Source organism: Pseudoalteromonas fenneropenaei, from assembly GCF_042643375.1.
Lineage (GTDB): Bacteria > Pseudomonadota > Gammaproteobacteria > Enterobacterales > Alteromonadaceae > Pseudoalteromonas > Pseudoalteromonas fenneropenaei.
In genome coordinates this window covers 1-57,671 of sequence record NZ_JBHRSD010000018.1, presented here as the reverse complement: position 1 = coordinate 57,671, position 57,671 = coordinate 1, and the positions used below count along the sequence as shown (strand labels likewise).

Annotated in this window: 55 protein-coding genes (1 of these 55 running past the window's edge); 24 read left to right on the top strand and 31 right to left on the bottom strand. The window is 45.8% G+C overall.

What is annotated here, in order from left to right:
- The 16 genes from ACFOEE_RS12035 to ACFOEE_RS11960 all read right to left on the bottom strand — a co-directional run.
- Window positions 1–1,281, bottom strand: the 5' portion of a protein-coding gene (locus ACFOEE_RS12035; RefSeq protein WP_377124545.1) for a winged helix-turn-helix domain-containing protein. Its footprint begins 831 nt before the window's first position; 1,281 of the gene's 2,112 nt are visible here — the first part of the coding sequence; it begins with the start codon at window positions 1,279–1,281; its stop codon lies off the left edge, out of view.
- A gap of 267 nt (window positions 1,282–1,548) precedes the next feature.
- Window positions 1,549–1,965, bottom strand: coding sequence for a F0F1 ATP synthase subunit epsilon (locus ACFOEE_RS12030; RefSeq protein WP_377124543.1), 417 nt, complete (start codon window positions 1,963–1,965; stop codon window positions 1,549–1,551).
- Between the two features lie 15 nt (window positions 1,966–1,980).
- Window positions 1,981–3,366, bottom strand: a complete 1,386-nt coding sequence (atpD, locus tag ACFOEE_RS12025; RefSeq protein WP_377124541.1) for a F0F1 ATP synthase subunit beta — start codon at window positions 3,364–3,366, stop codon at window positions 1,981–1,983.
- 32 nt (window positions 3,367–3,398) lie between these two features.
- On the bottom strand, window positions 3,399–4,259 hold the full coding sequence (gene atpG / locus ACFOEE_RS12020; protein WP_377124539.1) for a F0F1 ATP synthase subunit gamma: 861 nt from the start codon (window positions 4,257–4,259) through the stop codon (window positions 3,399–3,401).
- Between the two features lie 49 nt (window positions 4,260–4,308).
- Window positions 4,309–5,850 (bottom strand): F0F1 ATP synthase subunit alpha, encoded by a 1,542-nt coding sequence (gene atpA / locus ACFOEE_RS12015; protein WP_377124537.1) that lies wholly within the window; start codon window positions 5,848–5,850, stop codon window positions 4,309–4,311.
- 15 nt (window positions 5,851–5,865) lie between these two features.
- Window positions 5,866–6,399, bottom strand: a complete 534-nt coding sequence (gene atpH, locus ACFOEE_RS12010) for a F0F1 ATP synthase subunit delta (protein ID WP_377124535.1) — start codon at window positions 6,397–6,399, stop codon at window positions 5,866–5,868.
- A 16-nt stretch (window positions 6,400–6,415) separates the two neighbouring features.
- On the bottom strand, window positions 6,416–6,886 hold the full coding sequence (atpF, locus tag ACFOEE_RS12005) for a F0F1 ATP synthase subunit B (protein ID WP_377124533.1): 471 nt from the start codon (window positions 6,884–6,886) through the stop codon (window positions 6,416–6,418).
- Between the two features lie 39 nt (window positions 6,887–6,925).
- On the bottom strand, window positions 6,926–7,159 hold the full coding sequence (gene atpE, locus ACFOEE_RS12000; protein ID WP_377124531.1) for a F0F1 ATP synthase subunit C: 234 nt from the start codon (window positions 7,157–7,159) through the stop codon (window positions 6,926–6,928).
- A gap of 56 nt (window positions 7,160–7,215) precedes the next feature.
- A complete protein-coding gene (gene atpB, locus ACFOEE_RS11995) occupies window positions 7,216–8,073 on the bottom strand; it encodes a F0F1 ATP synthase subunit A (RefSeq protein ID WP_377124529.1) in 858 nt (285 codons plus the stop codon).
- A gap of 15 nt (window positions 8,074–8,088) precedes the next feature.
- Window positions 8,089–8,466 (bottom strand): ATP synthase subunit I, encoded by a 378-nt coding sequence (locus ACFOEE_RS11990; RefSeq protein WP_377124527.1) that lies wholly within the window; start codon window positions 8,464–8,466, stop codon window positions 8,089–8,091.
- 138 nt (window positions 8,467–8,604) lie between these two features.
- Window positions 8,605–9,525: a ParB/RepB/Spo0J family partition protein gene (locus ACFOEE_RS11985; RefSeq protein ID WP_377124525.1), complete on the bottom strand. Its 921-nt coding sequence runs from the start codon at window positions 9,523–9,525 to the stop codon at window positions 8,605–8,607.
- A 30-nt stretch (window positions 9,526–9,555) separates the two neighbouring features.
- A complete protein-coding gene (locus ACFOEE_RS11980; protein WP_377124523.1) occupies window positions 9,556–10,341 on the bottom strand; it encodes a ParA family protein in 786 nt (261 codons plus the stop codon).
- A 15-nt stretch (window positions 10,342–10,356) separates the two neighbouring features.
- On the bottom strand, window positions 10,357–10,980 hold the full coding sequence (gene rsmG / locus ACFOEE_RS11975; protein WP_377124521.1) for a 16S rRNA (guanine(527)-N(7))-methyltransferase RsmG: 624 nt from the start codon (window positions 10,978–10,980) through the stop codon (window positions 10,357–10,359).
- Window positions 10,981–10,994: 14 nt separating this feature from the next.
- Entirely contained in the window at window positions 10,995–12,884 is a 1,890-nt protein-coding gene (gene mnmG, locus ACFOEE_RS11970; RefSeq protein WP_377124519.1) for a tRNA uridine-5-carboxymethylaminomethyl(34) synthesis enzyme MnmG, read from the bottom strand.
- A gap of 411 nt (window positions 12,885–13,295) precedes the next feature.
- Window positions 13,296–13,736, bottom strand: a complete 441-nt coding sequence (locus ACFOEE_RS11965; protein WP_377124517.1) for a flavodoxin domain-containing protein — start codon at window positions 13,734–13,736, stop codon at window positions 13,296–13,298.
- 623 nt (window positions 13,737–14,359) lie between these two features.
- The gene (locus ACFOEE_RS11960; protein ID WP_377124515.1) at window positions 14,360–15,259 is read right to left on the bottom strand and encodes a LysR family transcriptional regulator; all 900 of its coding nucleotides are present in this window, start codon (window positions 15,257–15,259) and stop codon (window positions 14,360–14,362) included.
- 166 nt (window positions 15,260–15,425) lie between these two features.
- Between ACFOEE_RS11960 and ACFOEE_RS11955 the strand changes: the two genes are divergently transcribed.
- Together ACFOEE_RS11955 and ACFOEE_RS11950 are read left to right on the top strand one after the other, a co-directional pair.
- A complete protein-coding gene (locus ACFOEE_RS11955) occupies window positions 15,426–16,112 on the top strand; it encodes a type 1 glutamine amidotransferase domain-containing protein (protein ID WP_377124513.1) in 687 nt (228 codons plus the stop codon).
- Window positions 16,113–16,277: 165 nt separating this feature from the next.
- Window positions 16,278–17,732 carry an NAD-dependent succinate-semialdehyde dehydrogenase gene (locus tag ACFOEE_RS11950; RefSeq protein ID WP_377124511.1) on the top strand — a complete coding sequence of 485 codons (1,455 nt, stop codon included), beginning with the start codon at window positions 16,278–16,280 and terminating at the stop codon, window positions 17,730–17,732.
- A 204-nt stretch (window positions 17,733–17,936) separates the two neighbouring features.
- On the opposite strand, the gene mnmE is transcribed toward ACFOEE_RS11950, so the two are convergent.
- Complete coding sequence (gene mnmE, locus ACFOEE_RS11945; protein ID WP_377124509.1) at window positions 17,937–19,301, bottom strand: tRNA uridine-5-carboxymethylaminomethyl(34) synthesis GTPase MnmE; 1,365 nt, start codon at window positions 19,299–19,301, stop codon at window positions 17,937–17,939.
- 389 nt (window positions 19,302–19,690) lie between these two features.
- On the opposite strand from mnmE, the gene ACFOEE_RS11940 reads away from it, so the two are divergent.
- Complete coding sequence (locus tag ACFOEE_RS11940) at window positions 19,691–19,813, top strand: hypothetical protein (RefSeq protein ID WP_377124507.1); 123 nt, start codon at window positions 19,691–19,693, stop codon at window positions 19,811–19,813.
- A 271-nt stretch (window positions 19,814–20,084) separates the two neighbouring features.
- Here the strand turns inward: ACFOEE_RS11940 and yidC are convergent, their stop codons facing one another.
- The 4 genes from yidC to rpmH form a co-directional block, all read right to left on the bottom strand.
- Window positions 20,085–21,716, bottom strand: coding sequence for a membrane protein insertase YidC (gene yidC / locus ACFOEE_RS11935; RefSeq protein WP_377124505.1), 1,632 nt, complete (start codon window positions 21,714–21,716; stop codon window positions 20,085–20,087).
- Window positions 21,717–21,724: 8 nt separating this feature from the next.
- Window positions 21,725–21,994 carry a membrane protein insertion efficiency factor YidD gene (gene yidD, locus ACFOEE_RS11930; RefSeq protein ID WP_377124503.1) on the bottom strand — a complete coding sequence of 90 codons (270 nt, stop codon included), beginning with the start codon at window positions 21,992–21,994 and terminating at the stop codon, window positions 21,725–21,727.
- Window positions 21,995–22,083: 89 nt separating this feature from the next.
- The gene (gene rnpA / locus ACFOEE_RS11925; RefSeq protein ID WP_377124501.1) at window positions 22,084–22,500 is read right to left on the bottom strand and encodes a ribonuclease P protein component; all 417 of its coding nucleotides are present in this window, start codon (window positions 22,498–22,500) and stop codon (window positions 22,084–22,086) included.
- 6 nt (window positions 22,501–22,506) lie between these two features.
- Entirely contained in the window at window positions 22,507–22,641 is a 135-nt protein-coding gene (gene rpmH, locus ACFOEE_RS11920; RefSeq protein WP_010376846.1) for a 50S ribosomal protein L34, read from the bottom strand.
- Between the two features lie 579 nt (window positions 22,642–23,220).
- On the opposite strand from rpmH, the gene dnaA reads away from it, so the two are divergent.
- The 7 genes from dnaA to ACFOEE_RS11885 all read left to right on the top strand — a co-directional run bounded on the left by dnaA (window position 23,221) and on the right by ACFOEE_RS11885 (window position 32,973).
- Window positions 23,221–24,591, top strand: coding sequence for a chromosomal replication initiator protein DnaA (gene dnaA, locus ACFOEE_RS11915; RefSeq protein WP_377124499.1), 1,371 nt, complete (start codon window positions 23,221–23,223; stop codon window positions 24,589–24,591).
- 13 nt (window positions 24,592–24,604) lie between these two features.
- Entirely contained in the window at window positions 24,605–25,708 is a 1,104-nt protein-coding gene (gene dnaN / locus ACFOEE_RS11910; RefSeq protein ID WP_377124497.1) for a DNA polymerase III subunit beta, read from the top strand.
- A 10-nt stretch (window positions 25,709–25,718) separates the two neighbouring features.
- On the top strand, window positions 25,719–26,813 hold the full coding sequence (recF, locus tag ACFOEE_RS11905) for a DNA replication/repair protein RecF (protein WP_377124495.1): 1,095 nt from the start codon (window positions 25,719–25,721) through the stop codon (window positions 26,811–26,813).
- A gap of 12 nt (window positions 26,814–26,825) precedes the next feature.
- Window positions 26,826–29,252, top strand: coding sequence for a DNA topoisomerase (ATP-hydrolyzing) subunit B (gyrB, locus tag ACFOEE_RS11900; RefSeq protein WP_377124493.1), 2,427 nt, complete (start codon window positions 26,826–26,828; stop codon window positions 29,250–29,252).
- Window positions 29,253–29,504: 252 nt separating this feature from the next.
- Complete coding sequence (gene glyQ / locus ACFOEE_RS11895; protein WP_377124491.1) at window positions 29,505–30,404, top strand: glycine--tRNA ligase subunit alpha; 900 nt, start codon at window positions 29,505–29,507, stop codon at window positions 30,402–30,404.
- Between the two features lie 2 nt (window positions 30,405–30,406).
- Complete coding sequence (glyS, locus tag ACFOEE_RS11890) at window positions 30,407–32,476, top strand: glycine--tRNA ligase subunit beta (protein WP_377124489.1); 2,070 nt, start codon at window positions 30,407–30,409, stop codon at window positions 32,474–32,476.
- Window positions 32,477–32,520: 44 nt separating this feature from the next.
- Window positions 32,521–32,973 (top strand): hypothetical protein, encoded by a 453-nt coding sequence (locus ACFOEE_RS11885; protein ID WP_377124487.1) that lies wholly within the window; start codon window positions 32,521–32,523, stop codon window positions 32,971–32,973.
- Between the two features lie 86 nt (window positions 32,974–33,059).
- Here the strand turns inward: ACFOEE_RS11885 and tusA are convergent, their stop codons facing one another.
- The 3 genes from tusA to fadB all read right to left on the bottom strand — a co-directional run bounded on the left by tusA (window position 33,060) and on the right by fadB (window position 36,784).
- The gene (tusA, locus tag ACFOEE_RS11880; RefSeq protein WP_377124485.1) at window positions 33,060–33,299 is read right to left on the bottom strand and encodes a sulfurtransferase TusA; all 240 of its coding nucleotides are present in this window, start codon (window positions 33,297–33,299) and stop codon (window positions 33,060–33,062) included.
- 142 nt (window positions 33,300–33,441) lie between these two features.
- Window positions 33,442–34,608, bottom strand: coding sequence for an acetyl-CoA C-acyltransferase FadA (fadA, locus tag ACFOEE_RS11875; RefSeq protein ID WP_377124682.1), 1,167 nt, complete (start codon window positions 34,606–34,608; stop codon window positions 33,442–33,444).
- Window positions 34,609–34,621: 13 nt separating this feature from the next.
- Window positions 34,622–36,784 (bottom strand): fatty acid oxidation complex subunit alpha FadB, encoded by a 2,163-nt coding sequence (gene fadB / locus ACFOEE_RS11870; protein WP_377124483.1) that lies wholly within the window; start codon window positions 36,782–36,784, stop codon window positions 34,622–34,624.
- 337 nt (window positions 36,785–37,121) lie between these two features.
- Between fadB and ACFOEE_RS11865 the strand changes: the two genes are divergently transcribed.
- The 6 genes from ACFOEE_RS11865 to ACFOEE_RS11840 all read left to right on the top strand — a co-directional run bounded on the left by ACFOEE_RS11865 (window position 37,122) and on the right by ACFOEE_RS11840 (window position 44,299).
- Window positions 37,122–39,008 (top strand): transglycosylase SLT domain-containing protein, encoded by a 1,887-nt coding sequence (locus tag ACFOEE_RS11865; RefSeq protein WP_377124680.1) that lies wholly within the window; start codon window positions 37,122–37,124, stop codon window positions 39,006–39,008.
- 104 nt (window positions 39,009–39,112) lie between these two features.
- Window positions 39,113–40,435, top strand: coding sequence for a Xaa-Pro dipeptidase (gene pepQ / locus ACFOEE_RS11860; RefSeq protein WP_377124481.1), 1,323 nt, complete (start codon window positions 39,113–39,115; stop codon window positions 40,433–40,435).
- 157 nt (window positions 40,436–40,592) lie between these two features.
- On the top strand, window positions 40,593–41,207 hold the full coding sequence (locus ACFOEE_RS11855; RefSeq protein WP_377124479.1) for a YigZ family protein: 615 nt from the start codon (window positions 40,593–40,595) through the stop codon (window positions 41,205–41,207).
- Window positions 41,208–41,246: 39 nt separating this feature from the next.
- Window positions 41,247–42,698, top strand: coding sequence for a TrkH family potassium uptake protein (locus ACFOEE_RS11850; protein ID WP_377124477.1), 1,452 nt, complete (start codon window positions 41,247–41,249; stop codon window positions 42,696–42,698).
- A gap of 327 nt (window positions 42,699–43,025) precedes the next feature.
- Complete coding sequence (locus ACFOEE_RS11845; protein ID WP_377124475.1) at window positions 43,026–43,523, top strand: hypothetical protein; 498 nt, start codon at window positions 43,026–43,028, stop codon at window positions 43,521–43,523.
- Window positions 43,524–43,606: 83 nt separating this feature from the next.
- Window positions 43,607–44,299 (top strand): flagellar brake protein, encoded by a 693-nt coding sequence (locus ACFOEE_RS11840; RefSeq protein WP_377124473.1) that lies wholly within the window; start codon window positions 43,607–43,609, stop codon window positions 44,297–44,299.
- On the opposite strand, the gene trkA is transcribed toward ACFOEE_RS11840, so the two are convergent.
- From trkA to def, 4 genes are read right to left on the bottom strand one after another with little or no spacing between them, the layout of a single operon-like run.
- Entirely contained in the window at window positions 44,288–45,664 is a 1,377-nt protein-coding gene (trkA, locus tag ACFOEE_RS11835; protein WP_377124471.1) for a Trk system potassium transporter TrkA, read from the bottom strand. The genes ACFOEE_RS11840 and trkA overlap by 12 nt on opposite strands.
- A 7-nt stretch (window positions 45,665–45,671) precedes the next feature.
- The gene (gene rsmB, locus ACFOEE_RS11830) at window positions 45,672–46,958 is read right to left on the bottom strand and encodes a 16S rRNA (cytosine(967)-C(5))-methyltransferase RsmB (protein ID WP_377124469.1); all 1,287 of its coding nucleotides are present in this window, start codon (window positions 46,956–46,958) and stop codon (window positions 45,672–45,674) included.
- Window positions 46,955–47,902, bottom strand: coding sequence for a methionyl-tRNA formyltransferase (fmt, locus tag ACFOEE_RS11825; RefSeq protein ID WP_377124467.1), 948 nt, complete (start codon window positions 47,900–47,902; stop codon window positions 46,955–46,957). The genes rsmB and fmt overlap by 4 nt, the downstream gene beginning before the upstream one ends.
- Window positions 47,903–47,928: 26 nt before the next feature.
- Complete coding sequence (def, locus tag ACFOEE_RS11820) at window positions 47,929–48,435, bottom strand: peptide deformylase (RefSeq protein WP_377124465.1); 507 nt, start codon at window positions 48,433–48,435, stop codon at window positions 47,929–47,931.
- A gap of 117 nt (window positions 48,436–48,552) precedes the next feature.
- Here def and ACFOEE_RS11815 point away from each other — a divergent pair, with 117 nt between their 5' ends.
- The 6 genes from ACFOEE_RS11815 (at window position 48,553) to hemF (ending at window position 53,440) form a co-directional block, all read left to right on the top strand.
- Complete coding sequence (locus ACFOEE_RS11815; protein ID WP_377124463.1) at window positions 48,553–49,674, top strand: LysM peptidoglycan-binding domain-containing protein; 1,122 nt, start codon at window positions 48,553–48,555, stop codon at window positions 49,672–49,674.
- 35 nt (window positions 49,675–49,709) lie between these two features.
- Window positions 49,710–50,789 (top strand): DNA-processing protein DprA, encoded by a 1,080-nt coding sequence (dprA, locus tag ACFOEE_RS11810; protein ID WP_377124461.1) that lies wholly within the window; start codon window positions 49,710–49,712, stop codon window positions 50,787–50,789.
- A gap of 2 nt (window positions 50,790–50,791) precedes the next feature.
- Window positions 50,792–51,265, top strand: coding sequence for a DUF494 family protein (locus tag ACFOEE_RS11805; RefSeq protein WP_377124459.1), 474 nt, complete (start codon window positions 50,792–50,794; stop codon window positions 51,263–51,265).
- A gap of 126 nt (window positions 51,266–51,391) precedes the next feature.
- A complete protein-coding gene (locus ACFOEE_RS11800) occupies window positions 51,392–51,958 on the top strand; it encodes a DNA topoisomerase family protein (RefSeq protein WP_377124457.1) in 567 nt (188 codons plus the stop codon).
- Window positions 51,955–52,524, top strand: coding sequence for a Sua5/YciO/YrdC/YwlC family protein (locus ACFOEE_RS11795; protein WP_377124455.1), 570 nt, complete (start codon window positions 51,955–51,957; stop codon window positions 52,522–52,524). Before ACFOEE_RS11800 ends, ACFOEE_RS11795 begins: the two co-directional genes overlap by 4 nt.
- 1 nt (window position 52,525) lies before the next feature.
- Window positions 52,526–53,440: an oxygen-dependent coproporphyrinogen oxidase gene (gene hemF, locus ACFOEE_RS11790; protein ID WP_377124453.1), complete on the top strand. Its 915-nt coding sequence runs from the start codon at window positions 52,526–52,528 to the stop codon at window positions 53,438–53,440.
- A 79-nt stretch (window positions 53,441–53,519) separates the two neighbouring features.
- Here the strand turns inward: hemF and ACFOEE_RS11785 are convergent, their stop codons facing one another.
- The gene (locus ACFOEE_RS11785; protein WP_377124451.1) at window positions 53,520–55,127 is read right to left on the bottom strand and encodes a methyl-accepting chemotaxis protein; all 1,608 of its coding nucleotides are present in this window, start codon (window positions 55,125–55,127) and stop codon (window positions 53,520–53,522) included.
- Between the two features lie 104 nt (window positions 55,128–55,231).
- Entirely contained in the window at window positions 55,232–55,693 is a 462-nt protein-coding gene (locus tag ACFOEE_RS11780) for a group II truncated hemoglobin (RefSeq protein WP_377124449.1), read from the bottom strand.
- A gap of 28 nt (window positions 55,694–55,721) precedes the next feature.
- Between ACFOEE_RS11780 and aroE the strand changes: the two genes are divergently transcribed.
- Window positions 55,722–56,537, top strand: a complete 816-nt coding sequence (gene aroE, locus ACFOEE_RS11775) for a shikimate dehydrogenase (protein WP_377124447.1) — start codon at window positions 55,722–55,724, stop codon at window positions 56,535–56,537.
- A 2-nt stretch (window positions 56,538–56,539) separates the two neighbouring features.
- The gene (locus ACFOEE_RS11770; protein ID WP_377124445.1) at window positions 56,540–56,785 is read left to right on the top strand and encodes a DUF1488 family protein; all 246 of its coding nucleotides are present in this window, start codon (window positions 56,540–56,542) and stop codon (window positions 56,783–56,785) included.
- Here the strand turns inward: ACFOEE_RS11770 and ACFOEE_RS11765 are convergent.
- Complete coding sequence (locus ACFOEE_RS11765; protein WP_377124443.1) at window positions 56,770–57,300, bottom strand: gamma carbonic anhydrase family protein; 531 nt, start codon at window positions 57,298–57,300, stop codon at window positions 56,770–56,772. The genes ACFOEE_RS11770 and ACFOEE_RS11765 overlap by 16 nt on opposite strands.
- Window positions 57,301–57,671 lie beyond the last annotated feature (371 nt).

Here is a 57,671-nt window from a genome sequence, read left to right as displayed (position 1 = left end):
AATGGAATAAGTTTCAACATTAAGCAGTTTGATGCCGTTAACTTGTTCATTTTTTTCTAAATCGTATCGAGAGAATGTGCCTTTTCGATTGTCATACCAGGTTACAAAGTTGTGCTCCAACAAGTTGATTGCCCACACTCTGTTACTGGTCGTAAAAAGCTTCTTCGCTTCCATTCCTTCAATATCGGTAACAAACACTTCGGAAAATTCAAATTGTACCCGTTCGAAATATACTTTCTGATTTTTCTCATCATAAAATAGAAACTTATCCCCATGAGAATTTAAGTTTGGTGATGTAAGTTGGAATTCTTCGCCGGTCTTAATATTACGAATAACCAGAGCAGATAACTCATCTCGCTTTCGGTAATCGTATTTTGAATAGACCAATTGGTCGCCTGAAATACCCCCCACGAGGAATTGTCGATTATCACACTCCATCACATGTTCGTGTGGCAAAGTTAGATTTTCATAATTCAATCGCCACAACTCACATTTGCCTTGGCTAGATACCTTAAAATAAAGGTAAGTAGTGGAAACGGACCACCCCGCAGGGACCAGCTCTTTCCCTGCGATTGATATTCTTTGCTCCTTACCTGTTTCTATTTCTCTGATGATGAGGCTAGATTCATTACTTTTACTCGAGTTAAACCCAAACGCGAGAAACTTCTCATGCGGATGCAATATCGGCAATAGGTATTGACCATCTACCCAAGATAATATTTGTTCATTATATTTTTTCGCGACAGGATTAATTGTCTTGGTTGGGACTACCCTGTCATGGCGGCTATTGCCAGCGGCTATAAACACATAGCCAGTAATAGTAACAACAAGTAACGTAATGATAGCTATCAGAATAATGCGTGGAGAGAACTGCCGCGCTTGAGCTTGCATTGCGGGTGTTATTTGCCAATCAGTACTTGGTTGAGCATTCGAGTCGTGGTAGATGATTGCTCTGTCTAAAAAGAGGCTATAACCTTTTCTGTAGTGCGTTTTTACTACGATACCAGGTTGATTCTCAGATTTAAGCACTTTTCGAAGTTCAGACATAGCCCGATTGATGGCGTTGTCATCTACATAATTTTGGCACCAGACATGATCAACCAAATCTTGGCGGGTAATAATTCTCGAATTGTTAATTAGTAAATAACACAGAATTTTAAACAACAGGGGTTCTAGTTCTCGCTCAATGTCACCATCAAATATAACCTGTCGCTTAGGATCTAATTCCCAAGCGCCAAATTTTATCGCCTTTACAGTCCGTGGAAAATTTACTTCATTCATGCGTGATGATGTCTATTTAAAAAACTTTAGAAACTTTCATGCAACATCGAGCTCATGATATTATCATAAGTAAAAATTAGTTACACAAATTCAATATACCACCAAACTCAACAACAATACAAAACGAAATTTTCTAAAATGACCAGTAAATAGCCTCATAACAAAGGTTGTCTGTATTGCGAGATTAAAGGACAAAACAGTTAAACTTATTGATGATTTAAAAACAAAAAACCCGCTCATGGAGCGGGTTTTCTTAGTTCACTAAGCTTACTTGCGTAGCTGGCGAATGATACGTAGCTGAGCGACAGCTTCAGCCAGTTGCATTGCAGCTTGATGATAATCAAGCTCATGCGCGCTGGTTGCAGCCATTTGTGCTTCCGCTTCACGTTTTGCAGCTTCAGCCGCTTGCTCATCAAGGTCTTCACCACGAATTGCAACATCAGCTAACACTGTGACGCCCTTTGGTAGGACTTCTAACGTGCCGCCTGCAACGTAGACGATGTGTTCAACACCATCAGCCATTACATAACGTACCATACCAGGTTTCAGGGTAGTCAATAGTGGTGCGTGACCTGGGTGGATCCCCAATTCACCTTCACTACCAGTCACTTGAATCATCGCTACGTCACCTTCAAAAAGGCGCTTTTCCACGCTTACGACATCAAGATGTACAGTCATTGTCATAACGACCCCCTATAATTACATGTTTTTAGCTTTATCGATCGCTTCGTCGATTGAGCCAACCATGTAGAAAGCTTGCTCTGGTAAATCATCATACTCACCGTTTAGGATGCCTTTGAAGCCAGAGATTGTGTCTTTCAGTGATACGTACTTACCTGGTGAGCCAGTGAATACCTCAGCAACGAAGAACGGCTGAGATAGGAAACGCTGGATCTTACGCGCACGTGTTACTACCAACTTATCTTCGTCTGAAAGTTCATCCATACCAAGGATGGCGATGATGTCTTTCAACTCTTTATAACGTTGTAGTAGTGTTTGTACACCACGCGCTGTGTCGTAGTGCTCTTGACCGATTACTAACGGGTCAAGTTGACGTGACGTTGAGTCAAGTGGGTCTACCGCTGGGTAGATACCAAGTGCTGCGATGTCACGTGAAAGTACTACTGTCGCGTCTAAGTGAGCAAACGTAGTCGCTGGCGACGGGTCAGTTAAGTCGTCCGCAGGTACGTATACCGCTTGGATAGACGTGATAGAGCCTGTACGAGTTGACGTGATACGCTCTTGTAGTACACCCATTTCTTCAGCTAGTGTTGGTTGGTAACCTACTGCTGAAGGCATACGACCTAGAAGTGCAGATACTTCTGTACCAGCTAGAGTATAACGGTAGATGTTATCTACGAAGAATAGTACGTCACGACCTTCGTCACGGAACTTTTCAGCCATTGTTAGACCAGTTAGTGCAACACGTAGACGGTTACCTGGTGGCTCGTTCATCTGACCGTAAACTAGCGATACTTTGTCTAGTACGTTTGAGTCGTTCATTTCATGATAGAAGTCATTACCTTCACGCGTACGCTCACCTACACCGGCGAATACTGAGTAGCCGCTGTGCTCGATAGCGATGTTACGGATAAGCTCCATCATGTTTACGGTTTTACCTACACCCGCACCACCGAATAGACCTACTTTACCACCCTTAGCGAATGGACAAACTAAGTCGATTACTTTGATACCAGTTTCAAGTAGTTCTACCGAGTTGCTTTGCTCTTCATAGCTTGGTGCTTCGCGGTGGATTGACCAACGCTCTTCTTCACCAATTGGGCCCGCTTCGTCAATCGCGTCACCTAGTACGTTCATGATACGACCAAGTGTTGCTGTACCAACAGGCACCTTGATTGGCTCGCCAGTACCTTGTACTTGCGCGCCACGACGTAGACCGTCAGTAGTACCTAGTGCGATACCACGTACTACACCGCCGCCTAGCTGCTGTTGAACTTCTAAAGTCAAACCAGCTAGGTCGCCGTCTGTTACTTTTAGTGCGTCATATACGGCTGGCACGTTGTCTTGTGGGAACTCGATGTCCACAACGGCGCCGATAATTTGGACGACCTTACCTAAACTCATGTCTATTCCTCTTAATAAACTTTGCCGAAGCGTTACACAGCAGCTGAGCCAGCCACAATCTCACTGATCTCTTGTGTGATTGCTGCTTGACGCGCTTTGTTGTATTTCAATTTCAGTTCATCCATCAGGTTACCGGCGTTATCAGTTGCGGCTTTCATCGCAACCATACGCGCAGCCTGTTCGGATGCTGCATTTTCAACCACGCCTTGGTAAACCTGAGCTTCAATGAAGCGAACCATTAACGTTGCCAAAATTGGCGCCGGATCTGGCTCATAGAGGTAGTCCCAAGTGTGTGAAGATACTTGCTGCTCTGCTTTTGGCAAAGGCAATAGCTGATCGATAGTTGGCTCTTGCTTCATGGTGTTTACAAACTTGTTGTACACCACGTATAAACGGTCAATCTTGCCTTCTGTGTATGCATCTAGCATGACTTTTACCGGACCAATCACGTCCTGGACAGAAGGTGCATCACCTAACCCAGCCGTTTTGGCGAGAATTGTACCGCCAAAGCGCTTGAAGAAGCCCGCAGCTTTGCCGCCAATGGCTGCAAATTCTGCTTCTACGCCCTTCTCTTTCCACGCTTTAACTTGTTGTACAACACGTTTGAACTCGTTTGAGTTCAAACCGCCACACAGGCCACGGTCGGTAGAGACAACGATGTAACCTACGCGTTTCACGTCACGTTCTGCTAAGAACGGATGACGGAACTCGAGATTAGCTTGAGCAACATGACCGATCACTTTGCGAATACCGTCAGCGTATGGGCGGCTTTGTGCCACACGGTCTTGCGCCTTTTTCATTTTAGACGCGGCAACCATTTCCATTGCGCTGGTGATCTTCTGAGTATTTTTAATACTCCCGATCTTGCTTTTTATCTCTTTTCCGCTGGCCATGACTCTTTCTCCGAATCAGGGTGAGTGTTGCCACTCACCTTTTAATACATTACCAAGTTTGCGTTGCTTTGAACTTCTCAAGAAGTTCTTTTAACTTCGCTTCGATCTCGGCGTTGTAATCACCTGTTTCATTGATACGAGTCATTAGCTCTGCGTATGTGCTGTTCGCATAAGCAATTAGAGAAGCTTCGAAATCGCCAATCTTGTTGATTGCAACGTCTTTCAAATAGCCTTTTTCTACTGCGAATAGCGATAGAGACATATCAGCAACAGACATAGGTGCATATTGCTTCTGCTTCATCAGCTCAGTTACACGCTCACCGTGGTTCAACTGTGCACGTGTTGCATCGTCAAGGTCAGACGCGAATTGCGAGAACGCCGCAAGTTCACGGTACTGAGCTAGCGCAAGACGGATACCGCCACCTAGCTTCTTAACGATCTTAGTTTGAGCTGCACCACCTACACGAGATACCGAGATACCCGCGTTAACCGCAGGACGGATACCCGAGTTGAACAAGTCAGTTTCTAAGAAGATCTGACCGTCAGTGATCGAGATTACGTTAGTTGGTACGAATGCAGAAACGTCACCACCTTGAGTTTCAATGATTGGCAATGCCGTCAATGAACCTGTTTGACCTTTCACTTCACCGTTGGTGTACTTCTCAACGTAATCAGCGTTAACACGTGATGCACGCTCTAGAAGACGTGAGTGAAGATAGAAAACGTCACCTGGGTAAGCTTCACGACCTGGTGGACGACGTAATAGCAACGAGATTTGACGGTAAGCAACAGCTTGCTTAGACAAGTCATCGTATACGATTAGTGCATCTTCACCGCGGTCACGGAAGTATTCACCCATTGTACAACCAGCAAATGGCGCTAGGAATTGTAGCGCTGCTGATTCAGAAGCAGATGCTACCACAACGATAGTGTTTGCTAGTGCACCATGCTCTTCTAATTTACGTACTACGTTCGCAATGGTAGACGCTTTCTGACCGATAGCGACGTACACACACTTAACACCAGTGCCTTTTTGGTTGATGATAGCGTCGATTGCTAGTGCAGTTTTACCAGTTTGACGGTCACCGATGATAAGTTCACGTTGACCACGGCCTACTGGAATCATCGCGTCGATTGACTTGTAACCAGTTTGTACTGGTTGGTCTACCGATTGACGCTCGATAACGCCTGGTGCGATTTTCTCAACTGGCTCAAAACCGTCGTTTGCGATAGGACCTTTACCGTCGATTGGCTCACCTAGCGTGTTAACAACACGGCCTAGTAGGGCACGACCAACTGGTACTTCAAGGATACGACCTGTCGCTTGTACTTTTACGCCTTCTTTAAGGTCTGCGTATGGACCCATAACTACCGCACCTACTGAGTCACGCTCAAGGTTTAGTGCGATTGCATAACGGTTGCCTGGAAGCTCGATCATTTCACCTTGCATACAGTCAGCTAGACCGTGTACACGGATGATACCGTCAGTAACAGATACGATAGTACCTTCGTTACGAGCTTCACTTACAACTTCGAACTGCTCAATGCGTTGCTTGATCAGCGCAGAAATTTCAGTGGAATTAAGTTGCATTGCTCTTCTTCCCAATTACGATTGTAGTGCTGTGGCTAAACGATTTAGCTTGCCACGGATAGAGCCATCGATCACAGTGTCGCCAGCTTTAATCACTAGGCCACCGACTGTGTTGGCATCAACACTACAATTCAGCTTAACTTTGCGTGCGAAACGTTTTTCTAGTGCAGCCACTAGCTTGTCTTGCTGCTCTGCAACAAGTTCAGTTGCCGAAACGACGTCGACGTCGATTTCTTTGTCATAGTCTGCTTTGAATTCAGCATATAACTTAGCAACCGCTGGTAGCGCTACTAAACGTCCATTCTCAGCCAGCACTTTAATAAAGTTCTGGCCATGCTCGTTGATTTGTTCAGCACAAACCTGAATAAATATGTCAGATTTTTTCTGTACTGAGGCGCTGCCTGCCAGAAACTCTGCTACTTGTTCATTCTTGGCAACTTCTGCCGCGAAAAACAACATATTGTTCCAGCTTTCTACAGCGCCCTTCTCAACAGCAAACTCAAAAGCCGCTTTAGCGTAAGGACGAGCGATAGTAGTCAATTCTGACATGCTCATACCCTCCTAATTACAGCTCAGCAACAAGTTTTTCAACTATGTCGCTGTGCGCGGCTACATTGATTTCACGCTCTAAAATCTTTTCTGCGCCAGCCACTGCCAAAGTCGCAACTTGCATACGCAGTTCTTCTTTCGCACGGTTGCGCTCAGCATCAACTTCAGAGTGACCTTGAGCAACGATTTTCTCACGCTCTTGCTGACCACGAAGTGTTTCTTCGTCAACAATTAGCGCAGCACGCTTTTTAGCTTGTTCGATGATTTCAGCTGCTTGTGATTTAGCTTCTTTAAGCTGTTCAGCAGCTTGTGCGCGTACACGCTCAAGCTCTTTTTCAGCTTCATCAGATGCCGCTAAACCATCAGCAATTTTCTTTTGGCGAGCTTCAATAGCGCCATTTAGTGGTGGCCATACATATTTCATACAAAATAGTACGAACACCACGAACGCAATCAACTCACCAAGTAGAGTGGCAGTTAAATTCACGACCGCTCCTCCTTAAAGTAGTTGTTCAAAAAAAGGCGATTAAAGTACGAACAACAATACCATTGCGATACCAACACCGATCATCGCTACCGCGTCGATAAGACCAGCTAGGATGAACATTTTAACTTGTAGTTGTGGTGCAAGTTCTGGTTGGCGAGCACAAGCTTCAAGGAATTTACCACCCATGTTACCGAAACCAATTGCAGTGCCGATAGCACCGAAACCGATTAGAAGAGCAACAGCGATAAACTTAAGACCTAATACTAGTTCCATTTTTTTCTCCAAAAGTATGAAATTAAAAGTTAAAGTTAAAAAATTTGTTTTAAAAATTAGTGGTTATCTGCGCTAGCCATACTCAAGTAAACGATAGTCAGCATCATAAATACGAATGCTTGTAACACGATTACTAAGATGTGGAACACGGCCCAAATAAAGTGCAGTGGCAACTGCATTAAACCAACTGCGCCGATCAGGATGAAGATCAATTCGCCGGCATATAAGTTACCGAACAAACGCAGTGCCAGTGAGAACGGCTTAGCAACCAGTGCAATCGTCTCAAGTAATAAGTTACATGGAATTAAAAACACCATGCCTAGCTTATTTTTGGTGCTGAATGGGTGTAGGGTAAGCTCAGCGATAAAACCGCCAATGCCTTTCATTTTAATTGAATACCCGATCATCAGTAAAAACACGCCTAATGCCAATGCCGCAGTCATGTTAATGTCTGTGGTCGGTACAATTTTCATGTAAACATCGTGCGAGTCCATACCAAATGCCGTTTCACCAACAAAACCAGCAAACGCAGGTAGGAAGTCAACTGGAATAAGATCCATTAAGTTCATCAAGAATACCCAAACGAAAATCGTTAGGGCAAGAGGAGCGATTAACGCACTTTTACCATGATAAGTATCACGTACGTTATTACCGACGAACTCCACTATCATCTCAATAAAGCATTGAAATTTAGACGGAACGCCTGTTGTTGCTTTTTTAGCGGCGCTACGGAAGATCCATAAAAATATTAGACCTAGTCCGATAGACCATGCGAGGGTATCTATGTGCCATGTCCAGAAACCACTGTCCGTACATGCTTTGTTGAAGGCCAGACCGGCATCGGTCGAACACATCTTAGCATTGGTCAAGTGGTGCTGAATATGGCTCGATAGAGTCACTTCTTCTGCAGCCATGTTTTATCCCAAAAGTTAATGAAAAAAAATCGGCGCTGACCATAAAGCGAATAACGCGATCACGTAGACCACGAAAAAGGGCAATGCAGATATCGCAAGAAACTTAAAACATGCCCCAAACATCAATACGGTTAGCAAAAACTTTAATCCGCTGCCTCGTTTAATCGAGGCATACACTTGTCTTGTTTTCGAGGCGCCGACAAAACGGAAGGCGTACCACGCAAACAATAAATTGGGCAGCACGGCGGTCAGACCTCCGAGGAGGGCAGAAAAACCCGCGTTGGCTCCCCAACATACGAAAACGAAAACTGCACTGACTAATGTAACACAGGCTTGGCAGGCTACCGTTTTTAATGCGGCAAGTTGTAAAGGTTGAGCAAGTCTATTAGTCACAAAAATATAACCTTTACGGCCTAAAAACACCAAGGTGTGAAAAAACTGGCGAAATTATACTTGTTTCTGGCGATTTTGCAACTTGACTCGGTGGACAATGGTGCCTTTTCGGCACCACTTTTGCTTATAAAACGGGCACTAGGAAGGTTGTTGGAGGTCGGGATGGATGCGACCCAAAATCCCATCTAATTCATCAAGACTGGCGTAGGAAATCACTAACTTGCCTTTACCTTTATGGTTATAACTGATCTCGACTTTCGCACCAAGATTTTCAGCAAGCTGCTGTTCGAGTAATTTCACGTCAGGATCTTTGTCTTTTGCCACTTTTTGCTCGCTCGGTTCGAGCAACTTACGCACTAGATTTTCCGTTTCTCTTACCGTCAAAGCCTTAGCTACCGCAGTATTGGCAGCTTGCGATTGTTGAGCACCTTCTAACGCTAACAAACAGCGGGCATGACCCATTTCAATATCGCCATGCTCTAACAGGATTTTTACATCGTCATTAAGATTGTTAAGGCGTAGTAAATTGGTCACTGTAGTGCGAGATTTTCCCACCGCATCCGCCACTTGTTGGTGAGTTAAAGCAAATTCATCCAACAAACGTTGCAGAGCAATGGCTTCTTCCATGGCATTAAGATCTTCACGCTGAATATTTTCAATTAATGCGATGGCAACGGCGGCTTCGTCAGCAACATCTTTGACAATACAAGGCACTACATCCAATTTTGCCAATTGCGCTGCACGCCAGCGACGCTCACCTGCAATAATTTCATAGCGATTTTCGCTGACTGGGCGAACTACGATGGGCTGGATCACCCCTTGCGCTCGGATAGAACTGGCTAATTCTTCTAGCGCTTCTTCCGACATGTCTTTACGCGGCTGATATTTGCCACGCTGTAAAAATTCTACCGGTAGGGTCAACAAAGTTTTGTCTTGCGGCAGTGAGTGTTCTGAGTCCACGGACTCTAGGTGTTGAGTTGGCGACGGGGCACTGCTCGGCTTAGCTGAACTGAGTAACGCATCCAGACCTCGGCCTAAGCCTCGTTTTTTTACCGACATGTTGTTGTTATCCTCACATTATCCGTGGCATTACGCCACGGCAGCTGCTTGTTTTTCTTTTCTGCGCAACATTTCACCCGCCAGTGCAAGGTAGGCTTTAGCACCACTTGATGCTCTGTCATAGTACATTGCTGGAGCGCCAAAACTCGGCGCTTCGGCAAGACGCACATTGCGTGGAATGACAGTGCGATAAACCTTATCGCCAAAATGCTGCTTCAGTTGTTCTGATACGTCATTGGCTAGACGATTGCGCGGATCGTACATAGTACGCAAAATACCTTCGATTTGCAGTTTCGGGTTAACCAATTTAGACAATTGCGTGATGGTATCCATCAGCGCAGTCAAACCTTCCAAGGCATAATATTCGCACTGCATTGGCACTAAAATAGAATCTGCTGCGGCCATAGCATTAACAGTCAACATATTGAGTGATGGCGGGCAGTCGATAAAAATAAACTCATATTCACCCAGCACTGACTCAAGTGCATTACGCAGACGCACTTCGCGGGCAAATAATTCCATGAGTTTGACTTCCGCAGCGGTTACATCGCCATTGGCTGCTATCAAATGGTACTCACCTGAGGTTTCTTTACAGATCACCTCATGAATTGGCTTTTCTTCAATCAGCAGATCATAAATGGTTGGCACATCGCCATATTTATCTACGCCGCTGCCCATGGTCGCGTTGCCTTGCGGGTCGAGGTCTATCAACAACACCTTACGTTTGGTTGCTGCCATCGATGCCGCTAAATTCACCGCCGTGGTGGTTTTTCCAACCCCACCTTTTTGGTTTGCAATAGCAATGACTCGTGCCACAGTATCCCCTGATAGTTAACTTTGTTTGGCCAATACGACTAAATGACGCTCTGCCTCCAATGTAGGCACATGCAGGGGAATATCCTGCACCAGCCGAATATTGGCAGGTAGGGCAGCCAGCTCATCTTGCGGGTATTGTCCCTTAAGTGCCAAAAAGAACCCGGCATCATCAATTAAATGCTGACACCAGTCAACCATATCCTGCAATGAGGCAAAGGCACGACTCAAGACCCCATCTAATTTAACACTTGGTTGATAATCTTCAACACGAGACTGCACAGGGGTGACATTATCTAAACCAAGCGTATGTTTTACTTGGGTTAAAAATCGTACCCGTTTACCTAGGCTATCCAATAAAACAAAATTAACCCGAGGTAGTGCAATCGCCAGCACAATGCCAGGTAAACCCGGACCCGTGCCAACATCAATGTAATGTGTGCCGGTTAAATGAGGTGCGACAACAAGACTATCAAGAATGTGTTTCACCATCATTTCTTTTGGGTCGCGCACAGAAGTGAGGTTGTAGGCTTTGTTCCATTTGTCGAGCAGCTCCACGTATTGCACCAGTTGTGCCTGTTGCTGCTCGCTAAGCGCAACATCCGTGTGCGCTAATAATTGAGTAAGTTGCTGTTGTAACACTATGTACCTTTAGCTTACGCAGACTTGCGTAATAACCCTTGCTTTTTCAGATACACTAATAATAGCGAAATCGCCGCTGGCGTGATACCAGAAATACGCGAAGCTTGGCCAATCGTTTGTGGACGGGCATCCGTTAATTTCGCCACCACTTCGTTGGACAAGCCGCTGACCTGACGATAATCAAAATCATGCGGTAATACTGTTTGCTCATGGCGCAGCTGTTTGTTGATCTCATCTTGCTGTCTAGCAATATAGCCTGCGTACTTAGTTTGAATCTCAACTTGCTCTAACGCCTGTACGTTTTCAGACTCAGATCCTAAACCATCAATCGCCATCAGATCGTGATAATTGATCTCCGGGCGACGTAAAAGATCTTCTAAACTTGCTTCACGCGCTAAAGGAGCCTTCAACAGCTTATTCACATCCGCAAGCGCTGGATGATCTTTATGGATCCAAGTGGCACGAATACGCTGTGTTTCTTGTTCCATCACTTCAAGCTTTTCATTAAAAGCCGCCCAGCGTGCATCATCCACCAAACCTAGTTCACGACCTTTGGCGGTTAAACGTAAGTCCGCGTTGTCTTCACGCAGTAATAAGCGGTATTCAGCACGGCTGGTAAACATGCGGTACGGCTCTTTAGTACCCAAAGTGGCTAAGTCGTCAATCAGTACACCAACATAGGCTTCATCACGACGTGGTGTCCAAGCATCTTTACCTTGGACTTGCAATGCCGCGTTCATACCGGCGATCAACCCTTGTGCACCGGCTTCTTCATAGCCTGTGGTACCGTTGATTTGACCCGCAAAAAACAGTCCTGAAATAAATTTGGTTTCTAACGATTGTTTTAAATCGCGCGGATCGAAGAAATCATACTCAATGGCGTAACCCGGACGGCAAATATGGGCATTTTCAAATCCGGTGATCGAGCGCACAATTTCCATCTGCACATCAAATGGCAAGCTGGTTGAAATACCATTTGGGTAAAGTTCATAAGTGTTTAGGCCTTCAGGCTCAACGAAGATTTGATGCTTTTCTTTATCGGAAAAACGCACAATTTTATCTTCAATTGACGGGCAGTAACGAGGCCCAATTCCTTCAATTACCCCAGCATACATAGGGGAGCGATGTAAATTGTTACGGATCACATCATGGGTTTTTTCATTGGTATAGGTGATATAGCAAGGGATCTGTTGTGGGTGATCGCTTACTTTACCCATAAATGAAAATACTGGCACCGGCGTGTCGCCAGGTTGCTCTTGCATTACCGAGAAATCAACAGTACGGGCATCAATACGTGGTGGCGTACCGGTTTTTAAACGGTCAACACGAAATGGTAATTCGCGTAAACGATGTGCAAGTGCAATCGACGGTGGATCACCAGCACGACCGCCACTGTAATTTTCTAAACCAATATGAATACGGCCACCTAAGAAGGTGCCTACCGTCAATACCACAGCTTGCGCTTGGAAACGTAAACCCATTTGGGTCACAACACCACGAACTTGATCTTGCTCAACAATCAGATCATCACAAGACTGTTGGAAAATAGTCAGGTTCTCTTGATGCTGTAAAATATCTTGGATCGCTGCTTTATATAATTGGCGATCAGCCTGCGCACGTGTCGCACGCACAGCAGGGCCTTTTGAGCTGTTCAAGGTTCTAAACTGGATCCCACCTTTATCAATTGCCTTGGCCATCGCGCCACCTAAGGCATCGATCTCTTTAACCAAATGCCCTTTACCTATGCCACCAATAGCTGGGTTACAAGACATTTGTCCAAGGGTATCCATATTATGGGTTAACAATAGTGTTTTCATACCCATACGTGCAGACGCAAGCGCTGCTTCGGTACCAGCATGACCACCACCCACAACAATGACATCAAACTGTTCGTGATAAAGCATTAACGGGATCCTAAAAAACTGACCAGTAAATTCTGAAAGGGAGCGTATTCTACCTAGAAATTACCAGAAGTGAAATGGTTAAATATTAAGCAGATGCTAAAACTGATCTCTAAAATAAATAAGGATCTTTTAAAGAGATCTTTTATTGATCTTACTACTATAGACAGGCTTTTCTGTGAGTAACTCGGTTATTCTTAAGTGAAGCATAGACTTAGATCGGATCTAAGGGTGTGAATTAGATCGGATCTAAGGCAGGATAAGCTTTGATCAAAACGCACTTTTATGCACAGGCAGATCGGGTGCTAATTTTATCCAATGGATAATTATGCGTAGATCCGCAGTTAGATCAGAACTTATCCACATAGCACCTTTAAAATAGATCAAATTGTGCATAACTTGAGTGTAATGATCTTACTCTGCCAATTGCTTCATAAATGCAGGTAACCAAAGTAAAGCACTATCTTCTGGTAGAGCTTCATCCTGAACATCAATTGTAAATGTTGGTAGGAGTGCTTGTGCGCCTTTCGCTTGCAATAAGGCGGCGCAATTACTGGCGGCTAAGTTATAGGTGTCGTAATTGGAATCACCTATACCGACTACAGCAAAACTAACTTCAGCTAATGAAGCGCAATCATTAAGTTCTGCAATAAAAGGCAGTAAATTATCAGGATAGTCACCTGCACCGTATGTTGAGGTAACTATTAACCAAATCTTTTGCGTGATGGCTGCAAGTTCAGGGGTGAGATAAAGTTCACTCTCAATGTGTTGATCTTGCAAAGCTGCCTGCAGCTGATCTGCCACATATTCTGCTGATCCTAGCTGGCTGCCTACGATAATTGCTATGGCCGTCATAATCTTGAAAATCAAAAATAATTGGCGCGATCTTAACGGGCTTTCTGAGTAAGTGAAAGTGCTACTTTTTAACGTTGATAAATATTTACTGAGGAAAGATCCACCATAGTTGTTGTTTTTATCTTAATGTTTTGATTATAAACAAATAAATAAATTATTCTCGCTCACAACAAAGTGATCTAGTTGTGGATAAGCAGCGTGTATGTTGAGTAAAAAAGCCGTCGTATTGTTTGCCTGATCTGCTCTTATGACAAATATTGGCGCCTTAACAACAATGTTATAGCGGCTGTGAATGAAAATGTGTGGATAAAACTTTGGCTGGCGATCTGAGTGCGATTTTTATAGATCAAATATAGGTGATCTATATAAGAAAAAAATCTAAAAAACGGGATCTCTAGGTGGCGATTGTGCCTGATCTAAGCCGAAGGCGAGGGGGATTGGCCGAAAAAGCAAAGCTAATGTGGGGCGAAATAACGTTTTTGCTTGTGATAGTGCAATGACGGTCGAAACCAAAACTCATAAATACACTCGGTTATTTACCGATAAACCACATTGGTTGCGATGTTGTATTTTTGCATTGAGTCAAAAAGGAGTAGTGATAGTGTCAATATCCACTTATTTTTCTATGTTATTTCTTTTACGAGTTGTTGAACAAGCATGCGTAGCCAACGGTGTGCAGGATCAAGACGATAGCGAACGTGCCAGCCCATGTGTATGGGAAAGCTGCCAAGATCAACGGGGGTTGGCAGTATTTTAAGACGAGGGTCTCGCTCTAGGATTTTGCAGAGCAGTTTTGGCAAAGTAGCGCAATAATTTGTGACCACGAGTATTTCTGGGATAGCGAGAAAATGAGTAACAGAAACAGCGACTTCCCGTTTTAGGTTTTGTTGATCCAAGGCTTGAAAAAGGCCAGCTCTTAGTTTCCCTGGTGGGAGTACATTCACATGTTTGAGTTTTTCATACTGATATCGGGAAATAGCGTTTTGGATGTCAGGATGATCTTTGCGCACCACACAGGCAAGTCCATCATCCATCAAGTGTTGAACAACAAAATTGTCTGGTGGCGAGACAATTCTGCCTAACACCATAGCTGTGGTCCCAGAGATGGCGCCGGTTTCGGCCAGATCATTGCCAAATGGAGTCATTCGGAACTTGATCTTGGGGGCTAGTGCTCGCGCTTTTGCAATAAGAGCTGGCATTAATACCAGTTCCACATAGCTGTTGGGCGCAAGTGTGAATAGTCGCTCCGCGTTTTCAGGTTGAAACTCTTGCTGGTTGACTATCAACTCATCTAACTGCGCCAGCGCCGCCGCAATCGTAGGTGTAATTTCCTCAGCCAGTTGCGTCGGTTTTATGCCATATCTTGCTCGAATAAATAGCGGATCTTGGAAAGTATCTCGTAGGCGGTTCAGAGAATTGGACAACGCAGGCTGGGTTATCCCCAATCGCTCAGCGGCCCTTGTCACACTTCGCTCCTCCATTAGCATCAAAAAAACAGGGAGCAGATTCAGATCGTATCTCATCCAGATATAGCCTCATGTGTATATCTAGAATTATAGAAGTAAATTTCTGAAATATGTGGGCAGGAGTCATTATTGTTTTGCTGACAAACCAATATGGTTAGTCAAAATCCTAATATTGGCGGCAACGCTATTCTTATGTGACATTATTTGACAGAAGGATCCCAAAATGAAAGTCCTAATCGTACTCACTTCCCACGATACGCTCGGTAATACGGGCAAGCAAACGGGTTTCTGGCTTGAAGAGCTAGCCGCTCCTTATTACGTATTTAAAGATGCTGGAGCCGAGATTGTGCTGGCTTCACCGCAAGGTGGACAGCCTCCGCTTGACCCTAAAAGCAATGAACCTGCGTTTCAAACAGATGACACCCGCCGTTTCACAGCAGATGTACAAGCCAAAGCTCAACTTGCAGCAACCGTGCGCTTGGATAGCGTGGATCAAGCTGATTTTGATGCTGTGTTTTATCCCGGTGGCCACGGCCCGCTTTGGGATTTAGCTGAAGACATGCATTCAATCTCGTTGATTGAAGCCTTCCTTGCGGCGAATAAACCTATCGCGTTGGTTTGTCATGCACCTGGCGTGCTGCGTCACGTCAAAAAGCCGGATGGTCGTCCTCTAGTCGAAGGTTTACAGGTGACTGGCTTTACGAATACAGAGGAAGCCGCCGTGGAATTAACGAATGTTGTGCCTTTCTTGGTCGAAGATGAACTCAAAGCCAAAGGAGGTAACTTCTCATGTGGCGATGATTGGTCATCGTATGTGGTTGAGGATGGTTTGCTGATAACAGGTCAGAATCCTGCATCTTCGGCGCCGGTAGCAAGATTGTTGCTCAATCACTTGAATATGGTGAATTAATCGCAAGCGTCGATGTGATGACAATCCTCGAACTTATGACTGCTCAGGTGGAAGAGGGAGATTGAGTTTAGTTGCCACATGAGCCTTTCAGTAATGAGGTATGAGTTGTCGCAGAGGTTTACGCCTGAGCTGATTTTTCTCTAATTAAAAGTATAGGAGATAGTAATGCTTGAATACATACAAGCCACAGGCTGGTTGCGGGAAACCAATTACATTAATGGTCAATGGCGCGGTGCCAATGATGGCCGCAGCTTGGTTGTGGAAGACCCTGCAACGGGTAAACAGATTGGCACTATAGCCCGTTCTGGCGCTATTGAAACCCACCAGGCTATTGATGCGGCTCATGCGGCTTTTCAACACTGGTCAATGACCACTGCATTTGAGCGTGCGGAGCTGCTGCAAATGATGGCGCGACTGGTACGCGAAAACTTGGATGATCTCGCGGCTACGCTCACTCTAGAGCAAGGAAAGCCACAGGTTGAAGCTCGAGCAGAAATAACGTTGGGTGCTGATTACATCCAGTGGTTTGCAGAGGAGGCGCGACGGATAAATGGTGAAATCATTCCATCGCCTTGGCAAGGACGCCAAGTTCTGGTGACTCGTGAGCCTGTTGGAGTTGTTGCGGCGATTTCGCCGTGGAATTTTCCCTTCTTGATGCTAGCACGCAAGGTTGCTCCAGCACTGGCCGCAGGTTGTACCATAGTGGTCAAACCCGCTGAATTGACACCTTACAGCGGTTTGTTATGGGGAGTATTAGCTGAAAAAGTGGGTATCCCAGCTGGTGTTGTAAATGTCGTAACGGGTGATGCGGCAGTGATTGGTGGTGAACTGACAGCTGATGCACGCGTGCGTAAGCTGACTTTTACCGGATCCACTCGTGTTGGTAAGCTGCTCTATGGGCAATCCGCAGACACAATGAAGAAGCTCTCGTTAGAGTTGGGTGGGAATGCTCCTTTCATCGTGTTCGAGGATGCGGATATCGACGCAGCTATCGAGGGGGCGCTTGCATCAAAGTATCGTAACAGTGGGCAGACCTGCATTTGTACCAATCGCTTTTACGTACAAGACAGTATTTATGATGAATTTGCACGGCGCTTTGCTGAGCGCGTAGGGACTATCAAAGTTGGCAACGGTTTTGACCCCGATGTGCAGCAAGGTCCACTCATCAATAGTGCCGCAGTCACTAAGGTTGAAGAACACCTAGCGGATGCGATAAGCAAAGGTGGTCAGGTTCTTGTTGGTGGTAAACCTCATTCACTCGGGGCAACTTTCTTCGAGCCAACAGTGATTGCCAATGCCGCCGATAACATGTTGATAGCGCATGAAGAAACGTTTGGTCCGGTGGCTGCTTTGTTTCGCTTTAAAGAGGAGCAAGAAGCTATCGACAAAGCCAATGCGACGGAGTTTGGATTAGCCTCATATTTCTACACGCGTAATCTGTCACGCGTATTGCGCGTATCGCGTGCGTTGGAGAGTGGTATGGTTGGCGTCAATGCTGGTTTGGTCACCACGGAAGTCGCACCGTTTGGCGGTGTTAAGCAAAGTGGCCTTGGTAGCGAAGGTTCTTCTCACGGCATCGAGGAATATCTGCATCTCAAGTACATCAATTTGGGTGGCTAGAGATGGGGCGACTTATCTTCTAAGTTGGCCGATTAAGCAAGTCTAGGGCGTAACTCAGTGTGTCAGGCTATTTATGGACCAGCGTCATCTGTGATGGACTAAGGTCTCATTTTCAGCACTCATTTAATTACTTGCCACCCAATAAAACAACATTATTTTAAAATCATAATGTTGTTTTGATTTGGTGTGATACGTTTTACTCTTTTACTTCCCGATACAAAAAGACGAAAAGATCTTGCTGAGGAGGTCATCAGAAGTAAATTCTCCTGTGATCTCGTTTAGGTATTGCTGGCAGAGGCGCAGTTCTTCAGCAAGAATTTCTCCAGCTATGTGCATTTCCAGTTGATCGCGACCGATTTCAAGGTGCTCCGCAGCACGTTCTAAAGCATCTAAATGACGACGGCGTGCCATAAAGCCCCCTTCAGTGGCACCTTGGTAACCGATACAGGCCTTAAGATGTTCACGTAGGGTATCAATGCCAATTTCATCTTTAGCACTGAGTCTCAGTACTGGGTAACGGCCTTGTTGGCATAAACCAGCGACTTCATTGCTTAAATCAATTTTATTGCGAATAACCGTGAGTGCCATGGCTGGCGGCAATTGGTGGATAAACTCCGGCCAAATATGCTCCGGATCAGTCTCTGTGGTTTCTTGACCATCGAGCATAAATAGCACGTGATCTGCACCGCGGATCTCATCCCATGCCCGTTCAATCCCGATTTGCTCGACTTTGTCTGGGCTGTCTCGTAAGCCTGCGGTGTCGATAATATGCAAAGGCATACCATCGATATGGATATGTTCACGCAGTACGTCGCGGGTGGTGCCGGCAATGTCTGTGACAATGGCGGCTTCACGGCCAGCTAAGGCATTCAATAAACTTGATTTACCCGCATTGGGGCGGCCTGCAATTACCACTTTCATGCCTTCACGCATGATACTGCCTTGCTTGGCTTGTTGCCTTACTTCAGCCAGTTGAGCAATGATGGCGTTGAGATCTGCCGATACTTTGCCATCTGATAAAAAGTCGATTTCTTCATCGGGAAAATCTATCGCCGCTTCCACATACATACGTAAGTGAATGACTTGTTCCACCAGCGTGTGAATATGCTTAGAAAAGCTGCCTTGTAATGAGTGCAGGGCACTTTTGGCGGCTTGTTCACTGGTCGCATTAATAAGATCCGCAATGGCTTCGGCTTGGGTGAGATCCAATTTATCGTTTAAAAACGCACGCTCTGAGAACTCACCGGGTTTAGCAAGACGCACACCGTCTAATTGGCAAATTTCGCGCAGCAGCATATCCAGAATAACTGGGCCGCCGTGGCCTTGCAGTTCTAATACATCTTCGCCGGTAAAAGAATTGGGCCCTTGAAAGAATAAAGCAATGCCTTGATCGAGTTGCTCGCCTGTAAGGGTGTTAAATGGCAGGTACTCGGCGTAGCGAGTTTTTGGGCACTTGCCGAGAATATGTTCAGCAACTTGTTTGGCAAGTTGACCAGATACGCGGATGATACCAACGCCACCCCGACCGGGTGCGGTAGCCTGCGCTGCTATGGTGTCTTGTGCAATCATGACGACTCTTTGACTGATTGTTTAATAGGCTTAATTGTACAGCAATCAGCATTTGTCAGGTATAGTAAGCAAACAATATCTGTATCTTGGAGCGGGGTTTTGGGTTTGTCTAAGGATAAATCACACAGTGTTGTATTTTAGTCAGTTTCGCTTCGATTTAACCTCGTCGAGTTTGTATTGCAAGCCAGCTATGGTGATAAGCAACATTCGCTGATTGTCGAGCTGTTTCCGCTTGTTGCAGGTCAGTTAACCGCCCAGTTAAAGAGGCTGAAACCGTCACAACAGCCGCATGGTAGTCAACTTTATCCGAGTATGCGCGATTATTTTCGCGATGTTCAGGGATTGACTGAGCAAAGACCAAAACTTATTTTGAAGCGGCATTATTGCAAATGCCAACGCATTTACCAACTCAGCTCGAATTAGCGCAGTTGCATTGGCGGTTAGGTGATATTGATACGGTAGAGCACCTATTCAGAACCATTACACCTAGTACCTCTAACATTGCCACGTAAGCGCGTTATCATCTTTATTATGGTGAATTTTATAAAGTGCTTTGGCAAATTACCCAAGCGCTGGCGCAAGCTCAGCGAGCAATTGATGCAGCCGATTTTATATTACAGGTGGTTTATGAAGACTTGTCACAAAGTCTAAATAGGAATATTTGAGCTCGCGTTAAGCATGAACGGAATAAGAACAGGTGGTAGGTGACAGCAGGTAAAGTTAGTGCTGCACAAACAAAAACGCCTGCAGTATCGCAGGCGTTTTTTATTCGTCGGGCTTAACTTAGCCGCGTACTTTCATTCCTTGCTTTTCCATTCCACGGTAGATGTAAAGCATCTGCGCGATAGAGATAATGTTTGAAACCAACCAGTAAAGTACTAGACCAGATGGGAACCAAAGGAAGAATACTGAGAAAATCACTGGCATCCAAGTCATCATTTTTTGCTGCATTGGATCAGTCACAGTCATTGGCTGTAATTTTTGCGTCAGGAACATACTGGCACCAAATAGGATTGGTAGCACAAAGTACGGATCTTTAGATGATAAGTCAGTTAACCACAAACCAAATTCAGCATGGCGTAGTTCAGTCGATTCAAGGAATACATAGAACAAAGCTAAGAAGATTGGCATTTGCAGTAACAGAGGGAAACAGCCACCCATAGGGTTCACTTTTTCTTTGCGGTACATTTCCATCATAGCTTGACCGAATTTTTGACGGTCATCACCATAGCGCTCTTTCAATGCTTGCATCTTAGGTTGCAGCATACGCATTTTCGCCATTGAGGTGTATTGCGCTTTGGTCAAAGGGTAGAGCAGTGTTTTTACAATTAAAGTAATGGCGATAATTGCAAAGCCCCAGTTGCCAATAAAGCTATGAAGTAACTTCAGTAAGTTAAGAAGAGGCTGTGAAATAAACCATAGCCAGCCGTAGTCCACTGTCAGGTCGAGATCAGAATGGATAGCTTCAAGTGCATCGGTATCCTTCGGGCCCATATAATATTGTGCACTGAGTGTAGCTTGATCACCCGCAGCGATATTTACTGGCTCAGCTTTAATCCCAATGATGCCTTGGCCATTACGAATTGCCGAGTAAATTAAGTTGTTGGTGTTTTGCTCTGGTACCCAAGCACTCACAAAGTAGTGTTGAATAAACGCAATATAACCACCTTGGGTCGCTTTATTTAGATTCGCTTCAGCCATATCGCTGAACGAGTACTTCTCATAAGGCTCTTCGCTGGTACCATAGGTTGCCCCTAAATAAGTTTGGTCAACCATGCTGCCTTTATCTTGTACTGTACGCTTAATTTGCGTATAGAGCTGTACTTGAATTGGCTCAGCAGTCGGGTTATTGATATCGTAGTTCATCACGACATCGTAGTTACCCGGTTTGAAAGTATAGGTTTTAGTAAACGTAACCCCTTTACCATCTACATAAGTCAGCGGAACAACTAGGCTATCACCAGTAAGTGTATACTCACTCTGCGCTGATTGATAAACCGGACGACCTTCTTTGGCGGCATCTGGGCCATTTAAGCCAACCAAACCACTTTGTGAGTGGTATTGTTTGCCTTCAAATTCACCTAGTAGCAAATAAGGAATGTCGCTGCCATGCTTTTCCATATGCTTAAGTAACTTGGCTTCAACAATGTCGCCACCTTTACTGTCGATTTTAATCGCCAGTACATCGGTGGTGACAGAGATAAGCTGACGATCAGCTTGAGTTGTCACTTGTGGTGGTAAGCCAGAGGTGGATGTAGGTACATCTGCATCTGTATTACTTGACGACGCCACGGTCGTAGTCTGGGTGGCACTGGTATCAGCTATTGGCTTGTTATAGTCTTTTTGCCATTCAGTGAATAACAAAAATGACACAAGCAACAAACCGATAAATAAAAACGTGCGTTGCGATTCCATAACAGCTCTTATTTCTCGTGTTGGTGATTAGTATGCTTAGCGTTTTCAGGCACCGGATCATCGCCGCCTGGATTTAAAGGGTGACATTTTAATATGCGTTTAAGCGCTAACCAACTCCCTTTTCGCATTCCATGTAAATTAATAGCAGAAATTGCATAATGAGAGCAGGTAGGATTAAAGCGACAGTGCGGCCCCAGTAACGGACTGATAAAACGTTGATAGCCTTTAATAAAGGTAAGTGCCAGCTGTTTTGGCAGCTGACGCAAAGCGTTTAACATAGACCGACATGAGGACGATTAAAAGGTGAGCTAAGGGTAACGTAATTGGGTTAATAAAGCCATGTTAATGGCAAATCGACCTGCCTTTATTACGCTTTTTTAGCACGTGGTTTATGTGGTGTACGTGGTTTAAAGGGCGGTGGAGTATAACCAGGTTGGCAACGTTCATTTATTTTGCGCCACAACTTACCGAGTTGCTGCAAAATTTCTTCGTTGCTTTGTTCATCTATGCCTTTTTTAACCATCAATACAATATCAATGTTATCTAGCTGGTGGCGTTGTAAGCGAAAACTCTCTCGCGCTAAGCGTTTTATGCGATTACGTTGACAGGCTTTTTTAACATGTTTTTTAGCAACAGTAAGACCAAGGCGAGGTTGAGACTCTGAATTGGGTTTGGCTAATAAAGTAAAGAAAGGGGTCGCAGCACGTGCGGGTTCTTGGAAGACTCTTGAGTAGTGCGAGGGAGTTAACAAACGTAACTCCCTGCCAAAGCTAAAGCTTTTCACTAAGTATTAAGCACTTAATACTTTACGACCTTTAGCACGACGACGTGCTAATACTTTACGGCCGTTCTTAGTAGCCATACGTGCACGGAAACCGTGAGTACGCTTACGCTTTAATACGCTAGGTTGAAAAGTTCTTTTCATAACAATTCCATCCGATCGGTTGAGTTAAAACATCCTATGCAGGTCGCGATCCTGGCACAGGTGCCATTGCGAGCGCGAGATATTACTGCTGCCCCGTTTTAAAGTCAATGATAATCTACTTACCGCGCTGAAAATATCAACAGATTAGCACTGCCATAAGGCAACATGCACACCTGATCTTCGCAAGGAATGTCAAAACTGTGCTGTTTGCAGCGCGCCGATCATAAGATCAACTTGAAGATCTCGCAAGATCTATAAAGAGTAGAGTTTTCCACAGTTTGTGTCAGCAAGATGGCAAAAAGCTCTGGAAAACTCAAATTGATCGCAATTTCGGGGTGAGATCTTAAGCGCTTTGTGCTAAGATCTAGGCTCTAAATTAAAAAAATATAACTATAAATATCAATAGATTATATCAATAACTCGGTGAGATCATGGTTTTCCAAAAAGTCAATATTGAACTTGTGGATAAAGTAGCTTCATAATACTCGGCTTTCACCTCTTTTAGAACGATAAAAACAGGTTAATTCCCCATCAGATATGATGTCCGGGAATAACTAGTAATTTGACTTGGAGTACATTGTGTATCTGTCGGTTTGGCAAAGTTGTTTATACGTATTGCAAGATGAGTTGCCTGCCCAGCAATTCAATATGTGGGTAAGACCACTACAAGCAGAAAGCACCGAAGATACGCTGACCATTTATGCGCCCAACCGTTTTGTATTGGATTGGGTCCGCGAAAAATATCTCAATCGTATTAATGAACTCTTAGTAGAGATCTGTGGTAACGAAGCGCCAGAACTACGTTTTGATGTTGGCAGTAAGCCAGTATTACAACAAACCACAGCTACGCGTGCTGAGGTCGCTGTCAGTAATGAAGTAAAGCCGCAAGAAGCGCGCGAAAAAGTAGAACCGGCGCCAAAATCAGGTTTTAAAACCAATATTAAAGAAAACTACACCTTTGATAACTTTGTTGAGGGTAAGTCTAACCAATTGGCAAAAGCGGCTGCGGTACAAGTGGCAGACAATCCAGGCTCTGCATTTAACCCAGTCTTTATTTATGGTGGCACAGGCTTAGGTAAGACCCACTTATTACATGCGGTTGGTAACGGTATTTTGGCGAAAAAGCAGGATGCGAAAATTGTTTATATGCATTCTGAGCGTTTTGTACAAGATATGGTTAAGGCACTACAAAATAATGCAATTGAAGAATTCAAGCGTTTTTACCGTAGTGTGGATGCGTTGATGATTGATGACATTCAATTTTTTGCCAATAAAGAGCGTTCACAAGAAGAATTCTTTCATACCTTTAATGCTTTATTAGAAGGTAATCAGCAAATCATTTTGACTTCTGATCGTTACCCTAAAGAAATTGAAGGGGTTGAAGACAGATTGAAATCACGTTTTGGTTGGGGCTTAACCATTGCCATTGAACCACCAGAACTTGAAACTCGCGTCGCAATCTTAATGAAGAAGGCGCAGCAGAGTAATATTAATCTGCCCCATGAAGTGGCCTTTTTTATTGCCAAGAAATTACGTTCGAACGTGCGTGAATTGGAAGGGGCATTAAACCGAGTTATCGCCAATGCGAATTTTACCGGTCGACCCATTTCTATCGATTTTGTGAAAGAAGCGCTACGCGACTTGTTGGCGTTACAAGATAAATTGGTAACGATAGATAATATCCAACGTACGGTTGCGGAATATTACCGTATTCGTGTTTCGGATTTATTGTCGAAGCGTCGTAGCCGTTCAGTGGCTCGTCCACGTCAGGTGGCAATGGCTTTGTCAAAAGAGCTAACCAATCATAGTTTACCTGAAATCGGGGATGCTTTTGGTGGTCGCGATCACACCACTGTGCTACATGCTTGCCGTAAAGTGAAAGCTTTACGTGATGAAAGCCATGAAGTAAAAGAAGATTATCAAAACCTGATCAGAACGCTGTCGTCTTAAGGGCTAAACAATCATGCATATTACAATATCAAGAGAGCAATTTTTGAAGCCATTGATGCAAGTGTCTGGTGCTATCGAAAGAAAGCACACCTTGCCGATACTTGCTAACGTCTTACTTGAAGTAAAAGACGGGCAACTTTTTATGACTGGTACCGATTTAGAAATTGAATTGGTAGCAAGTGTGGTATTAGAAGAAGCGGTTGCCGACACTAAAACAACCTTACCGGCTAAAAAATTATTGGATATTTGTAAAAGTTTACCTGAAGGTTCAACGCTGACTTTAAGCAGTCAAGAGCATCAGTTACTGCTAACCAGTGGTCAAAGCCGTTTTTCTTTAACCACTTTAGCTGCGGAAGATTTTCCCAATCTTGAGTCATGGGATGGTGAAGTTGAGTTTCAATTAACGCGGTTAGAATTACGCCGCCTAATGGAAAGCACCCATTTCTCGATGGCGAATCAGGACGTCCGTTATTATCTTAATGGTATGTCTTTTGAAGTGGATAACGCGGAAATTAAAACCGTGGCCACTGATGGTCATCGTTTAGCATTAGCGCAAGCGCATTTATCAACGTCTGTGGGTACGCAGCGTCAGCTGATCATCCCGCGTAAAGGCGTGCAAGAAATTATGCGTTTGATGGTGGCTGATGAACAGTTGATCACCATTCAGTTTGGTGCCAACCATATTCGTATCTTAGACAGCGAATTTACCTTTACCAGTAAATTAGTGGATGGCCGTTTCCCCGATTATCGCCGTGTGCTACCGCGTGGTGGGGATAAGATAGTGACGGCAAACCGAGAATGGTTACGCAGTGCATTTCAACGAGTGTCGATTTTGTCGAACGAAAAATTCCGTGGCGTGCGTTTGAACCTTACTAATGGTTTATTGAAAATTAGTGCCAATAACCCTGAGCAAGAGCAAGCCGAAGAAGTGGTTGAGGTGATGTATCAAGGTGGCGATTTGGAAATTGGTTTCAATGTCTCGTACTTGTTAGATGTCCTTAACACCGTACGAACTGAAGACGTGACCTTTACCTTATCGGATACCAACAGTAGCGCACTGATTGAAGCGGCAGGTGAAGACGATGCCATGTACGTTGTTATGCCGATGCGTTTGTAGCCGCTAATGTATGAGCTTAACCCAACTTAGCCTCGCCCAGTTTCGGAATATCGAGGCTTTGTCTTTGGTGCCCAGTGAGCATGTTAATGTGATCTTGGGTGCCAATGGCAGTGGCAAATCGAGTATTCTTGAAGCCATTTATTTTCTGTCTCACGGCAAATCTTTTCGCACTACCAACAACAAGTTGATGATAAAACATCAGCAATCACAATGTATTGTACACGGCAAAAAGCAGCTTCATCATTTGTCTATACCGGTTGGGATCAGTAAAGACCAAGCGGGTGACAGTGTCATAAAAATCCAAGGTAAGATAGCGAAGCGTTTATCTGAATTGGCGCAATTATTGCCGGTTCAAGTGATCACTCCAGAGAGCTATGCGTTGTTTTTTGGCGGCCCGAAAGAGCGGCGAAAATTTCTGGATTTAGGGGTGTTCCACGTGGAACATGAATTTGTGTTGGCATGGCAGCAATTTTCCCAAGTGCTAAAACAGCGCAATGCGTTATTGAAAACGAAACCTCAGAAATATTCGGAACAGATAAAGTATTGGGATAAAGAATTTGTTAGACTGGCTATGCAAGTAAATGCATGCCGAGAAGCGTATATAAGTAGGTTTCAGGGGCTATTCTTTGATAAAATAGTGTCCTATTTGCCCTTTAATGAGGGCTTGGAAATGCGCTTTCAAACGGGCTGGAAGAAAGGGGAATCTCTCCAACTTGAGCTCGAAGCCCACTTCGAGCGGGACGCGAAACTTGGCTATACAAGTAAAGGGCCGCACAAGGCAGACCTGAGTTTTGTACTCAATGGTATGAGTGTGGAACAGGTATTGTCTCGTGGGCAACTAAAGCTATTGCTGTATGCGTTGAAAATAGCGCAGAATAGTTTGATTGAAACGCAAAGCAACAAACAGTCTATTTTACTGATAGATGATTTACCCTCCGAGCTTAGTGAGGAGACGATCGAATTAGTCGCACAGCTTTTGCAACTCTGCCAGTCGCAGTTGTTTATTACCGCGATCTCTGAGCACAGTATTAAGAAGGTAGTGGAACCCATGCAACGAGAACTGAAAATGTTCCACGTGAAACATGGCAACCTAATAACAAAATAATTGGAACAAACCATGTCTAATAATTACGATTCTTCGAGTATTAAAGTACTGAAAGGATTGGATGCAGTAAGAAAGCGTCCGGGTATGTATATCGGTGATACCGATGACGGTACAGGGTTGCATCACATGGTGTTTGAGGTCGTCGACAACTCAATCGACGAAGCCTTAGCAGGATATTGTGATGACATTTTTGTAACCATTCATACTGATGGTTCAGTATCAGTACGCGACAATGGTCGTGGTATTCCGACTGACATTCACAAAGAAGAAGGGGTATCGGCGGCGGAAGTTATCATGACGGTACTGCACGCCGGTGGTAAGTTTGACGATAACTCTTATAAAGTATCGGGTGGTTTGCACGGTGTTGGTGTGTCGGTTGTTAACGCCTTATCGGAAAAGCTCCAGCTTACCATTCGTCGTGCTGGGCAAGTGCACCAACAAAAATACACCCATGGTGTGCCAGATGCGCCACTTGCTGTAATTGGTGAAGCAGATACCACAGGCACAGAATTACGTTTTTGGCCTTCGGCATTAACTTTCTCAGATATCAATTTCCACTATGATATTTTAGCAAAGCGTCTACGTGAGTTATCTTTCCTTAACTCTGGCGTGAGCATTTTCTTATTGGATGAACGCGAAGAAAATAAACAAGACCACTTTAAATATGAAGGTGGTATTAAAGCGTTTATCGAATATTTAAACCGTAAGAAAACACCAGTTCATCAGAATGTTTTCCATTTTTCACAAGAGCGTGAAGACGGTATCAGCGTTGAAGTGTCACTGCAGTGGAATGATGGTTTCCAAGAAAACATTTACTGTTTCACTAATAACATTCCACAACGTGATGGTGGTACGCACTTAGCTGGCTTCCGAGCTGCGTTAACGCGTACACTAAACAATTATATGGAAGCGGAAGGCTTCAATAAAAAAGGTAAAAATAACACAGCTGCTACCACAGGTGATGATGCCCGTGAAGGTTTAACAGCGGTGGTGAGTGTTAAAGTACCAGACCCTAAATTCTCTTCACAAACCAAAGATAAACTGGTTTCAAGTGAAGTGAAGGCGGCGGTAGAACAAGCCATGAACGAGAAGTTCAGTGAATTCCTACTGGAAAATCCGAGTGACTCAAAAATCGTGGTAAACAAAATCATTGATGCTGCTCGTGCCCGTGAAGCTGCACGTAAAGCGCGTGAAATGACACGACGTAAAGGTGCGATGGACTTAGCTGGTTTACCAGGTAAGTTAGCCGACTGCCAAGAGCGTGACCCAGCTTTATCTGAACTTTACATAGTGGAAGGTGACTCTGCGGGCGGCTCTGCAAAACAAGGTCGTAACCGTAAGAACCAAGCGATTCTGCCGTTGAAAGGTAAAATCCTAAACGTTGAAAAAGCACGTTTCGACAAGATGTTGTCTTCGCAAGAAGTGGCGACTTTGATCACCGCGTTAGGTTGTGGTATCGGTCGTGATGAATATGATCCAGAGAAACTCCGTTATCACCGTATCATTATCATGACGGATGCGGACGTCGACGGCTCGCACATTCGTACACTGTTACTGACTTTCTTCTATCGTCAAATGCCAGAAATCATTGAGCGTGGTTATGTCTATATTGCTCAGCCTCCACTTTATAAAGTGAAAAAAGGCAAGCAAGAGCAATATATTAAAGACGATAGTGCACTAACGGAATACCTAACAACGTTGGCATTACAAGACGCGTCAATCCTGCCTGGTGAAGGTATTGCGGCGGTAACGGGTGCACAGCTTGAGAATATGGTGCGTGATTACCAATCAACGGTTAAGGTGATCGAGCGTCTAAATCGCAAATATCCATTAGATGTGATGACGCGTCTGATTTACCAACCTGCGTTGACCGAGGCGCAGTTGCAAGATCAAGCGCATGTGACAGCGTGGACTAACGCTTTAGTTGCTGATTTAGTGGATAAAGATGTGGATGCAACCATTTACTCTGCAACCGTACAGCACGATGAAGAGCGTGGTTTGTACTACCCAGTGGTGAATATTCGTCAGCACGGTGTAGATAAAGCCTACGTACTTAACTATGACTTTATCACTTCTAAAGATTATGCACGTATTACTTTAACCGGTAGTTTGATTGCCAATCTGGTTCAGGAAGAAGGTCAAGTGCAACGTGGTGATAAACTACAACCTGTGGCTAACTTCGTTGAAGCCTTGGAATGGCTAATGGCTGAGTCGAAGCGTGGCTTGTATACACAACGTTATAAAGGTCTAGGAGAGATGAACCCAGATCAGTTGTGGGAGACCACCATGGACCCAGCTGCGCGTCGTATGCTGCGCGTCACTATTGAAGATGCGATTGCTGCAGACCAATTGTTCGCTACGTTGATGGGCGACCAAGTTGAACCGCGTCGTGAGTTTATCGAGCAAAACGCGCTACGCGTAGTAAACCTTGACGTCTAAGTTCGTGACAAGATGATAAAAAAGGAGGGATAGCCCTCCTTTTTTTATGGCTTAGTGCTGATAAATCGCTTAAAACCTGATACGCCACAAGGTATACTGAGCATAATTTTCAATCATAGGAATGCGTCTTAGCTCACATTAAACGACAAGCACCGCAGGTTTTGGCCAAGCGCCGAATACCGCTTAACTGCTTGTGGTAAGTATGTTTCAGAGCTAAAGCTGACTTCCGGACCATATAAAATAAAAGCCACTATGCAAAAATACGATGTCAAAACCTTTCAAGGGTTGATCCTGGCTTTACAGGACTATTGGGCGCAGCAAGGCTGTGTCATTGCCCAGCCACTCGATATGGAAGTGGGCGCGGGGACTTTCCATCCGTTAACGTTTTTAAAATCAATTGGTCCAGAGCCAATGTCATGTGCTTATGTGCAGCCATGTCGCCGTCCAACAGACGGTCGTTACGGTGAAAACCCTAACCGTTTACAGCATTACTACCAATTCCAAGTGGTAATGAAGCCGTCGCCAGACAATATTCAAGAATTATATCTTGGCTCATTACAAGCCATGGGGATTGATACTTTAACCAACGAAATTCGTTTCGTTGAAGACAACTGGGAATCGCCAACACTGGGTGCTTGGGGTCTGGGTTGGGAAGTCTGGTTAAACGGTATGGAAGTCACGCAATTCACTTACTTCCAACAAGTAGGGGGCTTAGAGTGCTTCCCTGTAACCGGTGAAATCACTTACGGTTTAGAACGTCTCGCTATGTATATACAAGGTGTGGATAGCATCTACGACTTGGTTTGGACTGATGGTCCGCGTGGTCGAGTGACGTACGGTGACGTATTCCACCAAAACGAAGTAGAGCAGTCAGCTTACAATTTTGAACACGCTAATGTTGATGCGCTGTTTAAGCAATTTGATACCTGTGAACAAGAGAGCCAAAAGCTTATTGAGGCAGGTTTACCATTACCGGCCTATGAGCAAGTAATGAAAGCCTCACACGCATTTAACTTGTTAGATGCGCGTCATGCGATTTCAGTTACTGAGCGTCAGCGTTATATCCTGCGTGTTCGTGCGCTGTCAAAAGCCTGTGCGCAAGCATATTACGATGCGCGTGAAGCGCTAGGTTTTCCGCTTTGTAAGGACTGATCATGACAACTGAAAATTTAACTATTGAAATTGGTACAGAAGAACTACCACCAAAGGCGCTGCGTGGTTTAGCAGAAGCCTTTGCTGAAAACTTCAAAGCAGAACTGACGGGCTTAGAGTTAGGCTTTGAGACCGTATCTTGGTATGCCTCACCACGTCGTTTAGGCTTACGTGTATTGGCACTGGAAACCCAGCAGCAAGACAAGCTTGTTGAGAAACGCGGTCCCGCGGTTGCTGCGGCGTTTGACGCAGAAGGTAAGCCAACTAAAGCTGCTGAAGGTTGGGCGCGTGGTTGTGGTATTACCGTTGCTGAAGCTGAGCGCATTGCAACAGATAAAGGTGAATGGCTATTACATCGCGGTAAAGTTGCTGGGCAACAAACCATTACGCTCCTTAGCGATGCGATGAACAAAGCCTTGGCTAAGTTACCTATCCCAAAACCTATGCGTTGGGGCGCGTACAAAACGCAGTTTATTCGTCCAGTACACACAGTGGCGGCCTTATTTGGCCGCGAGATTGTGGCGGGTGAAGTGTTGGGTAAAACCATCAGTAATCAATTACAAGGTCACCGTTTCCATCATCCAGCGCGCACCACACTTGCTCATGCGGATGCGATTTTCGATACGCTTAAAGGCGTGTATGTCATTGCTGATTATGACACCCGTAAAGCACAAATCCGTGCGCAAATCGAGGCGGCAGCGCAAGCTGTCAACGCGGTAGTTGCAATGGATGAAGACTTGCTTGATGAAGTGACGTCTTTGGTTGAATGGCCAGTGACGCTGACGGCGTCATTTGAAGAGTCATTCTTGCAAGTACCTGCTGAGGCACTTATTTGCACTATGAAGGACGACCAGAAGTATTTCCCGCTGTTAGACCAACATGGCAAGTTGCTAAACAAGTTCTTGTTTGTGTCTAACATCGAAAGTAAAGACCCTAGCGTGGTGATAGCAGGTAACGAGAAAGTGGTTCGTCCACGTCTTGCTGATGCAAAGTTCTTTTTCGAAACTGATAAAAAGCACACCCTAGAAAGCCGTTTAGCATCACTTGATACGGTATTATTCCAACAGCAATTGGGTACGCTCAAAGACAAGTCTGAGCGTATTGCTGCATTGGCGGGCTTTATTGCGGAGCAACTCGGTGCGGATAAAGCTCTAGCTGAGCGCGCAGGTTTACTCAGTAAGACCGATTTGATGACCAATATGGTGATGGAATTTACTGACGTGCAGGGTGTAATGGGGATGCATTACGCACGAATCGACGGCGAAGCAGAAGAAGTGGCACTGGCACAAAACGAGCAGTACATGCCACGTTTTGCTGGAGACGCGCTGCCGTCTAACCCAATTAGTTACGCAGTTGCGTTAGCAGACAAGTTTGATAGCTTAGTGGGTATTTTTGGTATTGGTCAGGCACCGAAGGGGGACAAAGATCCATTTGCACTACGCCGTGCCGCCATCGGTGCGCTACGTATTATGGTAGAAAAGTCACTGCCACTAGATATCCTCACTATTATCAGTAAAGCGCAAAGCTTGTTTGGCGACAAATTGAGTAATGCCAATGTGGCTGATGAAGTGTTTGAATTTATGCTAGGTCGCTTCCGCGCTTGGTATCAAGATGCTGGAATTGCAGTCGATGTGATCCAAGCGGTATTGGCGCGTCGTCCTTCTTCACCAGCGGATTTTGACCGTCGCGTAAAAGCGGTAAGTCACTTCCGTAGTTTAGCTGAGGCCGAAGCACTGGCCGCGGCAAACAAACGCGTAAACAATATCCTAGCGAAGAATAACGTTAGCACTGATGCTGATGTTAACAGCGGGCTATTGCAAGAGGCGGCTGAGCAAACCTTAGCGGCGCAAGTCGCTGCGCTAACTGCTGAGCTGGCGCCAGTTTATGCAGCGGGTGATTATCAAACTGCCTTAACGCGTCTTGCAACCTTGCGTGAAGCGGTCGATACCTTCTTTGATAACGTGATGGTAATGGCAGATGATGAGGCGGTGAAAAACAACCGCTTGGCATTATTGAGCCAGCTTAGCCGGTTATTTATGAATACTGCGGATATCTCAGTACTCCAAAACTAAGCGAGGAGCGGCTTTGCCGACAGGGCAAAGCCGTTAAAAAAGCGATGAAAAATACCTTATTAATTGCATTTTTGGCGCTGTTTCTCAGTGCGTGTAGCAGCCAACTGAGTGGCATCAAAGTTCGAGACCAACAAACTACAACAACTGTGATCAGTAAAATTGATAAAGTGATGTTTGTTCGTGGCGATTTTACTTTATGGGATGCTGATCCAGTTTACCAAATGCGTGAACAGGAAGCGGGTCTATACCAAACGCGGGTAAAGTTTACTACACCGGGTAAAGTCTATGAATTTAAAATCGCCGATGCGAATTGGAGCGAAGGCTATAACTGTGGTTATGCGGTCGAGGGTAAGTTAGCGCTAAGTCTAGCGCAAGTTGCAGATTGTCGTACGGTTTACAACTACTTTAGCTTTACGCCAGAGCGCAAAGGTTGGTATATCATTCAGCTGGATTACCGCAATCCGCGTCAGCCGTTAGTATCGGTACTTAAAGGCTAACTCAAAACATAAGAAAACGAGGCAAAAGCCTCGTTTTTTATATCCAGTCCAATCTACGGACAAGTAAATCCTCAGGACAGTTGCCGTTACAGACCCTTCTTAATTAAATATCGATACGGGGCTGTGGCCGTTTCTTGGGCCACTAAAGTGTGGTCCATAAACTCACAAAAGCTCGGAATATCACGGGTGGTGGATGGGTCATCCGCTATGACTAATAATGTCTCACCATTTTGCATTTTGCGCACGGCGCTGCGGATCATCATCACGGGCTCTGGGCAGCGAAGACCAAGGGCATCTAAAGTGTGATCGGGATTTTCAAAACTCATAGTCCGCTCTAAGTGTGCTGGTTAAAGGCGGTATTCTAACCTGACTCTAATGACAAGAAAACCTTGTTGGTAGTAAAGAAAAAAGGGCAAAGTACATGAAGTACTTTGCCCTTGGTCACCAAGTTGATTGGAAGAGCGCGGCTTATTCGACGCGCTCAAATACTGTTGCAATACCTTGACCTAACCCGATACACATAGTCGCTAAGCCATACTTAGCGTCTTTGGCTTCCATCAAGTTAATCAAAGTTGTGCTAATCCGTGAGCCTGAGCAACCTAAAGGATGGCCAAGTGCGATGGCGCCACCATTAAGGTTTACTTTTTGGTCAGCTACGTCTAGCAAACCTAAGTCTTTTAATACTGGTAAAGACTGCGCTGCGAAGGCTTCGTTGAGCTCAGCTACATCAATATCTGCAATGGTGAGGCCCGCTGCTTTTAACGCTTTTTGCGTCGCAGGCACTGGACCGTAACCCATAATAGACGGGTCACAACCCGCAACTGCCATGGCTTTGATGCGAGCACGAATTGGTAAACCTAGTTCTTTGGCTTTGCTTTCGCTCATTACTAATATAGCTGATGCACCGTCAGACAAGGCTGATGAAGTACCTGCTGTCACTGTACCAGTCGCTGGATTAAATACTGGGCGTAGCTGTGCTAAACCTTCAAGGCTGGTTTCTGGGCGGATCACTTCATCGTCTTCAACGAGGATCAGTGCGCCGTCATCATCGTGGCCTTCAGTGGCAAGGATTTCAGCTTTAAAGCGACCTTCTACAGTTGCCGCGTGAGCGCGTTGATGGGAACGGACTGCAAACGCATCTTGCTGCTCTCGGCTAATACCGTGGAGGGTGGCTAGATACTCAGCAGTCAAACCCATTACACCAGCTGCTTGTGCAACCGAGGTTGCCAAACCTGGATGGAAATCAACACCGTGCGTCATCGGCACGTGACCCATGTGCTCAACACCGCCAATGATGTAAGTATCACCAGCGCCAGTCATAATCGCGCGTGCTGCATCATGCAGCGCTTGCATTGATGAGCCGCATAGACGGTTTACCGTAACGGCTGGCACTGAATGCGGAATACCTGCCAACAACGCGGCGTTACGTGCAACGTTAAAGCCTTGTTCTAAGGTTTGTTGCACACAGCCCCAATAAATGTCGTCAATGCTAGCTGGGTCAACTTGCGGATTACGGGTTAACAAGCCTTTCATCAAATGTGCGCTTAAGTCTTCAGCACGGCGGTGTCTAAATACACCGGCTTTTGAGCGACCCATAGGGGTACGAATACAATCTACGATCACCGCGTGGTTCATGACGTGAGACATGTTATAGGCCCTCCACTTTATAGAACACTTTACCTTCAGCTGCCCATTGGCGAGTTTGCTCAGACACCTGATAGATGGCGCCTAAGTGCGCATATTTATCAGCCATCGCGACAAAGTTTGCCAGACCAATTTGGTCAAGGTAACGGAATGCGCCGCCACGGAACGGAGGGAAACCGATACCGTAAATCAATGCCATATCGGCTTCTTGCGGCGACGCCACTATGCCTTCTTGTAAGCACAGTAGCACTTCGTTGATCATCGGCACCATACAACGTTCGATAATAGTTTGTTTATCAAACTGAGTCGGCGCTGCGCAAATGCTGCTTAACAAGCTAATCGCGTCTGCATCTTTGGCTTTTTTCAAGCGGCCTTTACGGTCCGGCTCATATTGATAAAAGCCCAATTTGTTTTTCTGACCAAAGCGGCCTGCATTGGCAAGCACAGCAACTGGGTCTTTGTCTTGACGCGCCATCCGAGTTGGGAAGCCATCTGCCATTACGCCAGTGCAATGGTTTGCGGTATCAATACCTACTACGTCTAGGAGGTAAGCAGGACCCATCGGCCAGCCAAATACGCCTTCCATTACTTTGTCGATAGCGGCAAAATCTGCGCCTTCCACAACAAGCTGGCTAAAGCCCGCAAAGTAAGGGAATAACACGCGGTTAACGAAGAAACCAGGACAATCATTCACCACGATAGGTGATTTACCGAGTTGAACGGCGTAATCGACCACGACATTAATGGTTGCATCTGAGGTTTTTTCACCACGAATGATCTCGACCAATGGCATTTTTGGCACTGGGTTAAAGAAGTGCATACCGCAGAAATGTTCTGGGTGTTTTAGCGCTTGCGCTAATTCATCGATACGAATAGTTGAGGTATTTGAAGTTAAAATGGTGCCAGTAGGTAGCTGAGCTTCTAGGCTAGCCAACACTTTTTGTTTGACTTGTGGGTTTTCCACTACCGCTTCAACTATGATATCAACGCCTTCAAGGTCACGGTCGTTTAGGGTTGGCTGGATCTTGCCAAGCGTCGCGACCATCTTGTCGAGCTTCAAATGACCACGTTCAACCTTCTTACCTAAGATCTTGGCTGCTTCACCCATACCTAGCTCAAGCGCCTGAGGTTGGATGTCTTTCATTACAATCGGAATACCTTTATAAGCCGATTGGTAAGCAATGCCGCCACCCATAATACCGGCGCCGAGTACTGCTGCGCGTTTAATGGGTTTGTCGTTGGCTTTGGCGTGTTTCTTAGCAACACCTTTAATGTGTTGATCTGCTAGGAAAATACCGGTTTGTGCTGCGGCTTCTGGAGTTTTTGCCAGTTTTGCAAAGTTAGCATTTTCAATCGCCATGGCTTCTGCGCGGGTGCAGTTTGCTGCGGCTTTAACGGTTTTAACCGCCATCATAGGTGCAGGATAGTGACCTTTAGTTTGGCCAAATACCATGCCTTCTGCCATCGCAAAACACATCCCTTGCTCAACTTTATTGAGTTTTAAAGGTGATAATTTCACTGCACGTTTGGCGCGCCAATCAAGCTTGCCAGCAATGGCTTGCTCAAGCAATTTAATGCTGGCAGCAAGGAGTTTGTCTTGGCTGACTACGGCATCCACTGCACCTACTTTTAGTGCATCTGCAGCGCGGTTTTCTTGGCCTGTCGCAATCCAAGTTAGAGCATTGTCTGGGCCAATGATACGTGGCAAACGTACGGTGCCACCAAACCCTGGCATGATCCCCAGTTTTACTTCAGGTAAACCGATTTTAGCGCTTTCAGAAGCAACCCGGTAATCTGTAGCTAGTAACCACTCACACCCACCACCTAGCGCCATACCATTGATGGCAGACACAGTAGGGAAAGGTAAATCTTCGATGGCATCGAAGACATCAGTGGCGTTTTTGATCCAGCCCACAAGCTCTTGCTCAGGTAACTGGAAAGTAGGTAAAAATTCGAAAATGTCGGCACCGATGATGAAATGATCTTTATCACTGGTGAACACCATAGCGTGAATATCATCACGCTTGGCAAGTTCCGCTAAGGCTTTGCCGCAATCTTGCAAAGTTTGCTGAGATAATTTGTTTACCGAGCCCGGCATACAAAATTTAAACTCTGCGATGTTGTCTTTGTAAAAGTCGACTACAAAGGACTCGCTTTGGTATAGCATGCTTTTGTCTCCCTCGTGTGCTCACTGGTACGATGAGTTGTAATTTCACCCAGTGTCGCTGCTTTAAAAAAAAAATGCAATGAAAAATTTACCCGTAATTTACCGCGCAAACTAAAAATACCAGCCAAGAGATGCTATGGTGTGGCTGTGATGTTTTTTGCTAAACATACCCGTTTTACCCAGCCCGCATTCAGCTATGGCGCCGTAATGTGTGCGGGTCAAACGGCAACGACACTCATCGATGCGCGCATTTTTTGATAGCCATCCTCAGCTTAGTGATTGGTTACCATCGCATCATTCAATGTAGACGACTTCACGGGACTATGTATTAAGCATGTTGAAAAAATGGTTATCGGTTATTGGTTGTGTGGGGCTTGCGATTTGCGCTAAAGCCAGCAGCGCCAGTGTTGATCATCAGGCATTTAAAGATGCCGAGAAAATAGCTTGGTCTGGCAATCACAACGCTTTTCGCAATGCGTTAGCGGCGCTTGAACATCCGCTCAGCCCTTATGTAGAAATGGCTTTCTACAAACGCCACCCAAGTTTGAAATATCAAGAAGAAATCACCCGCTTTTTAAGTGTCTACGAACACACCCCGCTGGAGTGGCCGGTGCGAGAAAGTTGGCTGCATTACCTAAAGAGGCGCGGTAAAAAAGGCGAGTTTATTGAAGCGTACCGCGAAACGAGGGACGCTGAGTTGCAGTGTTTATATTTGCGTTATCAGCTTGATTTAGGTGCACCAGCAAGTGCCATATTGCCACAAGTAGACAACTTGTGGACGGTTGGCACATCCCAGCCCAAAGTCTGTGATCCGCTATTTTCTCGGTGGCAAAAAGCGGGGCGAATGACTCAAGAATTGATTTGGCAGCGGATCACTAAAACTGCGCAAGATGGGCAAAGTGCCTTATTGCCATATTTAAAAACCTTGCTCCCTGAGCAGGAAGCTTATCTTGCTGATTTATATCTTGCGGTGCGTCAAGACCCAAGCGCTGCCGCGGGTTTATATCGCTTTCAAAAGCGCACGGTAAAAGAAACCGAAATTGCCGTCTATGGTATTAAACGGCTGATCTGGCGCGATAAGTCTTTGGCGCTACGGGCTTGGGATAAACTCCAAACCCTGTTGAATTTTAGTCCTGAGCAAAAGGACGAAGTTGCGTACCGCTTTGCTTTGGCGTTGGCGTCAAAAGGGGAGCCTGAGGCAAACTTTTGGTTAAACAAAGTACCTACCGCGATGCGAGATGAAAAGCTGATGCAGTGGTTACTGGCAAACAAACTTAAACACCAAGATTGGGAAGGGGTGGTCGCACTGTTTGTCGGTCATGAGCAGCTGAGCGCAGGGCAAAAATATTGGCTGGCATATAGCCACCAGCAGTTGGGTTATCGTGAAAAGGCCGAGCCGCTTTGGCAGGAGTTAGCACAGCAGCGTCATTACTATGGCTTTTTGGCCGCAGCGAGGCTTAACTTACCTGTGCAGCTCAATGCTGAAGCGCTAACGATTACGCCGTTATTACAGCAGCAAGTCGCTGCCGCACCGGGTTTTAAACGCGCCAAAGCGCTCTATGAAATGGAGCGTTACACAGAGGCACGGCGTGAATGGAATTATCTTACTAGTACTTCCAGTCGCGACGAAAAGCTCGCTGCCTCACTGTTAGCGGCTGAGTTTGATTGGTATGACAGCAGTATTTTCACGTTAGCTGAAATTGGCGCTTGGGATTTTGTCGAGATCCGTTTTCCGCTTGCGTATTTAGACTTGTTTGAACGTTACAGCAAAGAGAACCGTATTGATTTGGCATGGAGTATTGCGATTGCAAGACGTGAAAGCTCATTTGCGCCCGATGCACGCTCTCGCGCTGATGCTTACGGGTTAATGCAACTGTTACCAAGCACCGCCAAATATATTGGTAAAAGTCGTGTGCCTAATCATAGATTGCTGCAACCCGGCACCAATATCCGCTTAGGCACCGACTACTTGCAGTATCTGAAAAACAAGACCGATGGTAACGAAGTACTCGCTACGGCGTCTTACAACGCGGGTTATTATCGGGTGAAGAAATGGCTGCCACAGCAAGCGATACCCGCAGAGCTGTGGATAGAGTTGATCCCCTATACTGAAACTCGTGATTATGTAAAAAATGTTTATGCTTATCGACAAGTGTATAACATGAGATTAGGTAAGCAAGACAACATCCTCGGCGACATTTTGCAAATGTCGATAGGCGGATAAAAGCACCTGCGAACATGGGAAAACGACTTATCGCGGTACGTCGTTTTTCTTATATCGCTATGTTAGACTGATGAGCAACAAGCAAAATTAAATATGGGTACACCATGGACAAGATAGCTGGATTTTACGCCGAACATATCGCCACTTTACAACAACGCACGCGCGTGATTTTAGAGCGCCAAGGCTTAGATGGTTTAGTGATCCATTCGGGTCAGGCAAAACGCCAATTCCTAGATGATATGTACTATCCATTTAAAGTAAATCCTCACTTCAAAGCTTGGCTGCCGGTACTGGATAACCCCCATTGTTGGTTGGTGGTCAATGGTAACGACAAACCTAAGTTAGTGTTCTATCGTCCGGTGGATTTTTGGCATAAAGTGCCTGACGAGCCAAATGATTTTTGGGCAGATTATTTTGATATTCAGCTCTTGGTGCAGCCAGATCAAGTAGAGAAGTTTTTGCCTTATGACAAAGCCAGTTTTGCGTATATTGGTGAATACTTAGAAGTTGCGCAGGCGCTTGGCTTTACCCATATGAACCCAGAAGCCGTTTTGAATTATCTGCATTATCATCGAGCCTATAAAACGCATTATGAGCAAGCTTGCTTGCGCGAAGCAAACCGTTTGGCGGTGTTAGGTCATCAGGCGGCGCGTGATGCGTTCTATCAGCGCGGTTCGGAATTTGCGATTCAGCAAGCTTACCTAAATGCCACCGCACACGCTGAAAACGATACGCCGTATGGCAATATCGTTGCGCTGAATGAAAACTGTGCCATTTTGCATTACACCCATTTTGAGCGCCAAGCACCCAAGCAACACTTGTCTTTTTTGATTGATGCGGGTGCCAATTACAATGGCTATGCTGCAGATATCACTCGGACTTACGATTTTGCTAAGCAAGGTGAGTTCGCAGAATTAGTTAGCGCGCTTAATGCTCACCAAATCGCGTTAGGAAAAGCGTTAGCGCCGGGTAAGCTTTATGGTGAGCTGCATATGGAATGTCACTTTCGTATGGCGCAGCTCTTGGCGGAATTTAAGCTGGTTAATTTGAGCGCCGAAGATATTGTCGCGAAGAAGATCAGTAGCACTTTCTTCCCGCATGGTCTTGGTCATCATTTAGGTTTGCAAGTACATGATATGGGTGGCTTTATGGCAGATGAGCAAGGTACTCATCAAGCGCCACCAGAAGGTCATCCGTTTTTACGTTGTACACGCCGAATTGAACCGAATCAGGTGTTTACGATTGAGCCTGGGTTGTATTTTATCGATTCATTACTGGCTGATTTAAAACAAACCGACAACAGCAAATATATTAACTGGTCAAAAGTCGATGCATTGCGCCCGTATGGTGGCATTCGTATTGAAGACAACATCATTGTTCATGCGGATCACTTAGAGAATATGACTCGCGACCTTCATTTAGATTAAGCACGGGCTTTTATTAGCAGTTTAGATAAGGGGCCAATGTGCCCCTTTGATTTGAGTGACACTATGGCGAAATACTGTATTTCTATAGTTGCACGACTTATCTGGTCGATTTCAGTAATAGCGCCTAGTGCGCATATCTCCACAGTTGAGCGACAACATGTCTGAGTATTATATTCCTGCGACTTCGTTGACTTATCAGGAAGAGATCAAAAAAAGCACCTTTATCGTGCATATTGCACACACCCCGACCTTGCAAGACGCGAAAGCTTTTATCCAAAGTATTTGCCACGCTTATCCTGACGCTCGTCATAACTGCTGGGCGCATGTTGCTGGGCATCCTAAAGGTAGTCATGTTTACGGCTTTTCTGATGACGGAGAGCCAAATGGTACTGCGGGCAAGCCGATGCTTAATGTGTTGATGGGCTCTGGACTTGGTGAAGTCACCGCGGTAGTAACACGCTATTTTGGTGGCATTAAGCTGGGGACGGGTGGGTTGGTGCGAGCTTATGGTGGTTGTTTGAACCATGCCTTGGCACAATTGCCCACAACCTTAAAAATCCCAGCTGCGGTGATAGTCGCGCAATCTGAGTATGGACAGCAAGGCGTCATTGAGCAGTATTTAACCCAGCATTTTACGGTGCTTAAGATTGAAAAAGACTATACTGCCACTATCGCTTGGCAGGTGGAACTCGACTATCGTGAAGCTAAACGGGCTTGTGAAGAAATCAAGGATTTAACGCACGGTATGGTTGAGTTCGCAATAAAAGCATAAGACAATCGTCGGGTTAATAAAAAATGAGCATCTGCGTGCATGCAATTTCGTACCATAATTAAAATCCTCGGCCAGCTGGTGGTGCTATTTAGTATCACTATGGTGCCTCCGGCGATAGTGTCGCTACTCTATAAAGACGGGGGCGGTGTGCCTTTCGTTTTGGCGTTTATCTTCAGCGTTATAATTGGCTTGGCAGCTTACTATCCAAACCGTCGCGAGCACGGTGATTTAAAAGCACGCGAAGGCTTTCTGATAGTGGTGCTGTTTTGGCTGGTACTGGGGTCATTTGCGGCGTTGCCACTGATTTTCTTACAGGAACCTAACTTATCTCTAGCCGATGCGGTATTCGAGGCATTTTCGGGCTTAACTACTACTGGTGCCACAGTATTGACTGGCATCGAGTATTTGCCTAAATCGATTTTGTTTTACCGCCAACAATTACAGTGGCTTGGTGGTATGGGCATCATCGTTTTGGCAGTCGCCGTACTGCCTATGCTTGGGGTTGGGGGCATGCAGTTGTATCGTGCCGAGACGCCCGGCCCAGTCAAAGATTCTAAAATGACGCCACGCATTGCCGATACCGCAAAACACCTTTGGTATATCTATGTATCGCTGACCATTGCCTGTACTGTGGCTTATTGGAGTGCTGGCATGAACTGGTTTGATGCTATTTGCCATGCTTTTTCGACCATAGCTATTGGTGGTTTCTCAACTTATGATGCTTCTATGGGTCACTTTGATAGCCCGATGATCAATTTTATCTGTGTGGTTTTTTTGCTGATTGCGGCGGTGAACTTCTCACTTCATTATGCTGCGGTTGCCAGTCGTAGCGTCAAAGCTTACTTGCGCGATCCAGAATTTAAAGTATTTTTGTTTATTCAGGCGGTGCTGGTGGTGATCTGCTTTGCGGTGTTGTCATCAAACCATGTCTACGCCGATGGTGACGAAACCTTAGATCAAGCCTTGTTTCAGGCGGTGTCGATTAGTACTACAGCCGGGTTTGCCACTGATAATTTCTCTGCTTGGCCATTGTTCCTACCTATCTTGTTGATCTTCTCAAGCTTTATTGGTGGGTGCGCAGGCTCAACTGGCGGCGGAATGAAGGTGGTGCGGGTGTTTTTGTTGTATTTACAAGGCATACGCGAATTAAACCGTTTGGTGCATCCTCGCGCAATTTACTCTATTAAATTAGGCCGCAAAGCCTTGCCGGATAAAGTGGTGGAAGCGGTATGGGGGTTTTTTTCTGCTTACGCGTTAGTGTTTGTGGTGATCATGCTAGGGCTGTTGGCTACTGGCTTAGATAACATCACAGCGTTTTCTGCCACCGCGGCGTGTCTCAACAATTTAGGTCCTGGTCTTGGTGAAGTGGCCGCTCACTATGGCGATATCAGTGATACCGCCAAATGGCTGCTAACCTTGGCAATGGTGTTTGGTCGTCTTGAGATTTTTACCTTATTAGTGCTTTTTACCCCGACTTTCTGGCGTGGGTAAATAAAGACAATGACAGCAGCGCGCAGGGACTCTGTGCGCTGTTGTCATTCTGAAAGATGCGGCCAATTGTCGCTCAGTCCTTGTGTTAAAACGCCAAATCCTCACTTTCCATGTTAATTGCCCTTGGCACACGTCACCAAGGGTATGAACTTCTGCGCGCCGGTGTGTGTTAGTGTGACTTTTGTACAAAACGGCATTGTGCAAGGCTAATTGATGAACTATTTTTAAACGGTTATTACAAGATTGCTTAACAATATTATAAAAACTCGGATTTTCGGGTTTTTATTTAGAGAAACTGTTCACATGGGATTAACTAGGGGTAACGTTATGCTCGCGTTTGCTTACTCAAAATCAGGGAATGTCGTGGAAGAACAGACGCTCTTCACATATAGCGGTGAGGAGCCGCCAGAGTGCCAGCTGGCTAGAAACGTTGCGACTATTAATCAATACCTTAGTAATTATGGTGCATTAAAACCAGTAGGTGGTGCTCGTCACCCTAGCTTGGCAATGTACGCTTTACACCACGAAATTGGCTGTGAACTCGGGGTGCGTTTTATAACAAAAATAATACATGAGTCAGAACTCTGGCAAAAACGCACCCTGCCTTCCCTCGCGCTTGAAGCTGCGCAATTGATGCAGCATAGTCAACAGCCATGTGAACTGGCGGGTCTGACTTTTGTGCTCAAACGTAATGGTGAAGCTATGGTGTTTTTCACCGAAAATCATGAGCTAGATTTAGTGATGAGTTCATTAGAAGTGCAAAGTCGGATGATGACGCTACGCGAAGGTGCGCAGGTGTTGCGTGGGCACTTCCTGCTGGCATAAAGCACCAAGGCACTTGCACAAACGGGTAAGTCAGTCTTTAATGGCATCACAAGGTTAGTCATCGTACGTGTTGTCCATTCATCATGATTAAGACGGTCGTAGCAGGAAGTCAGCAATATATTAGTCAGTTACAAAGTGGTGTGAGCATAGATCTTGAGATCATTATGCCCGCTACAAGTAAGCGTGTTAAAACAGAATATATAGGTCAGCTCGCTGATCAATTTATAGTTCTTAACCACCCCAACCCTAAGCGATTAGGCGCGGCGTTGGATTATCTCAAAGAGGGTTCGACAGTTGTAGTGCGAGCGCTCCTAGAACAAAGTGGCGGCGAGATCATTGCTTTTAAAGAGCAGATCAAAGCGGTCACAGTCCATCCCGCGCGGCTTATTTTTCTTTACTTTCCTGATCGGATCCAGCTGATGTGCTTACGTAACCATGCTCGCATCCCGACGCTTATCCCTGCGGTATTATCACAAGGGGAGTTTGCCACGGTAGGGGTGATTAAAGATATCAGCGTTGCGGGTCTCTTAATTGATGTTAGTGAAGCTCAGCTACCTGCGGACTTTAAAGAGCGTACCTGCCATATTTTGATTGAAGGTAAAGAAGGCGATAAAACCACCTTGTCGGGTCAAGTATGCAGTCTCAAACGTCAAGGCGAGACTATTCACTTAGGTATTAAATTACTGTCTGATAAACAGCAAATGGATAAAGTGCTGCGGGAATATTTAATCGACCTTTCAGCACTAGAAGAAGTGGGTGGCACACTACATAAATAGCGCACTGACCTGAAACAGTTTTTCCACTACGCCAATGTGCTTTTTATCGATCAGGAACATGATCACATGGTCACCTGATTCGATAGTGGTATCATCGTGGGCGATAAGCACATCATCGTCACGGACGATGGCGCCAATTGTTGTGCCAGCGGGAAGTTTAATATCGCGGATCGCTTTACCGACTACTTTAGAGGTGGTTTCATCGCCATGTGCAACCGCCTCGATAGCTTCTGCCGCGCCTTTACGTAAAGAATACACGTTAACGATATCACCACGACGAACGTGAGTCAGCAGCGCAGAAATGGTTGCTTGTTGTGGTGATATGGCAATATCGATTTCGCCCCCTTGGACTAAATCAACGTAGGCACTACGCTGAATTAACACCATAGTTTTGCCTGCGCCCATACGTTTGGCGAGCATAGCGGCCATAATGTTAGCTTCGTCGTCATTGGTAACGGCGATAAATACGTCGACTTGCTCGATGTGTTCTTCAGAGAGCAGTTCATGATCTGACGCGTCACCACAAAAGACCACAGTATTGTCGAGCATTTCTGACAGCTGAGTGGCTCGACCAGGATTGCGCTCAATCAATTTTACACTATGATTCTTTTCCAATGAGCGGGCTAAACCCGCACCTATGTTACCACCACCTGCTATCATGATTTTTTTGTATGAACGCTCAAGCTTTTGTAGCTCATTCATGACCGCACGAATATGCTTGGTGGCAGCGATAAAAAACACTTCATCGTCCGCCTCAATCACCGTAGTGCCAAGCGGTTTGATGGCCTTACCTTGGCGATAGATGGCAGCAACACGAGTATCCACGTTAGGGATGTGTTCTTTCAACGCAGAGAGCGCGTAGCCAACCAGTAAGCCACCGTAATAGGCTTTAACCGCTACCAATGACAGCATGCCATCGGCGAACTGTAACACTTGGAGGGCGCCCGGATAATCTATCAAACGGCGAATATAATTGGTGACCAGTTGCTCCGGTGCGATGTAATGGTCAACAGGTAAGTCGTTATTGTGGAATAACTTTTCTTTATGGCGTAGGTACTGCTCAGAGCGAATACGGGCGATTTTGGTCGGAGTATTAAAAATACTGTAGGCGACCTGACACGCCACCATATTCACTTCATCTGAGCTGGTAACCGCAATAATCATATCCGCATCTTCAGCTCCGGCTTGCCTGAGTACATCAGGGTGAGCTGAGTGACCATGAACAACTTGTAGGTCGTATTTGTCCTGAAGCTCGCGTAAACGCTCTCCGTCAATATCAATGACGGTGATTTCGTTTTGCTCACCGACTAAATTCTCTGCCAGTGTTCCGCCGACTTGTCCGGCGCCTAAGATGATGATTTTCATATTGCTTTTATGCTTTTTTGGTTAGTTTTGCATAGTAAAAGCCGTCACTCAGGCCGGGTAAAAACTGTTTGCCTGGTTTGTCACGGGTATCCGTTTCATCTAGAGGATGCCATATTGCATCCGTATGTGCTGCTAAAAAAGCAGAAATTTGTTGCTGATTCTCTTGTGGGAGTACCGAGCAGGTGGCGTAGACTAGAGTGCCGCCGGATTTTAACAACGGCCAGATTTGGCGCAAAATTTCTGCCTGCAACGTTGCAAGTTCGGTAATATCAGACGCGCGACGTAGCCATTTGATGTCCGGATGACGGCGGATCACACCTGTAGCCGAGCAGGGCACGTCGAGTAAAATCTTATCGTAGTGACGACCATCCCACCATTGTTGTGGTTGGGCGGCATCACCTTGGATGCAATGGGCGTTTAGTTGTAAACGCGCAAGATTATCCTCAACACGCTTGAGACGTTCAGCATCCGCATCCATCGCAGTAACACTGCAATCCGCGAGCTCAAGAATATGACAAGTTTTACCACCGGGTGCCGCGCAGGCATCCAAAATATGGTCACCAGCTTGTGGGGCGAGTATTCTTGCCGCTAACTGAGCTGCAGCATCTTGCACTGAGCATGCGCCGCTGGCAAAGTCTGGCAATTGTGCCACATCACAAGGTTGGTTGAGTAAAATACCGTCGCTAAACCCGTCGTGCACACTGTGTGCAATACCCGCTGCGGTTAGTTTGGCACTATACTCAGCAACACTGTTAATGCGGCTATTGACCCGTAACCACATTGGAGCTTGTTGCTGATTGGCGTGTAAAATCTCTTGCCACTGCGTTTCATAGCCAGCTTGTAGTGCCTTAATAAACCACGAAGGGTGGTTATATTGGCACACCGGATTGCCATTGGCGCTGGCTTCGAGCGCCGCTTGCTGACGCTGAAAATTACGCAAAATCGCATTGACCAAACCTTTCAAGCCCGGTGCTTTTAGCTCTTGTAGTGCGTTGACGGTTTCTGCCACAGCGGCATGGGGTGGCACGCGCATATGTTGGAGTTGGTAAATACCCACATACAACAAAAATTGGAAAACGCGGTTTTTGCCTTTTAGGGGTTGTTCGAGCAAGGTCTGGCAGTAATGTTCCAGAGTCGGTAAGTAACGTAGCACGCCGTAACACATTTGCTGCAGTAAGGCGCGGTCTTTGACCGGTAACTGCTTCGCCGCAAGGGGCAATTGCGTTGAGAGTGATTGGCCCTTATCGACGACTTGAAACAGCGTTTGCGCAGCTAAGGCGCGCACATTGGTCATAACTGACCTGCCGTGCTGCCCGGCGTAACCCAATCACTGCGACCATTTAAGAAGTCTTGAGCGCTCATTGGCTTTTTGCCTTCCGGTTGTAGCTGAGTGATCTTCAGGGCTTGCTGCGCCGTTGCGATAACAATGCCGTTCTTATCCGCACTAATAATGGTGCCTGGCGCTGCGCTGGCGTCAACCACTTCGGCTTGCCAAACTTTGACGGTATTGCCTTGGAATTGGGTGTAGCAAATCGGCCATGGGTTAAACGCGCGGATATTACGCTGTAGCTGCTCAGCAGGCTGTTGCCAGTCAAGTTCAGCTTCTTCTTTGGTGAGCTTTTTCGCGTAGTTTGCCAGAGTGTCATCCTGTTTTACCGGCGTAAGACTTTGCGTTGCAACTTGCTCAAGGGTTGTCAGCAATGCTTGTGGGCCAAGCTCGGCAAGTTTGTCATAAAGAGATGCGCTGGTGTCAGTGGTTTCGATAGGACAACGCGCAATCAGCAGCATGTCACCAGTATCAAGGCCAACGTCCATCTGCATGATGGTCACACCAGTCTCGCTGTCACCTGCCCATAAGGCCCGTTGAATTGGTGCTGCACCGCGCCAGCGCGGTAAAATCGAACCATGCACGTTGAGACAACCATATTTAGGCGTGTCGAGAATCGCCTTGGGTAATAACATACCATAAGCTACGACTACCATCACATCTGCGTTTAGTGCAGCCAGCTCGGCTTGTGCTTCGGCAGTTTTTAACGTGGTTGGTTGGTAAACAGGAATGTCATGTTGTAAAGCCAGCTCTTTGACTTCACAGGCTTTGAGTTTTTTGCCACGTCCTGCGGGTTTATCTTCTGGGCAGTATACCGCCACAACATGATGAGCAGAGTCAATCAGAGCGCCAAGGTGACGCGCAGCAAAATCTGGCGTCCCGGCAAATACGATACGTAGAGGTGAGGTCACAATTCTTCCCAATTCTGGTCAGCAGCTTAAGCGCGTGCTGCTTTGGCTTCTTTTTCGATTTTCTTACGGATACGCTGGCGTTTCAGCGGCGACAAATAATCGATAAACAGTTTGCCTAGCAGGTGGTCGAGTTCGTGTTGCACACACACAGCTAATAAGCCATCGGCAGAGAACTGATACTCTTCGCCTTGTTCATTTAAAGCTTTGACTGTGACTTGTTCCGCGCGGTCGACTTTAGCGTAAGAATAAGGCACAGATAAACAGCCTTCTTCACTGATGGTCGTACCTTCACGCGCGATGATCTCAGGATTAATTAACACGCGTGGCTCGTTGCGCTCTTCTGATACGTCAATTACCACGATACGTTGATGAATATCTACTTGGGTGGCTGCGAGGCCAATGCCGTTTTCATCGTACATGGTCTCCAGCATGTCTTTGACGATTTGACGTACAGTATCGTCCACCGCAGCTACAGGTTTAGCAACAGTGCGTAAACGTTCATCTGGAAATCTAAGTACTTCTAATATGGCCATGGTTACCTTTTCGTTTCTGAATAAAATAGGGTATTGTATGAGTTTATTTTAGCCATTCAGATTCACCTTTAACAGGTTTTGATTGATAATATCGAAAAATAACTCAAGGAAGCCGACATGAAATCGTCCTTTGTTGCCTGGTTTTTCGCTGCAGCAACCGCATTTGCAGTGCAAGCTGAACAGGTTACGGTAAAGAGTACAGCGCCTCAGCAGTATGTTGTGAAGCAAGGAGACACGCTGTGGGACATTTCAAGTTTGTATCTTGCTAGCCCTTGGCGTTGGCAGGAGTTATGGCAATCGAATCCACAAATTAAAAATCCGGATTTGATTTATCCTGGCGATGTGTTGGCATTGGTTTATGATGCCAGTGGTGTGCCCCAGCTGCAATTAGTAAAAGGGGTAAAAAAGCTTTCGCCAACGTCTCGGGTCGCGCTAAAAAGCTTACGTGCTATTCCAACTTTGCCGATGAACCTCATCGAGCCTTACCTAACTTACGAAATTGCCATGAGTGACGAAGACGTTGCCGCCTTGCCAATCGTGCTGGGTGCTAATCGCAACGTTAAAATGAATACTCAAGGGCAATTGCTTTACATCAAGGGCGATGTCAATCAGCAGGCTGTCTATGGTATTTATCGCTTAGGTGAGCATTATAGAGATTTGCAAAGCCAACAAGTGTTAGCGCGCGAAACTAAGCTGGTGGCCACAGTGCGTGCTGTACACGGCGGCAATATAGCTGCAGGGACGCCAGCCTCGGTAGCAGTGGAAACGGTCAAGCAGGAGATTAGAGCTGGGGACGTGCTGATGCCGCTGCAACAACTTTATTCGGCGCAATTTAAGATGTCGCGACCAAGCAATGCGGTACAAGGTCAGATAGTCGCAACCAACAATCAGTTGCGAGAATTTAGTACGATGTCGATTGTAGTATTAAACTTAGGCAAGGCGGATGAAGTTAACGAGGGTCACATTTTAGACATTCAACGTCAGTCGCCTACAGTCATCGAAGGCCAAGCAGGCCCGCGTTATATTGAAGACGCCAATAGCTTAGAAAAGCTGGTAAAAGCCGTAGCCGAAACATTCGGCACAGAAAATAGCGAAGCAAGTGTAGTTTGGACTATGCCCAAGGAAAAAGTGGGTGAGCTGATGATTTTCAAAGTATTTGATAAAGTCAGCTATGCCTTGGTGACTAAAACCAGAGAGCCGCTACGCGTCGGCGATTACGTTGTGGCACAACCGAACTAACTGTACAGCTTCGCCTCAGCTCTAAGGAGAGAGCGATGGTCGCATTAACACTTGAACAGTATTTACAACTCAGTCTATGTCCTGCCTTGGGCGTAGCTAAAATTCAACGTTGGCTTGCTAAGTTAGCCTTTTCAGATTGGCATACCGCTTCAGACGAAGTGTGGCTACAACTAGGCGCTACAACCGCACAAATTCAGCATTTTCGTTATCCGCCTACAGTGCGTATCGATAAATTGATAGGTGAGATTGAGCACAAGCAACTTGGGTGGCTTGGTTTCTTCGACGCGGATTATCCCGCGCTACTACAGCAGATCTCTGCTCCTCCACTGATATTATTTTATCGCGGTAATGCCGCCTTACTGCATACGCCGCAGCTCGCCATTGTTGGTAGTCGCAGTGCCTCGGCCACTGGCCGAGCCATTGCAAGCGAATTTGCCGAGCAATTAACCCAGCATGGCCTCACCATTACGTCGGGGTTGGCGATGGGTATCGACGGTGCGGCTCACCAAGGGGCGCTGCGCTATGGGAGTACTATTGCAGTGTTAGGCACTGGTGTGGATGAGGTCTACCCCAAACGGCATAGTGGGCTTTATCACCAGATAGTGGAGCAGGGCTTAGTCATTAGTGAGTTTTTACCGGGCACGCCACCATTAGCTACGCACTTTCCAAGGCGGAATAGGATCATTTCTGGATTATCCTTAGGTGTGCTACTGGTGGAGGCGGAAATCAAAAGTGGTTCACTGATCACCGCACGTTATGCGTTAGAACAGAATCGCGAGGTTTTTGCGATACCCGGCTCAATCCGCAATCCGTTGGCAAGCGGTTGTCATCATTTAATCAAACAAGGTGCGGTACTGTGTGAGAATAGTGAAGATATTCTTTGCGAACTACAGCTTTTTTCACAAAACCGTCTATATGTTAAAGAAGAAGGGGTAAACAACGTGGAGGATTGCCCTGTATTAAGTAACTTAGGCTTTGAGGTAACGAGTTTCGATGCCTTATTGCACAGAACCCAGTGGTCAGTAGCTGAGTTAACGGCAAAGTTGCTTGACCTTGAGCTTGAAGACAAAGTGGCCAGAGTTGCGGACGGCTACATTAGAGTGGCGAGGGGGTAGTTATGTTTGATATTTTGATGTATTTGTTCGAGAACTATATCCACAATGAATCTGAAGTGTTTGTAGAGCAAAACGAACTGACCAAAGAATTGCTCCGTGCGGGCTTTAACCAAGAAGAAATTTACAAAGCGTTGGACTGGCTGGAACAATTAGCCGATTTACAACACAGTGACGAACACCCTTACCTCAATGCTAAACCAGAGCGTTCAATTCGAGTTTTTGCCGAGCAAGAGTGTGAAATGCTCGATATCGAATGCCGCAGCTTTTTAATGTTTGTTGAACGCGTTGGTGTGATAGACAGCAGCACGCGAGAAATGGTTATCGACCGGGTATTTGCCTTAGAAAAGCCGGCAATTTGTCTGGATGACCTAAAATGGGTGATATTAATGGTGTTATTTAATGTGCCCGGTAAAGAACAAGCTTATGCACAAATGGAGGATTTGATTTTCGATGAACCCAATGGCGTTTTACATTAGTTTTAGTTAGCAAACCCGAGTTTTGGCGTTTTTGCTAAATTTATCCGTTTCTGGGTCAGGGCGACTTGACCCTTTTACCTATCTGATTATAGTAGGCGGCAACTTTGTCCAGCCTTTTGAAACGCCATGAGTAAAATTGACCAGCAACTGTTTGACGTCAGCCGCCATGCCTTAGAACGTGAATATGAGGTATGCCCACAATGTGGAGCAGAGTTGGTGATCAAATACAGTAAAAATGGCGCATTTCTTGGCTGTGGCAGTTATCCCAACTGCGATTATGTCCGTCCTTTGCATCACCATGATGGGCATGTCATAAAGCAATTGGACAGCATGTGTCCAGAGTGCGCAAAGCCGCTGGTGGTGCGAAATGGCCGTTATGGCATGTTTATCGGCTGTAGTGGGTTCCCAGCGTGTCATTATATTGCCAGCCAACAGCAAGAGGTGGCGCATCAAGCGTTACCTGCCTGTCCAAAATGCAACAAGGGTCATTTAACCAAGCGTGTGAATAAATTTGGTAAACATTTTTACTCTTGTGAGCGTTATCCGCAGTGCAAATACAGCGTGAATTTGCCACCAGTCGCGCAATCATGTGAAGCTTGTGGTTGGCCTCTGCTGGTGGAGAAAAAAAGAGGCGCGAAAACTGTGCTACAATGCCCGCAGAAAAGTTGCCAACATAAACACGAAATGCCATGAAGGAACTCCTATCTTCAGAAATAAGCGCTGCCTGTGAACTTCTCTCGCAAGGCGGAGTGTTATGTTATCCAACTGAAGCTGTGTTTGGTTTAGGCTGCGATCCGCAAAACGAAGCGGCAGTAGCAAAAATTCTCGCCCTTAAGCAGCGTGAGATAGGTAAGGGTTTAATCCTTATCGCAGCCAATTATGGGCAATGCTTACGCTTTGTTGCAGATGAAAAAATTGCCATGGATAAACGCGCTGAGATATTCTCAGCTTGGCCGGGGACGACCACTTGGCTCTTGCCTGCTGAAGCACACACACCATATTGGTTGCGCGGTGATCACGATACCATAGCGGTTCGCGTGACCGATCACCCCATTGTTAAACAACTGTGCTTACAGTTTAACGGCGCAATTGTTTCGACGAGCGCCAACCCTGCGGGCTTGCCAGCAGCAACCAGTTTAGCGGCAGCGCAGCAGTATTTCGCTGACCGAGTTGACGGTTACCTCGTTGGTGAATTGGGTAACGCTCTGCGCCCCAGTCAGATCAAAGATGCGCGAACAGGCGCCATAATTAGGATTTAACATGCAAAACTCACTTTTAGAGGCAGTGAAAAGTTTTTTAATGGCACTGCAAGATGAGATCTGTCGAGGTCTAGAACAGGCCGACGGCACAGGTCATTTCGTAGAGGATGCTTGGCAACGAGAAGAAGGCGGCGGTGGTCGTACTCGCGTGTTGCGGGGTGGTGCTGTGATAGAACAAGGCGGCGTGAACTTTTCGCATGTGTTTGGTGCTTCAATGCCTGCGTCTGCAACGGCACATCGTCCTGAGCTTGCAGGTCGTAGTTTTCATGCTTGTGGCGTATCTTTGGTGATCCACCCTAAAAACCCTCATATTCCGACCAGTCACGCCAATGTACGTTTTTTTATTGCTGAGAAAGAGGGTGAGGCGCCAATTTGGTGGTTTGGTGGTGGCTTTGACTTAACGCCATTTTACCCAGTACTGGACGATGTTAAACATTGGCATCAAGTGGCTAAAGATCTCTGTACACCATTTGGCGAGCAAGTCTATCCGCAATATAAACAATGGTGTGATGAGTATTTTTACTTGAAACATCGTGGCGAAACGCGCGGTGTCGGCGGTTTATTCTTTGACGACTTGAACGAATGGGGCTTTGAGCGCAGTTTTGAGTTTATGCAGGCCGTCGGGCAAGGCTTTTTGGCGGCTTACGTGCCAATTATCGAACGTCGTAAAGATACACCTTACAGCGAATCACAACGCCAGTTCCAGCTTTATCGTCGTGGCCGTTATGTTGAATTTAATCTGGTATGGGACAGAGGTACCTTATTTGGTTTGCAAACGGGCGGACGTACCGAATCCATTTTAATGTCGATGCCACCTTTAGTTCGCTGGGAATACGATTTCAAACCTGAGCCAGATTCTCCGGAAGCAGAGTTATATCAGGACTATTTACGGCCCAGAGATTGGTTGGCAGAGTAAATTGGTTGGCAGAAAATTAGGTAACAAGAGAGGGCGCTGGGCGCCCTCTTTTATTTAAATGTGCTTAGCTTGCCGTTGCTTAATCGAGCTTAAAGCAGCGTACTTGGTCGTCTAAAGTTCTAGCCAACTGCAATAGCTCTTCACTTACTTGTTTACTACCGTGCGCATCTTTTAACGAACGCTCCGCATTATCACGAATGGCCACCACGCTGCGGTTGATCTCTTCTGCGGCAAGATTCTGTTGCTCTGTAGCATCCGCGATTTGTACGTTTAGCTGGTTAATTTCGTGCATTTGGTTGGAAATATCTTTCAGTGCTTGGGCAACTTGTTTGACCTGCAATGCTCGGTCGTCTGCTTCTGCGCAAGAGGCGCTCATTGCTTTCACAGTATGCGCCGCTTCACTTTGTAATTTGTCTATAGTGCGTTTTATCTCATCCGTTGAATCATGAGTGCGAGTGGCAAGCGTGCGTACTTCGTCTGCCACGACCGCAAAACCACGCCCCGCTTCACCAGCACGGGCAGCCTCAATTGCCGCATTTAACGCCAATAAATTGGTTTGCTCGGCAATGCTACTGATCACTTCGAGTACCTTGCCCACTTCTAGCGTTTGGGTTTGTAATTGGCTTACTTGTGCCGCGGCATGGCGCACATCTTGAGCAAGCTGATTGATGCTTTGCTCAGTTGTGTGGGCGATTGCCATACTTTTTTCCGCCAGCTGGTTACTGGTGTCGGACTTTTCAGAAGCAAAATGGGTGGTGTTTTTCACCTCACTTGATGAGCACTCTAATTCATTAATGGCGGCGGCTACTGAGTCGGTACCTTGTTTTTGCTGCAGAATTGCTTGCTCTGTAGTATCCGCTGAGTTGTAAATGGTCTCCGCACTGCGGATCAATACTTTGGAGGATTGCGATACCTGTCCAATACTGGTTTTAAACGCTTCCATCATGATATTGAAGTTGTTGGCTAGGCGACCGAGTTCGTCGTCGGCACTATCGTTAATACGCAAACTCAGATCTTGCTCACTGGCCGCTAGGCGCATAGTTTTGCCCAGTGTTTTCAGTCGGACGATAAAAAGTTTACGAAATAGTACCCCCAGTACCACAAAAGCACTGGCAAAAATCGCGCTTAGTAACGCGGCGCTAATACCGGTATTTTGCTGCACGGTGGCATCAATATCGGCCAGTGAATAGCTGATCCGTACTACACCTAGTACTTCACCTTCAGTGGCTTGATGGCAGCCGATACAGTTGGTGCCTTTGTAGTTACTGCTGGCAATCATAGGTTTTAAATAAGTCATGATACGATCGGAGCCGCGTTGTTCGACTAACACCTGTTCCTTGCCTTGTAGCGCTAAGTGTTCACTGGCATTGCTCGGACTCTGATTACTGTTGCCTGGGCCGTATAATTTATTGACTTGTGGGCCGCGAATTATGTGCGCGTCAGTGATGTTAGGATGGTCGCGCAGTTTATTGCTGAGAATTTCGCGGTTTGCCATGGTGCCAGTGAGCATCATGGTATTAATGGAGTCAAAATAGTTATCGGCGAGTAGTTTGATATTGGTTTCTATGGTTTGTTGTGCCAAAGTTTGCTGTTGCCGCGAGTTTGACAAAATAGAGGCTACCAGCACCAGTACGCCTGTCACCGCTAATAAGAGATAAATTTTATATTGGATTGATTTCACACGCATCGCACATTCTCCGGTTTGGAGTGTGCATTATGCGTGAATCAGCATTACTGGTTCTTGACTTAGCGCAATAGTTAATCAGCCAAGCTTGTCAAAAGAGTAATACTTTACTCTTGATTTATCATGTGAGTTGCCAATTGGGCAAGACTTTGACGCAAGCCTTCTCGTAATAAAGGATTATCGATTTCTAAATCGAGCGCCCTGTTCATACAGTGCATCCATTGGTCGCGGAGTTCTTTATTGATCGTAAATGGCATGTGGCGCATGCGTAGGCGCGGGTGTCCGTATTTTTCCACAAACAAATCAGGTCCACCTAACCAGCCAGAAAGAAACTCATAAAACACTTGGCGAATTCTATCTAATGGCTGTGGGTGCATATTATACAAAGGCTTGGCGTATGGTTCGCTGGCCATCAGATCATAAAAACGGTCAGCTAATGCGCGTACCGCAGTATCTCCACCCATAATTTCGTAAGGGGTCTGTTGTGGAGTAGGAGCTTGAGGCTCTGGCACTTGTTGCGGATTGGCGCTTGCATCTTTAGACCAGATACGTTTAATTAACTGCTTCATGATATTTCGACTTAATTTAAGGCTAGTGATGGATAAATACGCGGTCTTTGGTAACCCAATTAAACACTCCAAATCACCCTGGATCCACCGGCAGTTTGCTGCTCAAACAGATCAGGACATGGAATACGAGGCGATTTTAGCACCAGTTGACGGTTTTGCTATAGCGCTACGTATTTTTGTTGCAGATGGTGGACGCGGTGCAAACGTCACATTGCCATTTAAGGAAGAGGCTTTTCAATTGGTTGAGGTGTTAACCGAGCGGGCGCGTCTCGCTGGTGCTGTTAATACCATTATGGTCACTGAGTCAGGGCAATTACTGGGTGATAACACTGATGGCGCTGGCTTAGTGGCTGATCTGAAACGTCATCAAGTTACGCTGGCTGGAAGTAAAGTGTTGTTACTAGGCGCTGGTGGGGCGGCTCGGGGGGCTATTTATCCATTATTTCAGGCAGGCGTAAGGGAGTTGTGGGTAGCTAACCGTACAGCAGCTAAAGCGGAACAGCTAGCAATGGAATTTGCACGTCATGGTAACATTATCGGCTGTGCGTTAGATGAAGTGCATGAGCAAGACTTTGATATCATTATTAACTCCACTTCTGCCAGTGTGAATAATGAAGCACCAGCGATAGATAGCTGCGTTTTTGCCAGTAGCAAATGCGCTTATGATATGTTTTATCAAACAGATGCTACTGCATTTTTGCGCTTTGCACAGCAACATAATCCTGAGCAGCAGTGTATTGATGGCTTGGGTATGCTAGTCGGACAAGCGGCGGAGGCATTTCAGTTATGGCGCCAAGCTACGCCACAAGTTGAATCAGTATTAGCTGCTTTGCGAGCGGGATAACGATGAACCAAGCAATTTTGTTTAACGATGATGCACGTTACGACGAGGAGTCAGGCACGCTACAGTTTACTGCAATGAGTATGGGGATGATGATCTCATGTGTAGTAAAGCTTGACGGATTTACGCAAAGTGCTGCTATAGAGCACTTTACGCAATATCGTTTTGACTATGAACAACAAGCCGAAGACCTAATTGCAGATGAGGAATTTACTGCTACTGGTCAAGTACTTCTTCAGCCTTGCAGATAGTCATTCTTAAGTTCGACATAATTCTGGGCTGAAATCGTTAAAAAGGCACGTTCATCTTCAGTTAGTGGGCGTGCTTGTTTCGCAGGACTCCCCACATACAAATATCCTGATTGTAACGTTTTATTGGGGGGCACTAGTGCACCTGCGCCAATAATGACATCATCTTCAACGATGACATTGTCCATCACGATAGCGCCCATGCCGACCAAAATGCGATTGCCGAGCGTGCAGCCATGTAGCATGACTTTATGGCCTACCGTAACATCGTCACCAATAATAAGCGGAAAACCCTGAGGGTGTTGTTTGCTGGCGCGCGTTAAATGCAGTACTGAGCCATCCTGCACATTGGTTCTTTTACCTATGCGTATGTAATTTACATCACCACGCGCAGCGACTAATGGCCAAATACTGCTGTTTGCACCAATTTGAATATCACCAACCAGCACGGCTGAGTCGTCGACATATACACTTGGGTCTAGTAGAGGAGATTTATCTTTATAGTTGCGCAAAGCCATTTGTGTTATTCCGTTGCAGTAATTTCAGATAATTCCAGTGTAGAGAGGTTAGAGTTAAAGCGCTAGTGGTGTGTGATTTGCGGTTAAAAGCTTATAAAATGCTCTACTTAAGTGTGATTTGGTTGTTTTTTATCCGAACGATCTGTTTTTCGTGTTTTTCCTTAAAAAAGCGCTTGCGCAATTTTTTCTACTCCCTATAATGCGACCCCACTGAGACGGACAACGGCGCTGCAAAGCAAAGTGCGAAGTTAAAGTTGAGTCGAGTAAAACTCAGGGTTGAAAATCAAAAAAGAATTTCAAAACTAAGTATTGACAATAAATGTGGATGACGTAAGATGCGCATCCCTACCGCGAAACGAATCGCGGCGAAC

Excerpts from the sequence above, each read along its gene's own strand:
- ACFOEE_RS11780 (WP_377124449.1), bottom strand. The coding sequence starts at position 55,693 with ATGAAGCAGTTAATTAAACGTATCTGGTCTAAAGATGCAAGCGCCAAT.
- ACFOEE_RS12030 (WP_377124543.1), bottom strand. The coding sequence starts at position 1,965 with ATGACAATGACTGTACATCTTGATGTCGTAAGCGTGGAAAAGCGCCTT.
- ACFOEE_RS11855 (WP_377124479.1), top strand. The coding sequence starts at position 40,593 with ATGTCTGAGTATTATATTCCTGCGACTTCGTTGACTTATCAGGAAGAG.
- yidD (WP_377124503.1), bottom strand. The coding sequence starts at position 21,994 with ATGTTAAACGCTTTGCGTCAGCTGCCAAAACAGCTGGCACTTACCTTT.
- glyQ (WP_377124491.1), top strand. The coding sequence starts at position 29,505 with ATGCAAAAATACGATGTCAAAACCTTTCAAGGGTTGATCCTGGCTTTA.
- ACFOEE_RS11965 (WP_377124517.1), bottom strand. The coding sequence starts at position 13,736 with ATGACGGCCATAGCAATTATCGTAGGCAGCCAGCTAGGATCAGCAGAA.
- ACFOEE_RS11960 (WP_377124515.1), bottom strand. The coding sequence starts at position 15,259 with ATGAGATACGATCTGAATCTGCTCCCTGTTTTTTTGATGCTAATGGAG.
- rpmH (WP_010376846.1), bottom strand. The coding sequence starts at position 22,641 with ATGAAAAGAACTTTTCAACCTAGCGTATTAAAGCGTAAGCGTACTCAC.
- mnmG (WP_377124519.1), bottom strand. The coding sequence starts at position 12,884 with ATGCTTTATCACGAACAGTTTGATGTCATTGTTGTGGGTGGTGGTCAT.
- ACFOEE_RS11770 (WP_377124445.1), top strand. The coding sequence starts at position 56,540 with ATGAACCAAGCAATTTTGTTTAACGATGATGCACGTTACGACGAGGAG.
- ACFOEE_RS11955 (WP_377124513.1), top strand. The coding sequence starts at position 15,426 with ATGAAAGTCCTAATCGTACTCACTTCCCACGATACGCTCGGTAATACG.
- ACFOEE_RS11840 (WP_377124473.1), top strand. The coding sequence starts at position 43,607 with ATGATTAAGACGGTCGTAGCAGGAAGTCAGCAATATATTAGTCAGTTA.
- dnaN (WP_377124497.1), top strand. The coding sequence starts at position 24,605 with ATGCATATTACAATATCAAGAGAGCAATTTTTGAAGCCATTGATGCAA.
- def (WP_377124465.1), bottom strand. The coding sequence starts at position 48,435 with ATGGCCATATTAGAAGTACTTAGATTTCCAGATGAACGTTTACGCACT.
- yidC (WP_377124505.1), bottom strand. The coding sequence starts at position 21,716 with ATGGAATCGCAACGCACGTTTTTATTTATCGGTTTGTTGCTTGTGTCA.
- ACFOEE_RS11845 (WP_377124475.1), top strand. The coding sequence starts at position 43,026 with ATGCTCGCGTTTGCTTACTCAAAATCAGGGAATGTCGTGGAAGAACAG.
- ACFOEE_RS11805 (WP_377124459.1), top strand. The coding sequence starts at position 50,792 with ATGTTTGATATTTTGATGTATTTGTTCGAGAACTATATCCACAATGAA.
- dprA (WP_377124461.1), top strand. The coding sequence starts at position 49,710 with ATGGTCGCATTAACACTTGAACAGTATTTACAACTCAGTCTATGTCCT.
- aroE (WP_377124447.1), top strand. The coding sequence starts at position 55,722 with ATGGATAAATACGCGGTCTTTGGTAACCCAATTAAACACTCCAAATCA.
- fadA (WP_377124682.1), bottom strand. The coding sequence starts at position 34,608 with ATGAACCACGCGGTGATCGTAGATTGTATTCGTACCCCTATGGGTCGC.
- recF (WP_377124495.1), top strand. The coding sequence starts at position 25,719 with ATGAGCTTAACCCAACTTAGCCTCGCCCAGTTTCGGAATATCGAGGCT.
- ACFOEE_RS11985 (WP_377124525.1), bottom strand. The coding sequence starts at position 9,525 with ATGTCGGTAAAAAAACGAGGCTTAGGCCGAGGTCTGGATGCGTTACTC.
- pepQ (WP_377124481.1), top strand. The coding sequence starts at position 39,113 with ATGGACAAGATAGCTGGATTTTACGCCGAACATATCGCCACTTTACAA.
- ACFOEE_RS11815 (WP_377124463.1), top strand. The coding sequence starts at position 48,553 with ATGAAATCGTCCTTTGTTGCCTGGTTTTTCGCTGCAGCAACCGCATTT.
- ACFOEE_RS11795 (WP_377124455.1), top strand. The coding sequence starts at position 51,955 with ATGAAGGAACTCCTATCTTCAGAAATAAGCGCTGCCTGTGAACTTCTC.
- ACFOEE_RS11785 (WP_377124451.1), bottom strand. The coding sequence starts at position 55,127 with ATGCGTGTGAAATCAATCCAATATAAAATTTATCTCTTATTAGCGGTG.
- ACFOEE_RS11850 (WP_377124477.1), top strand. The coding sequence starts at position 41,247 with ATGCAATTTCGTACCATAATTAAAATCCTCGGCCAGCTGGTGGTGCTA.
- ACFOEE_RS11950 (WP_377124511.1), top strand. The coding sequence starts at position 16,278 with ATGCTTGAATACATACAAGCCACAGGCTGGTTGCGGGAAACCAATTAC.
- tusA (WP_377124485.1), bottom strand. The coding sequence starts at position 33,299 with ATGAGTTTTGAAAATCCCGATCACACTTTAGATGCCCTTGGTCTTCGC.
- atpB (WP_377124529.1), bottom strand. The coding sequence starts at position 8,073 with ATGGCTGCAGAAGAAGTGACTCTATCGAGCCATATTCAGCACCACTTG.
- ACFOEE_RS11940 (WP_377124507.1), top strand. The coding sequence starts at position 19,691 with ATGCCAACGCATTTACCAACTCAGCTCGAATTAGCGCAGTTGCATTGG.
- atpG (WP_377124539.1), bottom strand. The coding sequence starts at position 4,259 with ATGGCCAGCGGAAAAGAGATAAAAAGCAAGATCGGGAGTATTAAAAAT.
- atpE (WP_377124531.1), bottom strand. The coding sequence starts at position 7,159 with ATGGAACTAGTATTAGGTCTTAAGTTTATCGCTGTTGCTCTTCTAATC.
- ACFOEE_RS11765 (WP_377124443.1), bottom strand. The coding sequence starts at position 57,300 with ATGGCTTTGCGCAACTATAAAGATAAATCTCCTCTACTAGACCCAAGT.
- atpD (WP_377124541.1), bottom strand. The coding sequence starts at position 3,366 with ATGAGTTTAGGTAAGGTCGTCCAAATTATCGGCGCCGTTGTGGACATC.
- gyrB (WP_377124493.1), top strand. The coding sequence starts at position 26,826 with ATGTCTAATAATTACGATTCTTCGAGTATTAAAGTACTGAAAGGATTG.
- ACFOEE_RS11885 (WP_377124487.1), top strand. The coding sequence starts at position 32,521 with ATGAAAAATACCTTATTAATTGCATTTTTGGCGCTGTTTCTCAGTGCG.
- ACFOEE_RS11800 (WP_377124457.1), top strand. The coding sequence starts at position 51,392 with ATGAGTAAAATTGACCAGCAACTGTTTGACGTCAGCCGCCATGCCTTA.
- atpA (WP_377124537.1), bottom strand. The coding sequence starts at position 5,850 with ATGCAACTTAATTCCACTGAAATTTCTGCGCTGATCAAGCAACGCATT.
- trkA (WP_377124471.1), bottom strand. The coding sequence starts at position 45,664 with ATGAAAATCATCATCTTAGGCGCCGGACAAGTCGGCGGAACACTGGCA.
- rsmB (WP_377124469.1), bottom strand. The coding sequence starts at position 46,958 with ATGACCAATGTGCGCGCCTTAGCTGCGCAAACGCTGTTTCAAGTCGTC.
- hemF (WP_377124453.1), top strand. The coding sequence starts at position 52,526 with ATGCAAAACTCACTTTTAGAGGCAGTGAAAAGTTTTTTAATGGCACTG.
- fadB (WP_377124483.1), bottom strand. The coding sequence starts at position 36,784 with ATGCTATACCAAAGCGAGTCCTTTGTAGTCGACTTTTACAAAGACAAC.
- atpH (WP_377124535.1), bottom strand. The coding sequence starts at position 6,399 with ATGTCAGAATTGACTACTATCGCTCGTCCTTACGCTAAAGCGGCTTTT.
- glyS (WP_377124489.1), top strand. The coding sequence starts at position 30,407 with ATGACAACTGAAAATTTAACTATTGAAATTGGTACAGAAGAACTACCA.
- mnmE (WP_377124509.1), bottom strand. The coding sequence starts at position 19,301 with ATGATTGCACAAGACACCATAGCAGCGCAGGCTACCGCACCCGGTCGG.